A 56,085-nucleotide genomic window follows, 5' to 3' on the forward strand; every position below is an offset into this window, starting at 1 on the left:
AGCGGAAGCTGCCATCGGCTGCCCTTCCGGGCCCCTCCGGGCTTTCCCTTCGTTGTGTTCCAACCTTAGCAGAAGCTTTTCGGTCGGAATTACCAACCCCATTTCGAGGACACGCGTTTCCGCGGGTCTCGTCGAGGCGGTTGTGCCAAGGTACTGGACCGGCCTCGCGTGGAGCAAATCGGGGTGGTGGTCCGGGCGTCGGGCACGGGTCAGAATCCGCACTTGGTATGACTTAGGCTGCTGTAACCGTCCCGCTGTCCGGTGACAGGCAGTGACGGCTCCCTGATCACCGCACTGAGGAGTGCTTCATATGACGACCGTTTCGTCGCCTCTGGCCGGTCGGGTCATCGGGCTCGACGCCGTGCCCGACCCCGTGTTCTCCGGAGAGATGGTCGGTCCCGGTACCGCCGTGGACCCCGCGCGCGAGCCCGGTGAGGCGGTGGCTCCGGTGGACGGCGTGATCGTCTCGCTGCACCCGCACGCCTTCGTCGTGGTGGACGACGAGGGGCATGGAGTACTGACGCACCTGGGTATCGACACCGTGCAGCTCAACGGCGAGGGTTTTGAACTGCTCGTCGCCAAGGGCGACACGGTCAGCCGTGGCCAGGCGGTGGTGCGGTGGAACCCCGCGGCGGTCGAGGCCGGCGGCAAGTCGCCGATCTGCCCGGTGATCGCGCTGGAGGCCACGGGCGACGCGCTCGGCGAGATCGTGCGTGACGGTGAGGTCGCCGCCGGCGACACCCTCTTCAACTGGAAGTAGTGCGATGCAGACAACGCTGCGAGGCGTCGGGGTCAGCCACGGTGTGGCGATCGGCGAGGTACGGCACATGGGCACCGCGGTGCTGGAGCCGCCGGCGAAGCAGATCAGGGCCGAGGACGCGTCCCGTGAGCAGGGCCGGGCCCGGCAGGCGCTGGAGGCGGTCGCCGCCGATCTGAACGCGCGCGGGCAGCTCGCCGGCGGCGAGGCGCAGGCCGTGCTCGAAGCGCAGGCCATGATGGCGCAGGACCCGGAGTTGATGGCCGACATCGAGCGGCGGGTCGCGGTGGGGAGTACCGCGGAGCGTGCGGCGTACGACGCGTTCGCCTCGTACCGGGCGCTGCTGGCGGGTGCGGGTGAGTACCTGGCCGGGCGGGTGGCGGACCTGGACGACGTGCGGAACCGGATCGTGGCGCGGCTGCTGGGGGTGCCGATGCCTGGGGTGCCGGACAGCGACGAGCCGTACGTGCTGATCGCGCGGGACCTGGCGCCGGCGGACACGGCCTTGCTGGACCCCGCGCTGGTGCTGGGGTTCGTGACGGAAGAGGGCGGGCCGACCAGCCACAGCGCGATTCTGGCCCGGGCGCTGGGGGTGCCGGCGGTGGTGGCGCTGGCGGGTGCGGGTGAGTTGGCGGAGGGCACCGTGGTGGCGGTGGACGGGAGCACCGGTGAGGTGTTCGTGGAGCCGAGCGAGGAGAAGCGGGCCGCGCTGACGGAGGCCGCGGCGGAGCGGAAGGCGGCGCTGGCGGCGTCTTCGGGGCCGGGTGTGACGTCGGACGGTCATCGGGTGCCGCTGCTGGCGAACGTCGGTGGCCCTGGGGACGTGGCGGCCGCCGTGGCGGCGGGTGCCGAAGGGGTGGGTCTGTTCCGTACGGAGTTCCTGTTCCTGGACGATTCCGCCGCGGCGCCCGCGGAGGAGAAACAGGTCGAGGCGTACCGGCAGGTGCTGGAGGCGTTTCCGGAGGGGCGGGTGGTGGTGCGGGTGCTGGACGCCGGCGCCGACAAGCCGCTGGACTTCCTGACGCCCGCGGACGAGCCGAATCCGGCGCTGGGTGTGCGGGGGTTGCGGTCGCTGCTGGAGCACCCCGATGTGTTGCGGACGCAGTTGCGGGCGCTGGCGCGTGCGGTGGAGGGGCTTCCGGTGCACCTGGAGGTCATGGCGCCGATGGTCGCGGACCGGCAGGACGCGAAGGCGTTCGCGGACGCGTGCCGTGCGGCCGGGCTGCCGGCGAAGTTCGGGGCGATGGTGGAGATTCCCTCGGCGGCGCTGCGGGCGCGGTCGGTGCTGAAGGAGGTGGAGTTCCTTTCGCTGGGGACGAACGACCTGGCGCAGTACACCTTCGCGGCGGACCGGCAGGTGGGGGCGGTGGCACGGTGGCAGGACCCGTGGCAGCCGGCGCTGCTCGACCTGGTGGCGGCCGCCGCGGAGGCGGCTCGGGCCGAGGGGAAGAGCTGCGGGGTCTGCGGTGAGGCGGCGGCCGATCCGCTGCTGGCGTGTGTGCTGACGGGGTTGGGTGTGACCAGCCTTTCGATGGGGGCGGCGTCGATCCCGTATGTGCGGACGACGTTGGCGAAGCACACGGTGGCGCAGTGCGAGCGGGCCGCGGCGGCGGCGCGGGCGACGGACAGCGCCGATGCGGCCCGGGGGGCCGCGCAAGCGGTCCTGTCGGGCGAGTAGTCGGGCGAGTAGTGCGGGTGGTCCGGTGGCTCGGATGGTCCGGGCGGGCCGGGGTGCGGGACCGCGCGTCCGGCATCCCGGCGGAAGGTGCCGGGCCTTCCGCCGGTGGGGGCCGGTCACGCGGCTGTCCGCTCGGCTCGCTACGGGAGGGGGATGCCGGCGGCGTAGCGGACGCCGGGTTCCGGGGGGATGGGGGTGCCGGTGCTGGGGTCGGTGCAGTAGGCGTCGAAGACGGCTGCTTCGGTGAGGGGTCGGGGGTCGCCCTGGTGGAGTTCCCAGCCGCGGACGGTGTCGCCGTCGGGGTCGAAGGTGCGGATGACGAGTCCGGCGATGCGGCCGGTGACGGTGGCGGCGGCGATGAGGGTGCACAGGACGAGGGCGTCGGCCTCGGCGAAGTGGGGTTCGCCGTCGGGCGAGGTGTGGGCGTGGAGGGCGGCGGGGAGAGGTGGGCCGTCGTCGGTGGGGAGGCTGCACACGAGGTGGTGGGCGCCGGGCCCCACGGCGTCCAGCAGCCGTAGGAGGGTGTCGGACGCCTCGTCGAAGGCGCAGTGCGCGAGGTCCTGACCGCAGTCGGGGCAGGAGCCGGCGTCCATGAGGAGGTCGGTGGCGCGCTGCCAGACGGCGCGGCGGTCGGCTTCGCGGCCGAGGGAGGCGCGCAGTTCCGTGACGGGCTGGCGGGCGTAGTGGACGGTGGGGCCGGTGGTGGTGGCCTCCGCGACGTAGCGGGTGCGGGTGTCGGGGGTGTCCGGTGGCCGGCGGGTGCTGCGGCAGTAGTCGTCGTAGGCGTCGGGGTCGAAGTGGGTGACGGCGATGTGCGTGCCTTGGGCGTGGAGGCCGCGCAGCAGCCCGTCGAGGTGGTGCAGATACTGTCCGTAGTCGTCGAAGGGGAAGCTCGGGTGGCGGGTCATGGCGGTGAAGTCGTGGTCGTCGAGGAGCAGGGAGACGACGGTGGGGGCTTCGCGGCGCAGAGCGCGGCGCAGGCGGGTGCGTCCCGGTCGGCCGCCGGGGCGGCCGGTGCGGGGTGCGCGGGCGCCGGCGGGTGCCTGCTCGGGGCGGGTGCGGGAGCGGGAACGCGTGCGGGCGTCCTCGCGGGTGGCGGGCTGGTCGGGTCGGCCGGTGTGGTCGGCGGTGGGTGGCATGGGTTCCCCTTGGAGTCGGTGCGGGTCAGCACGGGTCGGTGGAGGCCGGAACCGGTACGGTCCGACCACCACTGCTCACTCACCGTAGTTGCACCCACTGACAACGCGGCTCCGCGCCGGAACCGACGTACCGGAACCGACGGGGGATGTGACGATATGACGATGGGACGGTGGCGGCCCGCGGCGCCGATCCTGGTGCCGCGGGCCGTGGCGGGTGATCGCCGGGAGCAGCCGGAGCTACGGGCGGCCGCCGGCGGCGCGTTCGGCGGCGAGCCGCTCGTAGAAGCGCAGCACTTCCAGGTCGTCCACCGAGCCGGGGTTGACCGCCTTGTCGAGCGCGGTGCCCTGGAGGAGCCGTTTGACCGGGACCTCGATGCGCTTGCCGGTGAGGGTGTGCGGCACTCCGGGGACCGCGATGACCTCGTCCGGCACGTGGCGCGGGGAGAGTTGGGCGCGGATCGCGGTGCGGATGCGGTCGCGCAGCCCGTCGTCGAGCGCGGCGCCGGGGGCGAGCCGGACGAACAGCGGCATCCAGTAGCCCCCGTCGGGCTGTTCGACGCCGATGACGAGGGATTCGGCGATCTCCGGGAGGCGTTCGACGACCTCGTAGATGTCGGAGGAGCCCATCCGGACGCCCTGGCGGTTGAGGGTGGAGTCGGAGCGGCCGTGGATGACGACGGTGCCGCGTGAGGTGAGGGTGATCCAGTCTCCGTGCCGCCACACGCCGGGGAACATCTCGAAGTAGCTCTCGCGGTAGCGCGTGTCGCCCGGGTCGTTCCAGAACCGGATCGGCATGGAGGGCATCGGGTTGGTGACCACCAGCTCCCCCACCTCGTCGACCACCGGCCGCCCTTGGGCGTCCCACGCCTGAAGGTCCGTGCCCAGACAGGCTGCTTGGAGTTCGCCGACGTGGACGGGCAGGGTCGGCACGCCGCCGGCGAAGCAACTGCACACGTCGGTACCGCCGCTGACCGAGGCGATCCACAGGTCGGCGGCGACCTCGTCGTGCAGCCAGCGGAACCCGTCGGGGGGCAGCGGGGAACCGGTGGTGGCGACGCAGCCGACCGCCGAGAGGTCGAAGTCGCGTCCGGGGTGCACCTCCGCCTTGCGGCAGGCGATGACGTAGGCGGCCGAGGTGCCGAAGACGGTGGTGCCGGTCCGCTCCACGACCCGCCACTGGGCCGCGGTGTCGGGGTAGCCGGGCGCGCCGTCGTAGAGCACGATCGTGGCGCCCGCCAGCAGGCCGGAGACGAGGAAGTTCCACATCATCCAGCCGGTGGAGGTGTACCAGAAGAAGCGGTCGCCGGGGCCGAGGTCGAGGTGCAGGCCGGTCTGCTTGAGGTGTTCGAGCAGGATGCCGCCCTGGGACTGGACGATGGCCTTGGGCAGGCCGGTGGTGCCGGAGGAGTACAGCACCCACAGCGGGTGGTCGAACGGGACCTGCTCGTAGTGGGGTTCGGCCTTGGACGTGGTCGACGCGTCCCAGTGCAGGGCGCCTTCGGGGGCCTCGGTGCCGAGCAGCGGGATGTGGATGGTGGCGCGCACCGTGGGCAGTCCGGCGCGCAGTTCGGCGACGGTGGCGGTGCGGTCGTGGGTCTTGCCGCCGTAGCGGTAGCCGTCGACCGCGAACAGCACGACCGGCTCGACCTGTTGGAAGCGGTCCAGCACGCTGCGGGCGCCGAAGTCGGGGGCGCAGGAGGTCCATACGCCGCCGACGGCCGCGGTGGCCAGGAGCGCGACGACCGCGTGCGCGGTGTTGGGTACGTAGCCGCTGACGCGGTCGCCGGGGGTGACGCCGAGCCGGCGCAGTTCGGCGGCGAGCGAGGCGACCTGGCGGCTCAGTTCGGCCCAGGTGACGGTGGCCGGTTCGTGCCGTTCGTCGACGTGGACGAGGGCGGGTCGGTCGGCCTGGTCGGGGTCGAGGGCGGGGCGCAGGGCGTGTTCGGCGTAGTTGAGCCGGGCGCCGGGGAACCAGCGCGCGCCGGGCATCGCCGGATCGGCGAGGACCGTGTCGGCGGGGGTGGAGAAGCGGACGTCGAACCACTCGGTGACCGCGCGCCAGAACTCCTCGGGCGCGCGCACGGACCAGGCGTGCAGGGCCGCGTAGTCGGCGACGGGATCGGTGCCCGTGGCGGCGGGGGCACCGTGCCGCTGGGCGGCCCACTGCTGGAAGCGGGTCAGCCGGGCGCCGGCGATCCGTTCGGGGCTCGGGCTCCACAGCGGCTCGGGGCTGCTGGCGGCGGGCTCGGGCGTGGTGCTCATGGGCGGCTCCCGGACGGTACGCGTCGTTGCGTCGGTGGTTCGTCCGGACGGGCGTCCGTCGCCCGGGGACTGGGCAGGACGATGCCATGTGATCGTCTTGGACGCCAGGGTGGCCCGGGTGGTGTGGGGCGGGTCGCACCGGACGGTGGCCGGTGGCGGGTGGGTGCCGGGCCGCGGCCGGGCATGATCGTCGAGGTGAACAGCGGCTGAACGAGCGGCGCGGGTTCCCGGGCCGGTGGGAGGGTGGGGGCATGGACGCTGGGTATCTGCTGGGCGCGGTGTGGGGGGAGGTCGTCGGCGAGGTGCGGGGCCTGCGGGCGGCGCTGCGACGGCAGCGGGCGGAGGGCGCCGATCTGCTGCGGGCGGCCCGGATGCTGGGCTCGGCGCGGGGGCGGCTCGCGGTGCGCTGGGCGGTGCGGCGGCGGGCGCTGGATGCCAGGGACCTGCCCGTGCCGGGCCCGGAGCGGGCGCGTACGCCGGGAGAGGTGGTGGGGGCGGACCCGGAGCCGGGCGGCGGCGTGGTGCGGTTCGCGCGGGCGGAGTTGCGGGTGCGGGTGGCGGTGGGCGGCGCGGTCTTCTGCGGCTGGGACGGCGCCGGGCCGCTGCCGTCGTACGCCCTGGCCGGCGAGTGCCCGCCGGCCGACCCGCGGGCGGTGCTGGAGCCGGACGGCGCGGGCTGGCGGGTGGTGTCCGAGCGGATCACGGTGCGGATCTCGCAGCGGGGGGTGGTGGACTTCCGTACGCCGGGCGGGCTGCTGCTGCGCTCGGAGGGGCCGCCGTCGTGGCGGGTCCCGGCGGCCGGGCAGGGGGACGGCCGGGCGCCGCGCTGGGAGCAGCGGGCGCGGTTGCCGGCCGACGCGCGGGTGTTCGGCATGGGCGGGCGGGCGGCGGGTCCGGTGCTGCGCACCGGCCGGTACCGGCTGTGGAACACCGATCCGGGCGGGGCGTTCGGGCCGGGCGACGACCCGCTGTACATCACCATGCCGGTGCAGCTCGTGGTCGCGGACGCGGGCTGCCATCTGGCTTTCCACGACAACACGTGGGACGGCGAGGTCGCGCTGTGGGACGGCCGGGAGGGCGCCGGGTCGGGGCCGGACCAGGCGGGGATCAGCCGGCTGCGGATGGACGGCGGGCAGCTGCGGTACTGGGTGATCGCCGGTACGCCCGCCCGGGTGCTGGCGGGGTGGACGGCGCTGACCGGGCGGCCCGCGCTGCCGCCGCGCTGGGCGCTGGGCCACCAGCATTCTCGGTGGGGGTTCGGCAGCCAGGACGAGGTGCGGCGGGTCGCGGCCGGGTACCGGGAGCGTGCGCTGCCGCTGTCGGTGCTGCATCTGGACATCGACCACTTCGACGGGCACCGGGTCTTCACCGCCGATCCGCGGACCTTCCCCGATCTGCCCGGCCTGGCCGAGGAGTTGGGCGAGCACGGGGTGCGCCTGGTGTCGATCGTGGACCCGGCGGTGAAGGCGGAGCCGGGGCTGGCGGCGTACGACAGCGGGACGGCGGCGGGCGCGTTCGTACGGGACGCGCGGGGGCATGAGGTGCGCGGGGTGGTGTGGCCGGGCGAGGCGGCCTTCCCCGATTTCACCGATCCGGCCGCGCGCGCCTGGTGGGGCGGTCTGTACGAGGAGCGGCTGGCGAAAGGGTTCGCCGGGTTCTGGCACGACATGAACGAGCCGGTGTCCTTCGCGGCGTTCGGTGATCCGACGCTGCCGCTGTCGGCCCGGCACTCGTTGGACGGCCGCGGTGGCGACCACCGCGAGGCGCACAACGTGTACGGGCTGTCGATGGCCCGGGCCGGCTACGAGGGCTTGCGCGAACTGCGGCCGGAGCAGCGGCCGTTCCTCTTCTCCCGCTCGGGCTGGGCGGGGATGCAGCGGTACGGCGGCACCTGGTCGGGGGATGTGGCGACCGGGTGGGAGGGGCTGCGGGCCTCGCTGGCGCTGGTGTTGGGTCTGGGGCTGTGCGGGGTGCCGTACTCCGGGCCGGACGTGGGCGGCTTCACGGGCACGCCGTCGCCGGAGCTGTATCTGCGCTGGTTCCAACTCGGCGCGTACCTGCCGCTGTTCCGTACCCATTCGGCGATCGACGCGGGGCTGCGGGAGCCGTGGGAGTTCGGTCCCGAGGTGTTGGAGCACGCCCGGGCGGCGCTCCGGGAGCGGGGGCGGCTGATGCCGTATCTGGAGACGCTGGCGCACGTCGCGCACCGCACCGGGGCGCCGTATGTGCGGCCGCTGTGGTGGAAGTCGCCGGGCGACCGGGCGTTGCGGGACTGCGAGGACGCCTTCCTGCTCGGGGAGTCGCTGCTGGTGGCGCCGGTGCTCACGGAGGGCGCCACCAGCCGGCAGGTGCGGCTGCCGCGCGGGCTGTGGCACGACACGGCCACCGGCGTGGCCTACCGGGGGCGCTCGACGGTGCGGGTGGAGGCGCCGTTGGGCCGGATTCCGGTGCTGGCCAGGGCCGGGTCGGTGCTGCCGGTGGCCGGGGCCGACGGGGCGGTGCGGCTGGAGGCGTGGGCGCCGCGCCCGGGCCGGGGCGGGGGCGGCGAGGTCGTCGTCGGTGACCCGGAGGGGTGGGCGCCGCCGCGCCGGGAGCACTTCGTGTCGCACTGGAAGGAGGACCAGGTCGTGGTGGAGCGGGAGGGCGGCGGCGAGGTCGGCTACGAGGTGCGGGTGCGGGGGCTGGAGGCGTAGCCCCCGTCGAACCAGCGGCGCACCGCGAGGGTGTGCAGCGGGAAGCCCAACTCCTGAGGCGCGTGCAGGAGTTCGTAGCCCTCGGTCTCGTCGGTCGGTACGGAGGGCGGCAGTTCGCCGAGCGGGCGCGGCGGCAGCAGGCCGAAGAGCAGCAGATAGCCGCCCTCGGTGTCGGTCAGGGCGTCGGCGAGCACCACGTCGGCCGCCCCGGCGACGATTCCGGTCTCCTCCGCCAACTCCCTTGTGGTGGCCTGCTGCCAGGTCTCGCCGAAGTCGATGAAACCGCCGGGCAGCGCGAGCCGGCCGAGCGCGGGCCGGATGGTGCGGCGGATGACGACGAGGCCGGTGCCGTCCGCGTCGTGGACCGGCAGCAGGCACACCGCGACCGGCAGCGGGTTGCGGTAGGCGGTGTGGCCGCAGGCGGGGCAGGTGCGCGGCCAGACCCCGGCGTCGGGGTAGGGCGTTCCGCAGGTGGAGCAGTGCGAGTCGGGGCGGTGCGAGCCCGCGCGGGCGGTGTCGGCGGGATCGGGTTCGGTGCGATCGGGTTCGACGTGACCGATGTCGGTGTGACCGGGTTCGACGTGACCGATGTCGGCGTGATCGGGCTCGGTGTACGGGGAGTTGGCGGGCCGGGAGCCGGCGCGCGGGGGGTCGGTGGGCACTCGCGGACCCTATCCGACCCCGGCACCGGTCAGCGTCTGGCGGGCCGGGCCGTACGACTCCATCACCACCGGCGCGCCGAGGAGGGCACTGATCGTGGCGGGCCAGTGCTCGGGCGTCGACCACAACGCGGGGTGCGCGTCGAGCAGTTGCCGGGTGAGGGCGGCCTGGCGGTCGAGGTCGCCGGGCCGGCCGACCGGGAGCCGTTCCACCAACCGGCCCTCGATCGCGTAGCCGTGGCAGATCCGCAGTGCCGGGCAGCGCGGCGGCGCGTCCAGGTGGGTGACGGCCAGCGCGTCCACTCCCCCGCACACCGCGACGGCGTACGCGTGCGCGACCGCGTCGAAGTGCCCGACCCGGAAGGCGCCTTGCCAGCGGCCGTGGCCGTTGTGCGGTTCGGGCAGTGCGGCGGCCAGTTCCGGCTCCTCGGTGACGTGCGGGCCAGGACCGTGCCGGACGGTGTACGTGCGGACCACGCCGATCCGGCGCGCCGCATCCGCCGCGCCTGCCTCGGCGAGCAGCGTCTCGGCGTTGGCGAAGGTGGTGGTCGACCAGGTGGTGTACGGGTGGAAGCCGTGCCACTCGTCGAGCAGGACGCCCTGGGCGCCTTCGAAGACGAGCGGGCCGGAGCGGACCAGGCGGCGCAGGTGGGTCTCGTCGGTGAGGGCCACCGCGTCGGCGAACGCGGCGAACGCGGCCGCGCAGTCCTCGACCGGCGGCGCGGGCAGCGGCCCGAGCTCGTCGGTGAGGCGGTCGCGCAGCAGGCGCAACGTGCGCAGCAGCCGCGGCCGGGAGGCGCAGTCGCCCACGGTCGGTGCGTCGGCCGGGTACGCCAGGGCGTAGCGGGCGGTCTCCCCCACACCCATGCCGCACGAGCCGTGCCGGTCCGCGCCGCGGGCCTGCTCGCGCAGCCGGTTGGCGGCGGCGTGGTACGGCGTGACGAGGCGCGCCGCGCGGTCCACGGTGAGCAGGCCGTACGGCGCCGGGACGCCCAGCGCGCGGAGGTGGTCGGCCTCCGCGGCCAGGGCGAGCGGGTCGACGGACATGAAGCGGGACAGGTGGGTGGGGGTGCCGTGGAAGGTGCCGGCGCCGAACTGGGCGAAGGTGTGGTGGCGGCCGTCGGCGGTCACCACGTTGTGGGCGGCCTGCGGGCCGCCGTTGAACCGTACGACGGCGGTGACGGTCCGCTCCTGGCACAGGCGCGCGACGACGGCGCCCTTGCCGGCGTCGCCGTAGCCGAGGTCGACGACCGTGGTGTGCACGGGGAACTCCTTTCGTTGCCGGGCCGCAGATACGCGCGCCGGGGTACCGGGTCGCCGGGGTGACCGTCTGTCCTGATCCGGCCTCGCACCGGCCCCGACCTGTCCCAACCCGCCCGCCGTACGGGCGGCAGGCGAGCAGGCGAGCAGGCGGGGCGCGCGGGCGTCAGCGCGTCAGGGGGGTGAGGGCCCGGGCCACCGAGGGGCCCACGGTGGAGCCGACCTCGGCCAGGTCCGCGAGGCCCGCGGCGAGGTCGATGGCCTCCTCGCCGAGGCCGACGGTGAGCGCGATGGTCTCGCAGACGGCGTCGAGGTCGTCCAGCTCGATCACGTTCTGGCCCAGCAGGCGGCGCCAGAGGGTGAGGACCTCGGAGTTGCCGGCGTGCGAGGCGCCGGCCGGGAGGATGTAGAAGACGTGGAACTTGCGGCGCAGTTCGGCGAGGATCTCGGGCAGCGGGATGTCCTCCTGGACGGGGTCGCCGAGCACGTCGCGGATCTCGCGGGCCTTCACCTTGCCGTAGGGCATCTCGTCGCCGATGAGGAAGAGGTAGCCGCGGCGGCCCCGCTTCTCGTGGCAGTCCAGGGAGGAGTGCCGGGCCATGGCGTAGAGGGCGAGTTCGTAGGACTCGGTCATCTGGCCGCCGCCTCCGCCTTCGAGGAGGATGTTGCCGAGCTGCTCGTCCATCCGGTTGTCGGACTCGAACTGGCCGAGCTGGAGCGGCACTCGGTCGCAGGTGGCGTCTCCGACGCCGCCGAAGAGGATCTGCGGGTGCTCGGTGTAGCCCTTGCGCAGCAGCAGTCCGAAGAGTTCGGGCAGCTTGGTCTGGAGGACCCGCGGGACGCCGCCCATCGAACCGGTGACGTCGAAGAGCACGGAGATGGCGAGCGAGGTGGGGTGCTCGGCGGAGTCGCGGCTCTCGCGAGTGCTGAGGCCGTGCGGGTCGAGCGAGGGGTGCGCGGTCCAACTCGACCGCGGTGCGCTGTGCTTGACGCGGTCGCTGTAGGCGAAGGCGCTGGCGCCGGAGGCCGAACGGTAGCGCTCGGCGGCGTCGTAGACGTTGGTGGACCAGCTTCCGCTGCCCATGGTGTTCCCCCTGGTGAAGTGGTGGTGTGTGGCGGGTGGTGGCCGACCGGTGCGTCGCATGGCACCGCACAGCCGGGTGAACGGCCGTGCTCAGTCGGTCAGTTGGCGGGCACGGCCGGGTGCACGGCCGTGCTCGGTCGGTCAGTTGGCGGTCGGCATCGTGAACGGGCGGAAGGTGCGGGGCCCGTAGAGCCGGTCGAGGAGGTCGTCGAGTTCGGCGAGCAGCTGCCAGGCGTCCTGCGGACGGGAGTTCTGGCCGGGCAGGGTGCAGCCGCGCAGGAAGGCGCGCATCGGGCCCGGGGCGCGGGGGCCGACCAGGCGGCGTACGCAGAGCGAGGCGAGGTGGATGTCGGTGGCCGGGGAGGCGGGTTCGTGCTGCCGCGCCTCGGGCGGGTAGTCGTCGGCGTGGTGGTGGATGAGGACGGGTACATCGGTGCCGACAGCGGTGGCGTAGCACCAGTCGACCAGTACCAGACCGTGCAACTCGGGGTGGATGAGGACGTGTTCGGGGAACACCGCGCCGTGCACCAGCCCGGCGCGGTGGGCCCAGCCCAGCGCGGTGAGCAGGCGGCGCCACATCCAGGCGGCGTCGCGCGGGTCGAGCCCGCCGGGGTGGGCGGCGGCGACGGCGGCGAGGCTGTGGAAGCCGGTGAGCGGCGCGAGCGCGTTGACCAGGCGCTCGGTGCCGTCGTCGGCGCGGTGCCGGAAGCTCTCCACGAGGGCGGGCGCGTAGGCGCGGTGCCGGCGTTCGCCGACGGTGTGGAGACGGGTCAGGACGTCGGCCTCGTGCTCGGCGAGGTCGTTGTCGCGCGGCTGCCGCGGGATCTTCAGGACGGCGGTGCGGCGCTCGCCGTCGTGGTCGTAGCGGGCGGTGTGCAGGTCGGCGAGGTCGCCGGCGGCCAGCAGCGGGCCGAGTACGTAGCGGTACCGGGGGCCGGTGAGGATCTGCCGGTCGTGGTCGTGCCAGGCGGCGGTGAGCCGGGCGAACGCAGCGGTGGCCTGCGCGGCGCGGCCGGGCGGTGCGGTGTCCGGGTGGAGCAGCCGGGCCAGCCGGCGGAAGCGGCTCGCGGCCTGTGCGGGGTCGGCGGGGAAAGCGGTGCCGCCGCTGTCGAGTACGGCCAGGGCCTCGTCGAAGGTGCGCGGTTCGGGCCGGTCGTCCGCTGCCGGGTGCCGGTCGGCTTGTGGGTGTGGGTGTGGGTGCCCGCCCGGTCCGGCGGCGGCAGCCGCACGGCCGGGGACGGTACGCGCGTCGGCGGCGCTCATCGTATGTCCGCCTCACGGTCCGGCCGCAGCAGCGCGGGGTGCAGCAGCTTGGCGTCGCCGGCCCGGTAGAGGCGGGCGCGGGGACCGCCGCGGCTGCCGGGGCGGGTGTCGGTCTGCCCGGTGGACTCCACGAAGCCGGGCACGGACAGCACCTTGCGGTGGAAGTTGCCGGCGTGCAGCGGGGCGCCCCACACCGTCTCGTAGACCGCGCGCAACTCGCTGATGGTGAAGGTCTCGGCGAGGAACGCGGTCGCCAGCGGCGTGTACTCGATCTTGCCGCGGGCCCGCTCCAGGGCGTCGGCGAGGATGAGCGCGTGGTCGAAGGCGAGCACGGCCTCGCCGGGTGCCGAAGGAACGGGTCGGCGACCGGTACCACCCCCGTGGGTTCCGGTCAGCCGACCCTGCTCGAAGGGACGCCGAGCTGCCGTTTCCGGTTGCCCGGCGGGGGCGACCGCCGCCACCGGGAGCCAGTCGGCGCCGGCCGCGTCGCCGCCCGCCTGGGCGTCGGGCAGGCCCGGCGCGAAGGCGAGGTAGGCGATCGAGACGACGTGCATGCGCGGGTCGCGGTCCGGGTGGCCGTACGAACCGAGCTGTTCGAGGTGGACCCGGCCGAGCGTGGTGGCGTCCAGGCCGGTCTCCTCGGCGAGTTCGCGGGCCGCGGCCGCGTCGAGCGACTCCTTCCCGGCCCGTACGAACCCGCCGGGCAGCGCCCAGGCTCCGGCGAACGGCGGTCCGCCGCGCTCGATCGCGAGGACGTGCAGCCGGCCCTGACGCAGGGTCAGCACGACCACGTCGACGGTCACCGCGATCGGGTCGAACGCGCGCGGGTCGTAGTCGGCGAGGAAGTCCCGCTCCCGCAGCTCCTGTTCGTCACTGTGGTCATGCTGCGCCGCGTCCACCACAGCCCCCTCCATCCTCCGCTTGCCGGCCGCATCGAGCCGCCCGTACCCGTCCCAAGTCATTCTCACTATGAGTATTTCTCGATATGAGAAGAACATAGCACGGACCCCTGACAAGGTCCAGGCCCGGCGCTACTGTGCGGTAATGACGAAGCAGACCTACGGCTCCTTCGAGGAGTTCTGGCCCTACTACGTGGCGATGCACTCCAAGGCGGCGACCCGCTGGGTGCATCTCGTCGGCTCGCTGACCGGACTCGCGGTCAGCGGCTACGGCCTGGCCCGCGGGCGGGCGCGATACGCCGCCGCGCTCCCGCTGATCGGCTACGGGACCGCGTGGCCCGCGCACTTCCTGATCGAGGGGAACAACCCGGCGACCTTCGGGCACCCCGCGTGGTCGCTGCGCGGCGACGTGAAGATGATCACCACGATGCTCGCGGGACGGGACGCGGAACTCGCCGCGACCGCGGCGAAGTGGCTCGCGAAGCACGGGAGTTCGGCGCCGCAGGAGGGGGCCGCCGCCGGCGCGGACACGGCGGGGGGCACGGACACGGCGGAAGGCACGGACGGCCCCGCACGTACGTGAGCCGCCGGCCAACACACGACCGACGGCTCACGGTGCACGGTTCACGGACAACGGGTCACGACTGACGCGCCGTCAACCACGTTTCAGGCGAGGGCAGTTACCCGGCACTCCGCCGCGCCGCCATGTTCGCGGCGTGCTCGACCACGCTGATCAGGACGTTCTTCGCCGAGTCGCGCTCGCGCGCGTCGCACAGCACCACCGGCACGCCCGCATCGATGTCGAGCGCCTCGCGGACGTGCTGCGGGTCGTGCAACTCGGCGCCGTCGAAGCAGTTGACGGCCACCGCGAAGGGGATACCGCGCTGCTCGAAGTAGTCGACGGCGGCGAAGCAGTCGGCCAGCCGCCGGGTGTCGGCGAGCACCACCGCGCCGAGCGCGCCCTGCGCCAACTCGTCCCACAGGAACCAGAACCGGTCCTGACCGGGTGTGCCGAACAGGTAGAGCACCAGGTTCTCGCGCAGCGTGATCCGGCCGAAGTCCATGGCGACCGTGGTGGTCCGCTTGCCCTCGACCCCGACGGTGCTGTCGACCGGGCGGCCGACCTCGCTCAACGACTCCTCGGTGCGCAGCGGGCGGATCTCGCTGACCGCGCCGACCAGCGTGGTCTTGCCCGCGCCGAAACCGCCGGCCACCAGCAGCTTGAGCGCCACCGGCTCTTTGGCGGGCTGCTCGGGACGACGTTCGGTGCGCACGGCGGCCATGGTCTCTTCTCTACTTCCCTACCGGGGCGGGCGAGGGGACGCCCGCGGGTGGCGTACTCACAACTCACGTGTCACACAGGTTACTTGCCCTGGTGACGGTTTCTGCCGCAGCGCGTCGGAGGGCGCGGTGACGGCGGTGGCGGGGACTGCTCGGACCGGGATCGGGCCTGGTCCGGCGCTACAAGGCGCGCAGGCCATTGATCACCTCGCGCAGGATGCTCACATCGGGCAACTCGGCCGGCGGCACCGGCTTGTGAATGTGCACGTGCGCGGCTTCCACCAGGTCGCCGACCAGCACCCGGACCACGCCCACCGGAAGGTCGAGGTCGGCCGCCAACTCGGCGACGGAGATGGCCTGGTACTGGCAGCGCTCGATGATGTCGAGGTGCTCGGGCGACAGGGTGTGGTCGTCGATCGGGTCCCCGTCGCCGGGCGCCCGCTCGGTGATCACCAGGGCGATCAGGTCGATTCTGGCCTTCGCGGCATGGCTGGTACGGCCCCGTGTCATCGCGTAGGGCCGTACCACCGGTCCGGCAGCGTCGTCGTACCACTGCTCCGATGACGACGGTTCAGATGTTTCGGACGACTCAGAAGTCATGCCCTGTCACCCCGTAGATTCAGCACATCGCGGTCAGCCGCTGAGCGCCGCGCCGCCGCCGTGCCGCGGTGCGCTGCTCAGATGTACCCCTACCCGCTTGACCAGCAGGGCCATCTCGTACGCGACCTGGCCGACGTCGGAGTCCGCGTCGCTGAGCACCGCCAGGCAACTGCCGTCGCCCGCCGCGGTGACGAAGAGGAACGCCTCGTCGAGTTCCACGATGGTCTGCCGGACCCGGCCGGCTTCGAAGTGCCGCCCGACTCCCTTCGCCAGGCTGTGGAAGCCGGAGGCGACGGCGGCGAGGTGCTCGGAGTCCTCGCGGGTGAGCCCGTCGGACGCGCCGATGGACAGGCCGTCCCCGGAGAGCACCAGCGCCTTGCGGATGCTGGCCACGCGGGTGACCAGATCGTCAAGGAGCCAGCTCAGCTCGCGTGTCGGGCTGGATGGTGCCGTCATCGGCCGTACTCCTCAGGTGTCGTTCGCGTTACGGAGGTCGAGGTGTCGTCGTCGGACCCGGGTGCCGGGTCCGACTCGGCGGCCCGGCCGCGCTGCCAGCCGCGCTGGAGTGACGCCATCCGGTCGCGCACTTCGTCGGCGGACCGTTCGCGCACGGCAGGCTCTTCCGTACGGCGGCCGGTCTGCGTCGGGTCGCTCCGCAACTGCGGCGCGAGGTTCGCCTGCCGGACCCGGCGCGGAAGTACGGTGCCGCCGCCCGGCGCGGCACCGGGCGCGGGGGCCGAACCGGCCGCGGGGGCAGCGGTGTTGCCGGCCGCGGGAGCGGGGGCGGGCGCGGGAGCAGGCGTGGGTGCCGGTGCTGGTGCTGGTGGGGACGCGGGAGCGGCGTGCCGGGCGGAGGTGCGGCGGGTCGGCAGCGGCTCGGCGCCGCCCACCGGCGGCACGGCCTGCACCGGCGGGCCCGGCTGGCGGGGCGGCTGGGGTGCGGTGTTCCAGGGCCTGCGGGTTCCCTGCCCCTCGCCGCGCTCCTGGCCCCGCTCCGGCTGCTCGGTCTGCGCGACCTGCGCTGCCGGAACGTCCGGTGCGCCCGGTGTGGCCGGTTCGGCGGGCTGTGCGGGCTGTGCCGGCTGTTCGCGCTCGGCGCGGTCCGCGGGCTGCGGTGGCTCGCCGACCGGGCGGCCGTGGTCGGTGACCAGCACCGGTGCGGTGCGCCGCCTGCGGCGGGGCAGGCCGAACGGCCCGCCCGGCTCCGGCTCTGCCGCGGGCTGCGGGAGGGGCTGCGGGAGGGGTTGCGGGGCGGGCGGTTCCTCGACGTGGGCGACGTGCTCCTTGTGGGGCTCGCCGCCGGCGCCGTCCAGGCCCCACTGCCGGAAGGTGTGCTCGGTGTCGCCGGCGGGCGTCAGGTCGTCCGCGAGGTCCAGGCGGGTCGCGCCGGTGTCGACGTCGCCGCTCTCGCTGAGCAGCGCCGCCGGCACCAGCACCACCGCGGTCGTGCCGCCGTACGGCGACTGGCGCAGCGAGACGCGGACGCTGTGCCGCTGGGCGAGGCGGCTGACCACGAACAGGCCGAGCCGGTCGGTGTCGGACAGCTCGAACTCGGGGGTCTCGGCGAGCCGCAGGTTCGCTTCGAGCAGGGCGTCCGGGGTCAGGCCGAGACCGCGGTCGTCGATCTCCAGCACGAAGCCGTTGGCGACCGGCTCGCCGTGCAGCCGTACTTGGGTGTGCGGGGGCGAGAACACCGCGGCGTTCTCGATGAGTTCGGCGAGCAGGTGGGTGAGGTCGGCGACCGCGGCACCGGCCACGGCCAGCCGCGGCAGCCGGCGGACCTCGATCCGCTCGTAGTCCTCGACTTCGGCGACGGCGGCGCGGACGACGTCCATCAGCTGCACCGGCTTGCGCCACTGCCGGGAGGGGGCCGCGCCGGAGAGGATGACCAGGCCCTCGGCGTGCCGCCGCATGCGGGTGGTCATGTGGTCCAGCCGGAACAGGTCGGCGAGCTCGTCGGGCTGCTCGGTGCGCCGCTCCATCGAGTCCAGCAGCGTGAGTTGGCGGTGCAGCAGCACCTGGCTGCGGCGGGCGAGGTTGACAAAGACGTCGGAGACGCCCTTGCGCATGTCGGCCTGCCGGACCGCCGCCTCGACGGCGGCGCGCTGGAGCACGTTGAGCGCCTGGCCGACCTGGCCGATCTCGTCGTCCGTGTACTGCAGCCGCGGCACCTCGGTCTCGATGTCGACCTGCTCGCCCGAGGCGAGCCGGCGCATCACGCGCGGCAGCCGGGTGCCGGACAGCTCCTGCGCCTCGCGGCGCAGCCCGGTCAGGTCGCGGATCAGCCCGCGGCCGATCCGGACCGACACGATCACCGACGCGACCACCGCGATCAGGCCGAGGCCACCGGCCAGGATCGCCTCCACCACGAGGGAGGTCGCCACGGGCGAGGCCTTCTTGGTGAAGTCCACGACGACCTGCTGGTCCAGCTTGTTGACGCCGGTCACCGCGGTGCCGGCCACCGTCGGCCAGGACTGGTGTGCGGCGACGATCGGCGCGTCGGCCGGGGTGGCGGCCGAGATCGCGTCCTGGGCGGCGCGCAACTGCTTTCCGGGCTCGCTCCGCCAGAACGCGTCGAACCGCGCACGGTCCGCCTTTGCCAACCCGGGGGTGTTGTCGGCGTAGTAGCCGCGTTCCACGGCGACGGCGGAGGTGAAGGCGGTGAGTTCCTGGCGGGTCATATGGCCGGTGCTGATCGCGGCGCCCATCAGGGCGTCCTCGCGGGTGATCTGCTCCTCGGCCCGGATCACTCCGATCCCCGCGGTGCGTTGCGGCTCGACACTGGTGTTGTCGACCAGATAGAGGCTGTCGCAGAACGCGAAAGCCGGTCCCTGGAAGGTGTTGTAACCGGCGTACGTGTCCTCGCGGGAGATGTGCTGGTCGTCCACTCGCCGGCGCAGTTGCGCCAGATCACCGACTCCGGTGAAGAAGTCGTCGAGGTGCTCGCGTGCCGAAGCGTTGAGGTCTTTGCGCATGTGGCCGTCGGTGATGTTGCCGCGCAGCTTCGCAATGGCCGAATCCGTCACCTGGCCCTGCTTCTCGAAGGCGATCCGCGCCTGGGAGTCCCGGGTGTTGGCGACGTACAACAGTGCGGCCTTGCGCTCCTGCTGGAGACTGCCCAGCACGTCCTGCAAGGGATAGAGCACGTTGTTCGCTATTCGCTCGGGATCGGGCCGTCCGAACACCGCTCGGCTCGTGATCGTTGCGGCAAAGACCCAGATGGCGGTGAGGGACACCAGCGGGATCAGCAGCAGCGCCACGATCTTCCGGCGGATCGTCGTACCGCGAAAGCGCATGGCCTCCCCAACGTCTCACCCCGAAACGGGGATCGGTCTGTGGCGTGCAAACGGCGTGAGCCTACTACTGTCACTGTGGTAACTCGAAAGTCCGTCCGGAGGGTTGACCGGGTCTGGCCGGAAAGTGCCACCTGTTCCGGTGCGGGATCGGGCGGAATGCGCACGGACGTTTCGGGGCAGGGACCCCTTATGGAGTTCGAACCCCGATCAATGTGGGAGGACCAGTCCGTACCGACCCCGCGTATGCCCGATCCGGTTCGGGCGGCGGCGGTGCGTGCGGTGCTGATCTCCGCGGTCGCGCTCACGGAGGCGGTGACGACCGTGCTGCTGGCCGTCGGTGACTCCTGGCTGAGCGCTCCGATGACGCTGGCCTCGGTGCTCACCAGTGTCGTCGCGAGCTGGGCGGTGCTCGATGTCTGGGTCACCCGCCAGGTGTGGAACCAGCGCAACGGAGTGGTGTCCAGCCCGAGCAGCGCGGCGCGGGCCCTGCGCAGGGAGCGCCGCCGCGAACGCCGGGCGGCGCGGGCCGCCGCGCGACGCGGTGCGGGCCATCGGACGCACATACGCGGCGGACCGCGGCGGAGCCACCTGCCGGGAGCGCATGGAGCCTGAACGCCTGCGGGGTTCGAGCATCGGCTACGGGGTTTGAGCCTCTGCGGGGCGGCGGAACATACGGGTGGCGGTGATCTCGCCGTGCACCTGCTCGCCGCGCGGGTCGGGCACCGGCAGCCCGGGCCGCAGATGTTCCTCGACGCTGATGTACTTCAGGCCCGCCCGCAGGTCCGCGTCATTGCGCAGCCGCACCACCAGCGGGAACTCGGCGAGCGCTGTCGTGTCGAACAGGCCGGTGGTGTAGAGCAGTTGGACGCCGAGCGCATCGGCGACGGCCCGCTGGAGCTCCAGCAGGTAGGTGGCGTTGGCGCGGCCGATGGGGTTGTCCAGGAAGAGGGTGCCGGCGTGCCGCTGGCGGTCCCGGCCGCGGTCGTTGCTGCGCAGCGCGGCCATCGTGCAGTACAACGCGATTGCGGCGGTGAGGAGTTGGCCGCCGGAGAACACGTCGCCCATCTGCCCGACCGGCACCCGCTCGGCGCGCAGCACCGCGTCGGGCTTGAGGATCTCCACGGCGACCCCGCGCGGCTCCAGGGCCGCGGCGACCCCGCGCAGCAGCAGGGTCATGCCGTCGCGCCGCAGGTCGGAGTTCTTCCGGACGGCGGCGCGGGTGGCCTCGTCGATGACCTCGCCGAGCCGGTCGGTGAGCACGGCGTGGTCGGGGTCCTCGAAGCGGATGCGCAGGAACTCCTGCCCGGACCACTCGCCGAGCCCCTCCGGCAGCCGGGACAGGCGCTGCGCGGAGCGGAGCGTGGCGAGCGAGGACTCGACCAGGCCGCGCAGCCGGTCCACGATGCTGTCCCGGTTGCGCTCCAACTGGCCCAGTTCGTCGGTCAGTACGCGCAGCCGGGGGGCGAACGCCGCGGCCCAGGCGGCGGCGTGCTCGGGCAGCGACGACGCGGGCAGCTCGCGGATCTGCTGCCGGGCGGGGGTGCGGACCTGCTCGTAGCGGACCGCGTTGGCGTGCCGGACCAACACGTCGGAGGCGTCGCGCAGTTGGGTGTCGGCGGTGGACAGGTCGGCGGCGCAGCCGCGCAGGCCGCGCCGGGCCTCGGCCGCGGCGTGCCGGGCCTCCTCCAGGCTGCCGGGGTACGGCTCCGGTTCGTCCTCCTCGGCCGCGGTCTGCGGGCCGTCGCGCAGCAGGTCGCGCAGGAGGGCGGCGGTCTCGTCGAAGCCGCTCGCCGCGTCCTCGGCGGCGCGGTGGGATCGGACGATGTCCGCGTGCGCGGTCCTGGCCTGCTCCACCTCCTCGGTGTGGGTGGCGAGTTCGGCGTTGGCGGCGCGCAGCAGCTGCTGGGCGTGCTCGGCGTCGCGCGGGGTGAGGGCGTCGGGCAGCGCCGCGTGGGCGTCGCCGTCGGCCGGGGCGAGGCGTTCGGCCTCGGCGCGCAGCCGGCCGAGTTGCTCGCTGGCGGTGGACTGGCGTGACTCCAGGGTCTGCACGAGCTGTTCCGCGCGGCCGGCGGCAGCCTGCCGGGACGGCCCGTCGGAGCCGTCGGGGCCTTCGAGGAGCTGGGCGGCGCGGCTGCGGACCTTGTTGCTGAGGCGTTCGAGTTCGGCGAGCGCGGAGTTCTCGGTGCTCTCCGCGCGGGCCTGTTCGGCGCGCAGGTCGGCGCCGACGCCGACCTGTTCGTAGACCTGCGAGGCCGCGCGGTACGCCTCGCGCAGGGCGGGCAGCGAGGAGGCGGACGGTTCGTCGGCGTCGGGCTCGGGGGTGTCCTCGGGTGCGCCGGCGATCTCCGCGCGTTCGGCGCGCAGCACCCGTGCGGTGCGGCGGGCGTCGTCGGAGGCGCGCTGGGCGGCCCTGCGGTCCTCGTCCGCGGCCCGGGCCCGGTCCAGGCAGGTCTCCGCGCGGGCTTCGGCCTCGGCGGCGTCGGCGGCCAGTTCGCGGGCCCGGCGCTGCCAGTTGGCGCGCTCGCGCAGCCGGTGGGCGAGCCCGGCGAGCTTGTCGGCGCGGCGGCGGGCCTGCTCGGCGGCGGCCCGGCGGGCGTCGTGGTCCGCGCCGGCCTCGGCGGCGGCCGCGTCGGCCTCGGCCCGCTCCGCCCGCGCGGCCGACAGCTCGGCGCGGGCTTCCTCCGCGGTGTCCTGGGCGGCGGCGACCTCCGCGCCGAGTTCCGCCAGGCGCCCGGGCGGGCAGGACGCCCGCCAGGACGCGAGGCGCGCGGCGAGCGTACGGTCGTGCGCCAGCCGGGCGGCGAGGGTACGGATCTCCTCCTCGCGGGCGGTGGCGCGTCCGCGCAGCTCGCGGCGCTCGCCGTCGGCGGCCATCTCGTCGTGCATCGCCGGGTTCGGCGGGACCAGGAACACGTCGGGGGCGTGGTCGGCGGCGGGCGGCGGGGCCAGCAGCGCGGCGGCGGTGCCCACGGCGACGGTCGACCGCGGCAGCAGCGCCGCCTGGGCCAGGGCTTCCCTGGCCCGCGTGTACGAGTCCGGGTCGGTCACCACGACCCCGTCGACCAGCTCGGGGTGGGCCGCCATCACGGCGGCGTGGTCGGCCGGGGCGACGGCCTGGGCGAGATACCGCCAGCCGGGCAGCGCGGGGACACCGTGCTCCGCGAGGTACTCCACGGTGGCCAGGACGTCGGGGCCGGGCGGCAACAGCCCGCCGTCGCCGAGCGCGCCGAGGATACGGGTGTCGTCGGCGGCTGCCGTGCGCAGCTCGAACATCTGGCGTTCGGCCGCCGCGACGCCGTCCTCCAGCATCTCCCGCAGCGGTTCGGCGAAGCGGTCCAACTCCGCGGCGGTCAGCGGTCCTTCGTGGTGGACGGCTCCGCTGGCGCCGCTGGCTCCCCTGGTTTCCCCGGCTGCCGCGCTGCCGACCGGGCCGCTGGTACGGGCGGTACCGGACGTGCCGGCGGTGCCGGATGCGTCGGACGTGCCGGCGGTGCCGGACGTGCCGGACGTGCCGGACGTGCCGGACGTGCCGGACGTGCCGGACGTGCCGGACGTGCCGGACGTGCCGGACGTGCCGGACGTGTCGGCGCCCGCGGGCTCCGGCGCGATGGCTGACGCGGTGGGTGCCCCGGTGGGTGACGCGTTGGCCGCCCCGGCGCCCGGGTCGCCAAGGCTCAGCAGGGCGACCGCGCGGGGGTCGGTGGTGAGTGCCGTGGTGGCGTCGAGGGCGGCGCGGTGGGCGGTGGTGGCCGCGGTGAGCGCGTCGGTGGCGCGGGCCGCGGCGAGTTCGGCGCGGGCCTCGGCGGCGGCGGCCTCGCGGGCGCGGGAGGTGGCGGCGGTGGCGGTGTCGGCGGCCGCGCGGGCCAGCTTCTCGGCGGTGCGCTCGGCGTCGGCGGCGGCGAGCGCGGCGCGGGCCGGATCGGCGTCGGGCGCGGTGTCGTCGAGCCACCCGGCCCGCACCGCCTCGGCGGTCTCCTGCTCGACCTCGGCGAGCCGCTGCCCGAGGTGCCCGCTCTCGCTGCGGGCGCGCTGCGCCTCGGTGGCGGCCGCGGTCGCGTCACGGTGGGCGCCCTCGGCGAGGGTCTGTAGCGTGGCGGAGCGCTCCTCCTCGTCGTCGGCCTGGCGCTCGGCCCGCACCGCGGCACCCTGCAAGGCGCGCACGAGTTCGGCGGCGGCCTGCGTACGGGCGGCGAGCGCGGGCGCCGCGTCGCGCTCGGCGGCGCGGATCGCCTCGGTGACCCTGGCCAGCCGGTCGCCGGCGGCACGGTGCCGCAGCACCGTCTCCGCGGTCTGCCAGGCGGAGTGCAGGGTACGGGCGTCGGTGAGCTCGCGGCGCAGCGCGGCGGCGCCCTTCTCGGCGCCGGCCAGCGCCAGCGAGGCGTGCCGGTAGGCGAGTTCGGCGGCGATCCGGGCGCTGCCGGCCCGGGCCTGCTCGGTGTCGGTGACGGTGTGCGCGGCGTCGGCCATGTCGTGGGCGAGGTCGGCGGCCCGGTCGCGTTCCTGGCGGGCGCGGGCGGCCAGCCGCCGGGTGAGCGCGCGGGTGCGGCGCTCGGACTGGGCGTGCACACCGCGGGCCTGGTCGCGTACGGCCGCGGCCTCGACGATCCGGTCCAGCAGGTCGAGCGAGCCGGCGGTGAAGTCGCGCTCGGCGGTGAGTTCCGACCGGCGGCCGAGCTTCCCGGCGAAGCCGTGCACGAGGTCGGCGAGGCCGTCGGTGTCGCGGGTGTCGGTGACCGCGCGCAGCAGCAGGTCGGTGAAGTCGGAGTCCTTCTTGACCGCGAACAGGCCGGCGGCCTCGCCCTCGTCGGCGTTCATCTCGCGCTGGTACCGGAAGAGTTCGGGGTCCAGGCCGAGGTCACCGAGGTGTTCGTTCCACCGGTCGTGGATCTCCTCCCAGACCACCTCCAGGTGCGGGTACGCCTTGCCGGCCTCGGTGAGGGCGTCGCGGAAGCCCTTCATGGTGCGGCGGCGGCCACGCGCGCCGGACGCGCCCTCGACCGGGGGCCGTACCGTCGTCGACTCGGCGACCGGCAGCGAGTCCAGGCCCAGGCCGGGGCCGGGGCGGAAGGAGTACCACGCCTCGGCGAACCGGCGCGGGTCGGAGGAGACCTGCCGGCCGCGCCACTCGCTGACCTTGCCGACCACGACGAGTTCGCCGGTGAGGGTGTGCTGCCACTCCAGGGCGACGTGGCCGCAGTCCTCGGCGAGCAGGAACTTGCGCAGCACCCCGGAGCTGGCGCCGCCGAGGGTGTTGCGGTGGCCGGGCAGCATCACCGAGAAGATCAGCTTGAGCAGGACGGACTTGCCGCCGCCGTTCTCCAGGAAGAGCACGCCGGCCGGCGCGGGGCGGCGCGGCGGCCCGGTCGGCTCGTCGGCGAAGAAGTCGCCCTGCGCGGGTGCGGGCTGCGGCACGGGCTCGCCGACACCGCGCAGGTCGAGAACGGTGTCGGCGTAGCGCGCGCCGGCCGGCCCGATCGAGTAGAGGCGCAGTCGGGAGAGCTCGTACATGCGGGGGGCTTTCGTCCTCGGGGCTTCGGCGGGTGGATGCGGGTCGGGGGTGAGTCGGGGTGGTTCGTGGGTTCGGGGAACGGGTCGGGGGGTTCGGCGGGCGGATGCCGGTCGGGGCTACGAGGTCAGGGCTACGAGGTCAGGGCTACGAGGTCAGGGCTACGAGTCGGAGTACGGGTCAGGGCTACGGATCGGGGGTTCAGGCGGCGCGGCGGTGGGGGCCGGCCGGGGCACGGGTCAGCTGCCGGTGTGGAAGGGCAGGCCGGCGTCGGCGGCGAGGTCCGCGGCCTCGCCGTCGGCCGCGGCGGGTACGAGGGTGGCGGTGCCGTCGCCCACCGGTACGACACCGAGGTCGAGGAGTTCGGCCATGGCGGCGCTGCCCGCCATGTCGCGGACCTGGAGCTGGTAGCGGGCGGTGGTGCGGTAGGTGCCGCCCGACTCGTCGCCGGTGCGCTGCAGGAAGCCGGAGTCGACCAGGAACGCGACGGCCTTGCCGATGATGCCGGTGGTCGAACTCGCCAGCCGGCGGGCGTCCTTGGTCGCGCCGGTGGCGCTGCGCCGGGTGTAGACCCGCCAGGCCGCCTCCAGGCCGGGCGCGTCGCTGGCCGGGTCGGTGTTCTCGCCGCTCTCGTCGGCGCGCTCCTCCAGCCGGCGGCACGCCTGCCGGACGAAGGCGTCCACGCCGTGCACGGTGATCCGCCCGATGTAGCCGTCGTCGGCCAGGTCCTCGGGGCGGGGGAAGGCGAGGGCGGCCGCGGCGAGGTGGGCGAGGCCGTGCAGGAAGCGGTCGCCGGAGTCGGACGCGGCGCGGCGGGCGTAGTCGCCCATCCGGACCGCGAACACCGAGTCCTCGCCCGCGGCGACGGCCATGCCCGCCCGGGGCGACACCTCCAGCACGATCAGGCCGAGCCCGGCCGCCACGGCGTCGGCGAGCCGGGCGAATGCCGGGTCCTCGCGGTGGCGGCGGATCAGTTCCGCGTACTCCGCGTCGCGGGCCGGGACCAGCTTGGGCTGCAACCCGAACCCGACCAGGCGGGCGGCGTCCGCGACATCGCCGGGCACGATGGGGGACGGGGTGGCCGCCTCGCCGGATTCCCGTGTGTCGTCCTGCCGATCCGTGATCACGTCGTGCGTTCCTCTGGGTGCTGGGGGTGGGCTGGGTGCGGGTGGGCGGGGCCGGTCGGGCGCCCGGAGCCGAAGCCGGGGCCGGAGCCGAGGAGGGGGCCGGAGCCGTTGCGGAAACCGGGGCCGGGGCCATCCGCCAGGCGGCGGACGCGGGGGCCGCCGCCCGTCGGACCGACCCGGCGTTCACCCCTCACGGTCGGCACCTCCCGCCAGCAGAGCGGTCCCCAGGATGAGGTCCGCGCCGCCGAACTCCGGGTCGTCGAGCACGGTGCCGTCGTCCACGGCGAAGAGCAGGTGGGGCTCGCCCTGCCGGTGCGCGGTGCCGACCGGCGGGGACGCGGCGTGGATGGCGAGGAGCGCGACCAGGTAGGGCAGGTCGGGGTCCTGGCGGCGGGCCTCGGCGAGCAGCCCCGACAGCCGGCGCGGGGCGTCGTGCGGCAGGTCGAGGAGGGCGAGCGCGGACTCCAGTTGCTCGTCGCTGAACCGGGAGTCGTCGGGGGTGGCGACCAGGTCGGGCTCGGGCATCTCCGCGCCCAGGTGGTCGCGTTCGACCGGCGGGGTGAGCAGGAGGTCGACCAGGTCGGTGACGCGGACGGCGCCGGGGGTGCGCAGGCCGGTGCCGCGGGCGAAGAACGCGTCGGTGACGCGGGACGCCTGCTCGACGGGCAGCGGCAGCAGGGGCGCGACGAGCTGGCCGTACAGGTCGAGTCCGGCGCGGGCGGGCGGTGCGGCGAACGCCTGCCGGTCCTGCTCGGCGCGGAAGAGCGGCCCGGCCTCCAGCAGCCGGGACTGGAGTTGGGTGTGGCGGCGGATGCAGTCCTTGACGATGTCCACCAGTTCGGCGGCGCGCCGCTTGTGCTCGGGCTCCTCCGCTTCGTCGCGCGCCTTGCGGATGTTGGTGAGGATCGCGTTCTCGTGGCGGTAGCGGTCGGCGACGTGGTCGAGGGCCTCGGCGATCATGTCGGGCACCTGGCGCAGCCAGTCGACCGCGCGGACGTTGCGCCGGGTGGCCTCCAGGGTGCGGCGGAGGGTTTCCGCGTACTGCACCGTGCGGTAGCGGGCCTGCTCGGCGGCGAGTTGGGCGTCGGCGAGGCGGCCGCGGCTGATCAGCACCTCCAGCTTGACCTCGGCGGCGATCTGGGCGCTGGTGACGTCGGTGTCGAGGGCGCCGACCAGGACGTTGACCGCCTCGTCGGTGGTGCGCAGGTACACGCTGCCGCCGGGGCCGGCGACCTCCTCGATCAGCTTGAAGTCGTAGTCCCGCCGGATGTACGCGCCGTCCGCGCCGAACGTGCCGTAGACGGCGCGGAACCCGCGGTCGGCACTGCCGACGTTGATGAGGTTCTCCAGCACCCAGCGGGCCACCCGCTCGTGTTCTGCGAGGGTGCGGGTGGGGGCCTGGGCGGCGACGCGGGGCAGCAGTCTGGCCACTATCTGGTCGTGGTCCGCGCCGGTGTCGAAGTCCATGTTGAGGGTGACCAGGTCGATCGCGGCCAGCGCCACCTCGGCCATCGCGTAGACCGAGTACGCGCCGGCGAGGTTCGCCTTGCGGGTGTCGAGGTCGTGCAGCGGCGCGGTGCAGGCGAGCGCGCGCAGCCGGCGGGCCAGCCCTTCGTCGGCCGCCGGGCCCGGCGCGGGGCGCGGCGCACCCGGCAGCGGCTGCGGCGGCGGCTGCCGCGACTGCTGCGGCGGAAGGTGCGGGACGGTCGTGGTCACGCCCCAACATTAGGCGGTGCCACCGACAACGCACGAAACGGCACGGATGCGTACGGGGTGGGCGGTGCCGGGTGGAAGCGGCGGGGAGCTGCCATGATCGTGCCACGGGCATCGGCGGGCCGATGCGAGGCGACGGACCCGGGCGGATCATCATGGCGCAGGACGCGGTGGCGCGAGCGGCGATCGACCTCAACGCCGACCTCGGCGAGGGCTTCGGCCGCTGGCGGCTGACCGACGACGAGGCGCTGCTGGCGGTCGTGACGAGCGCCAACGTGGCGTGCGGCTTCCACGCGGGCGACCCGGCGACGATGCGGCGGGTGTGCGATCTGGCCGCCGAGCGCGGGGTGCGGATCGGCGCGCAGGTCTCCTACCGCGACCTGGCGGGCTTCGGGCGGCGCGCGATGGACGTGCCGGCGGACGAGCTGGCGGCGGAAGTGGCCTACCAGATCGGCGCGTTGGAGGTGTTCGCGCGGGCGGCGGGCGCGGTGGTGGCGTATGTGAAGCCGCACGGCGCGCTGTACAACCGGGCGGTGCACGACGCGGAGCAGGCCGAGGCGGTGGTGGCGGGCGTACGGCTGGCGGGGGCGCTGCCGGTGCTGGGGCTGCCGGGTTCCCGGCTGCTGGCGGCGGCGGAGCGGGCCGGGCTGGCGGCGGTGCCCGAGGCGTTCGCGGACCGCGCGTACACCGCGGCCGGCACCCTGGTGTCGCGGCGCGAGCCGGGCGCGGTGGTGGAGGACGCGGACGCCGTGGTGGCCCGCTCGGTCGGGCTGGCCCGCGACGGCCGGGTGGCGGCGCTGACCGGGGAGGCGGTCGCGGTCGCGGCGCGGTCCCTGTGCGTGCACGGCGACACCCCCGGCGCGGCCCGGCTGGCGGTGCGGGTGCGCGGCGCGCTGGAGGACGCGGGGCTGCGGGTGGAGGCGTTCGCATGAGCGGGAGTACGGGCGCGGGCGCGCATACGGATACGGGCTCGGGTTCGGGCTCGGATACGGGCGGGCCCGTACGGATGAGGGCGCGGGCGCTGCCGGCCGGGGAGTCAGCGGTGCTGGTCGAGGTGGAGAACGGCGAGCAGGCGCAGGCCCTGCACGCGGAGGTGGAACGGCGGCGCGCGGCAGGCGAGTTGGGCGCGGTGACGGAAGTGGTGCCGGCGGCCCGTACGGTGCTGGTCGCCGGGCTCGCCGACCCGCGGGCGTTCGCGGCGGACGTGGTGCGCTGGGAGGTGCCGCCGCCGGCGACCGCCGCGGCGGGGGCGGTGGAGCTGTCCGTACGGTTCGACGGGCCGGATCTGGCGGAGGTCGCGGGTATGTGGGGCATGTCGCGGGAGGGGGTCGTGGCGACCGTCACGGGCACCGCCTTCCGGGTGGCGTTCTGCGGGTTCGCCCCCGGGTTCGGCTATCTGACCGGTCTGCCGCCGGAGTTGGCGGTGCCGCGCCGGGCCACCCCGCGAACGGCCGTTCCCCCGGGGTCGGTCGGCCTCGCCGGACCGTACGCGGGGGTCTATCCGCGGGCGTCGCCGGGCGGTTGGCAGATCATCGGCACGACGGACGCGGAGCTGTGGGACCCGGCGCGCGAGCCGGCGGCCCTGCTCGCGCCCGGCACCGGCGTACGCTTCACGGCCGCGCGATGACCGCCGCCGCGAGCCCGACCGTGCTGACCGTCGTCCGCGCCGGCGCCCTCACCACGGTGCAGGACCTCGGCCGGCCCGGGTTCGCGCACCTCGGCGTGCCCGCTTCCGGCGCCCTCGACCGGCCGGCGCACCTGCTGGCGAACCGCCTGGTCGGCAACCCCGCGGGCGCGGCCGGCCTGGAGACGACGCTGAACGGCTGCGCGGTGCGCGCCTCGCGTCCGATGCTCGCGGCGGTGACGGGCGCGGCCTGCCCGGTCCGGGTGGACGGCCGCCCGGTGGCCTGGGGCGCGCCGGTGCCGGTGCCCGCGGGGGCGGTTCTCGATGTGGGGGCGGCCACCCGGGGCGTACGCGCCTACCTGGCGTTCGCGGGGGGCGTGGACGTGCCCGAGGTGCTGGGCAGCCGCGCGACCGACCTGCTGTCGGGGCTCGGCCCCGCGCCGCTCGCCGACGGCGCCGAACTCCCCCTCGGAGCACGCCCGTCGGGCCTGACCGGTGCGTGCGACGTGCTGCCGTACGGCGGGCTCGGCGCCGAACTGGTGCTTCCGCTGCTGCCCGGCCCCCGCGACGACTGGTTCACGCCCGACGCGCCGCGCGTGCTCGCCCGCGGCCGCTACGAGGTCTCCCCCGCGTCCAACCGGATCGGCCTGCGCACCCTCGGGCCGCCCCTGGAACGGGTCAGGGATGCCGAACTTCCCAGCGAGGGAATGGTGTTGGGCGCCGTCCAGGTCCCTCCGGACGGACGGCCCGTCGTCTTCCTCGCCGACCACCCCACCACCGGGGGCTACCCGGTCATCGGTGTCGTCCCGGCCGCGGCCCTCCCCGCCGCCGCCCAGGCCCGCCCGGGCACCCCCGTCCGTTTCACCCCCGCACGGCGCCGCTGAAGGCGGCTCTTCCGGGTCATTCGCCGCCGCTTTCGGCGGGCAGCGGGAGGAGCTCGCCGCGGGCGTGCCCGGTCAGGCTGATATCGAGGGCCTCGCGCCAGTCCGCGAGGGGGAAGGCGCCGGCGGCGTCCACCCGGCGGTCGTAGCGCCGGCGGTGGGACGCGGCCGACGCGTCGGCGCGGAACCAGCCCCGCTCCACGCCCGCACGCCGGCCTGCCGCGCTCAGCGCCTGACCGACCCGCCGCACCCACGGCTCCGACGTGTCGCGCCGGAGCTGCCGCAACGCGTGCCCGATCCCTCCGGTGCCCCGCGAACGTCCCTCGGCGGGACCCCACTTGGGAACGACGAGCGTACCGACCCGGTCGAACAGGACGGCTTCGAAGAACGGATGCCCCGCAGCCTGCCGGGAGCGCCACCCCCGCTCAAGGGCGCCCTGCCGTAAGGGAGGAGGGCAGCACCGCGCCGAGGGCGTGTTCGGTGGCGCGGCGGGCCGCGTGGTCCAGGAGGGGCACCGTGCCGCGGACTTCGTGGCGGTACTCCTCGGCGGCGAGCCGTAGCAGGTCGGGCAGGAGGTCACGGCTGCGGTCGGCGACCCAGCGGGTGCCGCGCGTGGCCATCCACCAGGTGGAGGCGCGCCGCCCGGGCGGAGGGCGGTCGGGGTCGAGCCGGGGCGGCGGACCGGCGGCGAGCCCTCGGGCGGCGAGGATCGCGTGGAAGTCGTGGGCGAGGAGCCGGTGCCCCTTCTCGCTGGGGTGCAGCCGGTCCGCGCTGAGGGTGCCGGGCGCGGTGGACCAGGGCCGGTGCGCGGCGTGCAGGTGGAGGGCGCCGTGGTACGCGGACAGGGCGTGCACGGCGGCGTTGAGCGCCGTCATACGGCGGGCCAGCGGGCGGGCCAGCGGCCAGGGCAGGCCGAGCACGCTGCCGGGGTCGGGCAGGCACGCGGTGAGTACGTCGGCGCCGGCCGCGCGCAGCTGTCCGATCGCGGTGTGCAGGTCGGCCGTGACCCGGTCGATCGCGAATCCGCCGCGCAGCGTGTCGTTGCCGCCGACGACCACGGACGCCAGGCGCGGCCGGCACGCCAGGGCCACCGCGAGCTGCCGCCCGGCCACGTCCCCCGAACAGGCGCCGCTGCGGGCCGCGTTGACGACGGCGACGACGCCCGGCCCGGCGCCGATGCCCTCGGCGAGCAACGCGCCCCAGCCGCGCCAGCCGCCCCCGGGCATGGGGTCGCCGACCCCTTCGCTCAGCGAGTCCCCCAGCACCGCGAACCGCAGGGCCGGCTCCCGGCGCGCCGCCGTACCGCGCGCGTATCCCCGGGCGCCCCCGGAAGTCCCCGCTCCGGAAGCCTCCGCTTCCGAAGTAGCCGCTCCCGAAGTGGCCGCTCCGGGCCGCGACATGGGCAGGTCGGTGCTCATGTCCAGGCGTCCGATCCGGTGCCGGCCGGGTGCGGGACGGGCGCGTCGTGGGCGGCGAGGAACGCGGCGACGGCCGCCGGCCACGGGTGGAGCTCGGCGCGGGCGCGGGCAGTCGCGCGGCGGGTCCGAGCGGGCACGGCCAGCAGCCGCCGGACGGCATCCGCGTACTGCGCCGGGGTGGTGGCCGCGGCGCCCGCCGGCCCGATGAGCGCAGGCAGCGCGGAGCGGGCGCTGGCCACCACGGGGGTGCCGCAGGCCAGCGCCTCCAGCGCGGCGAGCCCGAACGTCTCGACCGGCCCGGGCGCCAGCGCCACGTCCGCCGTGGCCAGCAGCGCCGCGAGGTCGGAGCGCCGCGCCACATGGCCGAGGAAGGTCACCGGCAGCCGCGCCGCCCGCACCCGTTCGGTCAGCCGGGCCCGCAGCGGCCCGTCCCCGGCCACCACGAGTGCCGCGGCCACGCCCTGGCCGCGCAGGTGGGCCAGCGCGTCGAGGGCGTCGTCCGGCCGCTTCTCCGGGGACAGCCGCGAGCACAGCACGAGCAGCACCTCGCCGTCCCGCGCGTACCGGGCCCGCACCCGCGGGTCGCGGTGCCCGGGGTGCCATGCGGCGAGGTCCACGCCGAGCGGGGCGCATACGACGTTGCGGGCGCCGATCCGCTCGAACTCCGCCGCCGCCCACGCGGTGGTGCACACGATGCGCGTGTAGGCGTGCGCGGAGCGGCGGTTGAGGGCGTCGCCGAACCTGCGGGCGAGCGGGCCGGGCACGCCCCAGGTGCCGAGCACGCCGTCGGCGCTCTCGTGCGAGACCATCACGGCCGGCACCCGGTGCCGCCTTGCCCACTCCCCCGTCCAGCGCAGCGTGGTGCGGTCGGAGACCTCCAGCCGGTCGGGGGCCAGCCGCGCGAGCAGCGCCTCGACCGGGGCGCGGCGGGCCAGCACCCGGTAGCCGCCGGTGCCGGGGATCTCGGGGCCGGGCACCGTGATCACCCGCCCCTGCGGGGTGAGTTCGTCGGACCGCTCGGCGCCGGGCACGACCAGCACGGGTTCGTGGCCGGCCGCCGCGTAGCCCTCGCCGAGGTGCCGCAGCGCGGTGCGCAGGCCGCCGGAGACGGGGGTCACGAAGTTCGCCACCCGCACGATCCGCAGCGGGCCCGTACGGTCCGGGCCGTTCCCGCGCGTGCCGCGCACAGCGCCCGCACCGGTCACGCCGTACGCGCTCGCACCGGTCACGCCGTATGCGCCCGCGTCGGCCTGGTCGTGGCCGCTCATGCCGCCGCCGCCTCGTGCCGGGTGAGGACATCGGCGTAGTGGTCGAGGAGTTGGTCGCCGACCGCCTCCCAGGTACGGGCGGCGACGGCGCGGCGGGCCTGCGCGCCGAAGCGGGCGCGGCACGCGGGGTCGGCCTGGAGCCGCCGTACGGCGTCGGCGGTGGCGGCGCCGTCGAGGGGCGGCACCAGCAGGCCGGTCGCGCCGTGGTCGACCAGGTCGAGCGGGCCGCCGGCGGCGGGGGCGACCGCGGGCAGGCCGCTGGCCATCGCCTCCTGGACGGTCTGGCAGAACGTCTCGAAGGGTCCGGTGTGGCAGAAGACGTCGAAGGAGGCGTAGAGGCGGGCCAGTTCGTCGCCGGTCCTGCGGCCGAGGAAGACCGCGCCGGGCAGGGCGGCGCGCAGTCCCGCGGCGCTCGGCCCGTCGCCGACGACGACCACCCGCACACCGGGCAGCGCGCAGGTCCCGGCGAGCAGGTCGACGTGCTTCTCGGGGGCGAGCCGGCCGACGTATCCGACGATCAGCTCGCCGTGCGGGGCGAGTTCGCGGCGCAGCGCGTCGTCGCGGTGGTCCGGGTGGAAGCGCCGGGAGTCCACGCCCCGGGCCCACAGGTGCACGCGCGGCACGCCCTGCCGGACGAGCGCGTCCACCGCGGCGCTGGAGGGGGCCAGGGTGCGGGCGGCGGCGGTGTGCACCGCACGGATACGGCGCCACGCCGCGGCCTCGCCGGTGCTCAGATACGTCTTGGCGTACCCGGCCAGGTCGGTCTGGTAGACGGCGACCGCGGGCACGCCGAGCCGGGTGGCGGCGGCCATCCCGCGTACGCCGAGGACGAAGGGGCTGGCGAGGTGGACCAGGTCGGCCCGGTGCGCGGCCACGGCGGCCGCGGTACGCCAGCCGGGCAGCGCGACGCGCACCTGCGGGTAGCCGGGCAGCGGCAGCGACGGCACCCGTACGACGGGACAGGGGTCCTGGCCGGGCTCGGGAAGGAGCGGGCCGGCGGGGGCGACGACCAGAGGGGCGTGGCCGCGCCTGACGAGGTGCTCGGCCGTGCGCAGGGCGCAGTGGGCCACTCCGTTGACGTCCGGGGGGAAGGACTCGGTGACGATGGCGACTCTCATACCGTGGTTGTCGCCGGACCGGGAGTTGTCAGGGCCACGTGGATCTTTCCCGAAGGGGAACGCCCCGTGAGAAGCTGTCTTCCGAACCTTCCGAACCTTCCGAACCTTCCGGGCCGGTGCGCCGGTACGCTCCAGGGCGGCTGGCCGAGGCCGTCTCCCCGGCCGCCAGGATCTTGACCGAGGCCGGAGGGCATCCGGGACCGAAGTCACCTCAGCGCTTACCAGGGGCATCCTGGCCGTGCCGCACGGGGCCGAGGCGGGGAGTCCACGGACATGGACGGCGACGAAGCTCCGGACGACGGTTCCGTCCGGCTGGGTCATTCCGGCGGGTTTGCCCGCCCGCTGTCCCGGTTACTCCTCCTTGCCTGCGGCTTCGGGGTGGCGATCGCCCTGGCCGGTGGAGCGAGCCTGCCCGAGGCCGACGGCGGATTCACCGAACCGCTCACCCGCACCCTGCTCGCGCTGGGCCTGGCCGTGGTCGGGATCTCGTGCGTGCTGCCGGCGATCGGCCGGTGGCTCGGCCGGCCGGCGGAGCTCTCCGCCGCGGCCGTCCGGGCGCCGAGGTGGCGCGGGGAGCAGCGGGGAGCGGCGCATCCCCTGGTCCGAGGTCCGGGACCACCGGATACACGGCACGGACAAGGACCGGCGGCGGCTGCTGGCGGTGTGGCCGGCTCCGGATCGCGACGGCGCGCCGCTGTGGCGCGGCGACGTGTCGCGGGCCTCGGTTCCCGAGGAAGAGGTCATGGCCCTCGTACGCCGCTCGACGAACCGCTGGCATCGGTCGAGGACAGCGGGCGGACGCGGCACTGCGGACGCGGCCTGGAGGGTCGGGCGGCGGTGGGCGGAGCGACAGCGGCGGGGGCGAGTCGGTAGGCTTCCGGCGCCCGTCCCCATGGGAGTCCACTCGATCGCCAGGCATAAAAGCCCGGTGGCCGGTAAGGATGCCGGACGGCGTTACACGCCTGGCCACGGAAATCCCGTTGCCATGAGACCCCCCGCACCGGATGCTGACCTCATGTTCGACCCAGACATAGCGCCCAGTGGCACCCTTCTCGGCCTCCTCCAGCGAGGACGCGGGGACGGGCCCCTCCATGCCCTGGCGACCGAGCGGGCGGAGGCCCTCGCCGCCCTGGAGCACTGCGTGCTGCGCGACCCTCGCCTGGACTGGCGGGTCGAGTCGCGCTCGCTGTACTACGCCCGCCTCTACTCCGACCTCGAGGGCCCGCTCGACGGGGTCGAACAGCACCTCTTCCATCCCGACGACCTGCTCGTCCCCGACGAGCACCGCTGCGGGCTGGCGCTGTCCGTGCTCGGGCACCTGGCGGGGTACGGCCGCCGCGACGCCCTGCGGCTGCTGCGCCGCTACGCCGCGGCCGGCGGCTCCTGGTCCTGGGCGCTGGACGAGCTCGCCGTGCGCGACGACGAAGCCGGCCTGCGCGCGCTCGGCCCCGCCGTGGTCGCCCGGTTCCCGGAGACCGAGGAGGGCGACGCGGAGCTGGCGCGGGCCGTCCGCGAGGCGTACGAACCGCGGCCCTGGCAGCTGTGGGCCGAGGACGCCGCCCGGCCCGGCACCGCCGCCCGGGTCCGCAAGGCCACCGAGCAGGTGTCCTTCGACCGCTGGCAGCGGCAGATGCGGTCCGCCGGACCCACCCCCGGGTGGAGCGTCGCGGCCGTACTGGAGTGGGCCGAGCAGGGGCTCGCGCAGTATCCCGTGCTCGACCGCGACCAGCCCGCCGCCCGCTGCCTCGCCTCGGTGGCCGGGCCCGAGGACCGCCCCGCGCTGCTGGACGCGGCCCTGCACGGCCCGTCGGCCGCCCGCGCGGCCGCGCTGCGCCACCTCGTCGACCGCCGCGACCCCGAGGCGTTCGCCCTCCTGGAGGCCGCCGCGGCCGCCGCGGACGAGCGGGTGGTACGGGCCGCCGTCGAGTCGTTCGAGCGGCGTGCCGACGACGACGCGACCGCGCACGCGCGCCAGTGGGCGGAGCGCACCGACCCGCTCGGGTACGCCGCCGCCCGGATTCTGGCCAGACACGGCGGGCCGCGCGACGCCGACCTCGTGCTGGCCGCGCTCCGGCGGGCCGTACAGGCCGGCGGGGCCGACGCCGACGGGCTCGACGCGCTGGTCGAAGGCGCGGGGCGGCTCGCCGCTTGCCGCGCGGCGCCGGTGCTCAGGCATCTCTACCGGGAGACGTCGTCCTCGCAGTTGCGCGGGATCGCCGCACACGCGCTGGCCGCCACCGATCCGGGGTTCGCGGCCGGGTTCGCGGTGGAGTGCCTGTGGGACTGCGAGGAGAGCACGCGGGAGCTCGCGGCGCGGAAGGCCGCGTCCGGCGACGTCCGGGTGCTGGCGCAACTGCGCAGGCTGGCCGCGGACCCCGCGGAGGAAGTGGACGTCCAGACGGCGGTCCGGGGCCGGTTGAGCGCCGGGTGAACGCCGGCTGACGCGAGGCCCCACCGGGCGCCGGCCGCACACGCGGCTGGCCCCGCCCGCACGGAAACGGCGCCGCGCCCAGCACCTCGCCCTCGCCGTTCCACCTCCGGACGTTTCCGCTCCGCCCCCGGCGGCAACAAACCCCGCCGGGCGTACGGCCGCACACGCGGCTGCCCCCGCCCGCACCGGAAGCGGCGCCGCGCCCGGCACCTCGCCCTCGCCGTTCCACCTCCGCACGATTCCGCTCCCCCCCGGCGGCAAGAAGCCCGGCCAGGCGTACGGCATGGCGCCGCGCGCCCGTACCGCCGATCGACGTCCCCTTTGCTCGCACGGTCGGCGGCGGTCGGCGGTCGGCGGTCAGCCGTCGGCACTGAGGGGACCCAGCGTGCGGTGCCGGCTCCGCCGCGCCGCTCTGAGGAGCCGTCCGCGACAGCGCGCCGGGTGGTCTCCTCGGCCGGACCGGTGCCCCGCGTACCGCCTGGGCACCCCTTTACCCCGTCCTGAGCGCGGTCCGGTGCCGCCGCACCGGGAGATCACCGCCCGCCCGCCTCCATCCCGCCGCCAAGTACCCCCGCGGCACCGGATGTTGCGCTCCGCGCGCGGCTGGGCGGCCCGGAGGAAGTACACACGAAAGTGTGGGCTTTTGGCATATGCCGGAAGCACCACCGGATCGGGTATCGCGGAAACCCTTACGAGCCATCGCTCGCTGTGCAACAGTCGTTACTGGTCCATCTGTCCCACCGTCCGCCACGGCCGCACCAGCGGCTGCCCGCAGACATCCCTCGGAGTGCGTCATGCCGTCCCCCGCGCACGCGGATTCCCCCGCAGCACAGCCACCGGGTCCCGGGGCTGTGGATGCTCTGATCAGCCAGGCGCGCCAGTTGCGCAGCCGGGTCGACGAAGTGCTCGGCGAGAGCGTGTCGGCGGCTGAGGACCCGCGGCTGCGGTGGCAGCGTGCGCTGTGCGACCTCGCGGTGCACCAGCTCGACGATCTGGGCACCCACCTGGGGCAGTTGCGGGAGGGCTTCGACCTGGACGTGCCGGTCGAGGCGCCGGCGCGGGAGCCCGGGTCACCGCTCGACGCGGCGATCGGCGCCTCCGCGCTGCCCGACCCGGTCGCGGTCGGCGCGCTCGGGCGGGCCGGAAGCGCCCAGTGGGACCTGCTCACCGACGCGGTGCAGTGGTCCGACGAGTTGTACCGCATCTTCGGCCGCGCCCAGAAGGACGGACCGTTGACCCTGGACGAGTTGCCGTCATGGCTCTTCTCGGAGGACCAGCAACTGCTCTCCGAGATGGTGACCGGCTGCCTGGTCGACGGGCGGCCGATCGACGGCGAGTTCAGGATCGTGCGGGCCGAAGGCTCCGTGCGCACCGTGCACATGGTCGGCGAACCGGTCTTCGACGCGGACGGCGGCACCATCGCGATGTGGGCGGTGATCCGCGACGTCAGCGATCTGCGGCGCAGCCAGCGCACCCTCAGGGAGACCCGCGACTCCCTGGAGCGGCAGCGGCAGATCGCGCAGACCGAGCGCCGACTCGCGGTGGAACTGCAGGAGGCCGTACTCCCACCGTGGCGTGGCGGCCTGCGCTTCCCGCAGGAGGGCGGTCCCGCCGCGATGGACCTTGCCGCGCGCTATCTCCCGTCGGCGACCAGCGGCCTGATCGGCGGCGACTGGTACGACGCGATGCAACTGCCCGACGGTTCCTCCTTACTGTCGGTCGGCGACCTCACCGGGCATGGTGTGGCCGCGACTTCGGGCATGGCGATGCTGCTCGGCGCGCTGCGCGGCATGGCCGTCGCCGGGTTGGAGCCCGGCGCGCTGATGTCCTCGCTCAACGAACTCCTCGACACCTCCGCGCAGCCCGCCCTCGGCAGCGCCCTGTGCTGCCGGTACGAACCCGGTGAGCGGGTGCTGCGCTGGGCGCAGGCCGGGCACCCCGCCCCGCTGCTGTTCCGCAACGGGACGGGGCGCGTCCTCGACTCGCCCGACGGCATGCTGCTCGGCGCCACCTCCGGTGCCCGGTACGCCCAGGCGCGGGAACAACTCCTCCCCGGCGACCTGCTGTTGCTGCACACCGACGGCCTGGTGCCGAGCCGCTCCCCGCACAACGCGACCGCCGGCGGCAGCGCCGAACGCCTGCTCGCCATGGGACCGCTGTTCGACGGCGCCCGGTCCGCACAGGACTGCCTGCGCATGGTGGCCGAGGAGTTCGACGTCCCCGACCGGGCGGACGACGCGTGCGTACTGATCGCGAGGATCTCCTGACCGCCCGAGCGATCACCCGAAGGTGAGATCACGCGAACGCGACCGCGAGGTCACCGGACCGCACGACGGGCCGTAGGGCGACACGGCGTCATGACCAACCGGCCGTGAGGCGTGGGCACATGACCGACAGGGGTTTCTCCCGCTGCCCGACAACGGTGTGACGTGACGGCGGCGTCACACCGAACGGGTCTGCGGGTTCTTCCCCTTGGGCTCCTTCGCCCCCTTTCCCTCCCGGGGCGCCTTCTGCTTCGGCAGCGCCGTCTCGATCTCCCGGCGCAGCTCCTGGATCTCCACCTGCCCGGAGTACCGCGCGGTGAGCCGGTACATCTGGCGCAGCCGGTCCCAGGTGCGGTGCGAGGAGGTCTGCCCGATGGTCGACAGCGCGATCCGGGCGTAGCGGTCCGCCTGTTCGGGGTCGTTGGCGATGAAGCAGGCCGAGGCGAGCGAGAGGTAGTCGAAGATCATCGACCGCTCGCGGCCGCCGCCGCGCAGGTCGATCGCCCGCCTGGCGTGCAGTTGGGCCTGGACGGCGGCCGACGGGTCGTGCTCGGCCAGCGTGCGGTACGCGAGCGCCTGCATGCCGTGCAGGTCGGCCTCGTCGAAGTTCTGCATCCAGCTCGGCGGCGGCCCCTCGCCCGCGTCGGACGCGAAGAGCTCCTCGGCCTCGCCCAGGGTGCGCCGCATCTCCTGGCCGCGCCCCATCGACGCCTGCGCCCACGCCTCGACGGTGCGCAGCATCGCCTGGATACGCGGCAGGGTCTGCTCGCCGGAACCGGACGTGGCGAGCTTCATCAGGTCGATCGCGTCGTCGGGCCGGTCCAGGTGCACCATCTGGCGGGCCGCCCTGGACAGCGCCTCACCGGCCCGCGGCCGGTCGCCGCCCTCGCGTGCCGCGTGCGCGGCGATCACGAAGTACTTCTGGGCGGTCGGCTCCAGGCCGACGTCGTGCGACATCCAGCCGGCGAGCACCGCGAGGTTGGCCGCCACCCCCCACAACCGGCGTTGCAGATGCGGGGGGTGGCGGTAGGAGAGCATGCCGCCGACCTCGTTGAGCTGGCCGACCACCGCCTTGCGCTGGAGCCCGCCGCCGCGTGAGGCGTCCCAGGCGCGGAACACCTCGACCGAGTGCTCCAGCGACTCGATCTCCTGGGAGCCGATCGGGGCCGCCTCGTAGACGTCGTGCGCGACCGGATCGACCGCGAGAGGGTCGTCGAGGACGGGTGCGTCGGCCGCCAGGGCCGGATCGGTGTGCAGCCACTCGTGCATGGCCGTGCTGAGTACGGTGCCGGCGGTGAGCGCGGCGCCCGCGCCCACCAGTCCGCGTCGGTTGAGCATGAGGTCCATTCCCGTGAATTCGGTGAGGACCGCGGCGGTTCGCTCCGGCGGCCACGGCAGGCCGTCGCCGATCTGTTTCTTCCCCGCCTGCCGGCGCCGGTCGAAGCCGAGATCCTCGATGGTCACGACACGTCCGAGGCGCTCGGTGAACAGCGCGGCCAGCACTCTCGGCACGGGTTCGCGCGGCGACTCACCGGTGTCGATCCAGCGGCGTACCCGCGAGGTGTCGGTCGCCAGCTGCGGATGGCCCATGGCCGCCGCATGCCGGTTGACCAGCCGTGCGAGTTCGCCCTTGGACCAGCCGGTGAGGCCGAACAGGTCCGCGAGTCGGGTGTTGGCTTCGTTGCCCACGTCAAGCCCCCAGGTTCCTCGGCACGTTGACACTAATCCCGGTGACATTCGCCTCGCGACTATTCGCCAGGGTTCGCCAGGGTCCGCCAGATGGTCTGCCACCCGCGCCAGGGTGTCAGGTAGGAACGCGCCACCCCGGCCCGGTTCCGCATTCCCCAGGGTGCGGTACCGGACCGGGACGGCGCCCCTGGAACTCCTTGGCACGCGAAGGGATCTGCTTCCACTCATGTATTCGGCATCGTCCTCCGTGTCCGCCCCGCCCCGGCCCTCGCACCCCTCCGTCGCCGAGCCGGTGCTGCGCCCGCGCCCGGCCGCCTTGCGGCGGAACATGGCCGGCGGCGCCCATCCGCTCAGCGGGAGAATCGACTTGACCGGCCCGCAGGGGGCTCAGCTGCGCACCGCCGTGGCCGCCGTGCAGCGGATCTGCCCCGAGTTCGCCCCCGTGCAGTTGCTGCGGCGCGGCGGCCGTACCGCGCTGCTGATCGGCACCTCCGGCCGGGCGCCGGCGGTCGCCAAGTGTCTGCTGGACCACTCCCCCGCCTGGGCGGAACGTTTCCGCCATGAGATAGCGGCCTACCGCACGTTCGTCCGGCAGCGCCCGCCGGTGCGGGTGCCGCGGCTGATCGCCGCCGACCCGGACAGCTGCGTGCTGGTGATGGAGCGGATGCCCGGACGGGTGGTCACGCCGCAGCGGCACCCCGTGCAGGCGCCCACCCGGGCGGATGTGCGCGCCGCGCTGTCGGCGTACTCGCGGATCAACTCCTGGCGGCCGGCCCCCGGTTCGTTCGACGCGCCGATCGACTACCCGGCGCGGATCGGGCGCTACCACGAACTGGGCCTGCTCACCGACCGGGATCTGGGCGACCTGCAGAAGCTGCTGCGCGGGCTGGCGCACGCGCCGGGCCAGTTCTGCCACGGCGACGCCCTCCTGTCGAACGTGCTGCTGTCGCCGGCCGGACCGTCGCTGGTCGACTGGGAGCACGCGGGCTGGTACCTGCCCGGGTACGACCTGGCGGTGCTGTGGTCGGTGCTCGGGGACGATCCCGCCGCGCGGCGCCAGATCAGCCAGCAGGCGCAGGCCCAGGGCGCGGAGGCCCGTGACGGGTTCCTGGTCAACCTGATGCTGGTGCTGACCCGGGAGATCCGTACCTACGAGACCGCCGTGCAGCGGACGATGCGGGCCACCGGGCCGGTCCCGCCGGGTTCCGCCGAGGCGGGCGAGGAGCAGCGGCTGCTGCTGCGGCGGCTGCACGACGACTGCGGGATGGCGAGGCGCGCGGTGCGGGCGGCGGTCGGCACGCAGTAACGGCTGCCGGCCGGACGGGACAGCCGCCGGGCAGGGCGGGCGGCTGTCAGGAGGCGGGGCACGCCCCCTCGCCGACGGAGATGGTCACGGAGTCGTAGCCCATGGCCATCCTGCGCTTCAGCGCGTGGACGTCGAGGCACAGCTGCGTGTCCGTGCCGTCGGCGCTGACGGTGTAGTCGGCCCGTTCCGGACCGCCCTCGACCAGGGCCGACGTCGGGGGCGCCGAGGCGAGGGCGACGGTGAGGCCGCGCTCGGCGCGGTGGGCCGCTTCCGCTATCCCGCTCTGGAGGATCTCCTCGTAGCCCACGCTTCCGGGCCCGAACTCGGCGTCGCTCGCCAGCTCGGCCGTCGCCGCCGTCACCGCCTTCCGCAACTCCTTCTCGCTCCAGTCGCCCGAAGCGCCACGGACGGACGAGCGGTGCAGCAGGAACAGGGCGACAACCGCGACCAGCACGGTCCCGGCGATGAGCGCGCGGCCGATGGGGTTGTACGGGTTGTAGACGTAGCGCCTGTCGCCCCACCTGCTGCGAACGAAGATGCGGTCCAGGTCGTCGCTGCCGTTGGTCATGGCGGGATTCTCGACGCCGGCCGGCCTCTTTGGCCAACGAGTTGGGCGCGGCGCACCGGCCCACGCCTCCGCCCCGCGGCGGGAATTGTCGACAGGCCGCTGAAACGGAGCACAGCGGGTGCACAGGTGTACGCCTCTGGCGGTCGGCAGGTGGGCGGCCGCGTGGCGCGGAAACCCGGGGTGCGCGGCCCTGACGTGCGGAAGACGCGCCGTATACGGGTGGTTGACGGGGCGTCGGGAGGGCCGGTACCTGTGGGGAACCGATCAACTCGGCAACCCCCCATCCGGAGGAGGCCCTCGTGCCGCGTTCCGCTCCCCCGTCCCCGCCTGGAAGATCCGTGCCGCTCGGGCGCCGCGCCCGAAGCGCGGTCGCGGTCGCCGCGGCGGCCGTGCTACTGCCGCTGTTCGGCGCGGGGACCGCGCACGCGGCCGCCGCTCCGGGTTCGCTCCAGCAGGCGTTCACCGACGCCGCCGGGAAGTACGGAGTGCCGAGCAGCGTGCTGCTGGGCGTGTCGTACATGGAGTCCCGGTGGGACGGCCACCAGGGCATGCCGAGCGTCACCGGCGGCTACGGGCCGATGCACCTGACCGACGCGCGGACCGCGCTGACCGACTTCCCGGTCAAGCAGGTCGGCGACGGGGGCGACGACGGGCGCGGCGACGACTCGCGCCCGCTGATCACGCCCGCGCAGGCGGCGGCGCCGGCCACCGCGGCCTTCCCGGCGAACCTGACCACGGTGCGGCGCGCGGCGACCCTCACCGGGCTGCCGTCCGCCGAGCTGCGCGACACGCCGACGGCGAACGTGGCCGGCGGCGCCGCTCTGCTGGCCGCGGAGCAGCGCGAGCTGGGCGAACCGCTGAGCGCCGATCCGGCCGACTGGTACGCCGCCGTGGCGCGCTACTCCGGCGCGGACGACCGGGACACCGCGGACTCCTTCGCCGACGACGTGTTCGACGTGATCCGGCAGGGCCAGGCGCGCACCACCGACAGCGGCCAGCGGGTGGCGCTCGCGGCGGTGCCCGGTCTGGCGCCCGCGGCCGGCCAGGCCGCGAAGGTGGGGCTGCGCGCGGACAACGACGCGGGCACCGAGTGCCCGCCGGGGCTGGGCTGCGAGTGGGTGCCGGCGCCCTACCAGGAGATCGGCGGCGGGGACTACGGCAACTACGACCTCGCCGACCGGCCGAACGACGAGAAGATCGACACGATCGTCATCCACGACACCGAGGGTTCCTGGGCCACCTCGCTGAAGCTGGTGCAGGACCCGACATACCTGGCGTGGCACTACACGGTGCGCTCCTCCGACGGGCACATTGCGCAGCATGTGAAGACGCAGGACGTCGGCTGGCAGGCGGGCAACTGGTACACCAACGCCAAGTCCATCGGGGTCGAGCACGAGGGCTTCCTCACCGACCCGGACGCCTGGTACACGGAGGCGATGTACCGCTCGTCGGCGCGGCTGGTGCGCTACCTGGCGCAGAAGTACGACGTGCCGCTGAACCGGCAGCACATCCTCGGCCACGACAACGTGCCGGGTCCGACGGGTTCCTACGTTCCCGGCATGCACACCGACCCCGGACCGTACTGGGACTGGGCCCACTACATGGCGCTGCTCGGCGCGCCGATCCACCCGACGGCGGGGGCGTGGGGCGGTGAGGTGACGATCGACCCGGACTACGCGACGAACCAGCCGGTCTACACCGGCTGCACCACGGCCGGCGCGACCTGCCCGGCGCACGGCTCCGACGCGGTGCGGCTGTACACGGCGCCGAGCGAGGACGCTCCGCTGGTGCAGGACGTGGGTCTGCACGGTGCGACGGGCGCCAGCACCACCGACGTCAACGACGTGGGCGCGCGGGCGTCCACCGGCCAGCAGTACGCGGTCGCCGGACGGCAGGGCGACTGGACCGCGATCTGGTACCTCGGCCAGAAGGCGTGGTTCCACAACCCGAAGGCGAACCCGACGGCCGTGGACGCGACGGGTCTGGTGGTGACCCCGAAGAAGGGTCTGGCGAGCATCCCGGTCTACGGCCGCGCCTACCCCGAGGCGAGCGCGTTCCCGGCCGGCGTGCCGGTCCAGGCGCTCAGCCCGATGCCGTACTCCATCCCGGCCGGCCAGCGGTACGTGGTCGGCGGCGCGGTGCACGGCGAGTACTACTACTCGGTGACCTTCGATCCGGCGAGCCACCAGGTGGTGCGGGGCAAGAACGTCTACTACGAGATCCAGCTCGGGCACCGCGTGGAGTACGTTCTCGCGTCCGATGTCGCGCTCGTGCCCTCGGCGCTGCCGTAGCCGGGCCGGGAGGCCGCGGCGACGGGTGACACCGGTGAGCAGATGAGCAGGTGACACAGGTAAGGGGCGCCATCCTGGGATGGCGCCCCTTACGTCGTTCGGCTTGGTGCGGCTGGATGCGGTTCGTTCGGCCCGGCCGGCTCGCGGCCCGGGCGTTCACTCGGCCTGGAACATCTCCGCGGGCAGCGGCTTGAGCAGCTGGTAGAGGTCGTCGGTGATCGGACGGTCCCAGGTGGCGATGGTGACCTGCACGCCGTCGCTGCGGTCGAACTGCGCGCAGGCGACCCGCGACTCGGAGATCTTGATCCGGCGGACGATCAGCGGTCCGTCGCCCAGCATCACCGGGGTGCCCTCGACGTCGACGACCTCGGCCGGTTCGTCGTTGCCGAGCGCGGCCAGCAGCTGGGCCACCTCGAAGGGCACCTGGCCCTCCTCCAGTTCGCGGGCCGGGGAGCCCTCGGGGAGGTTCCCGATCAGCATCGCGGGGCCGCGGCCGCCGAAGAGGTCGTACCGCAGGTAGATGCCCTGGCAGCTCCCGTCGGCACCGGGCAGCAGCCCCGCGCCCAGGTCGCCGGGCCAGTCCCCCGGGTCCATCGCGAGGACGTCGAAGTCCGGCCCGGTGGGCGTGGCTGCGCTACGGCGGCGGAGGAAGGACATACGGCCATCGTACGGGGTGGCACGGCCGGGGCGGGAGCCCGTCTTTCACGTCTCGCGCGGTGCCGCGGCGGGCGGGGCCTGCGGCGCGGCGGGCGGCACGGACAGCGGCGCGGGCATGGGCACGGACAGCGGCGCGGGCAGCCGGGCCAGTTCGGCCCGCGCGGTGCCCGCCAGGCCGTCCGCGCCGCAGCCCACCGCACCGTCCAGCCCCAGCCGCAGCGCGTCGGCGGCCGGTCCCGGGCGGCCCGCCGCGCGCAGGGCGGCGCCCTGGGCGACCCGCGCCGCCGCGAGCTGATGGGCAGCGGGCGACGCCTCCAGCTGGGCGACGGCCTCGGCGAGCAGGTCGAGGCCGCGTGCCCCGCCGATCACCTCGGCGGCGACCCGCAGCGCGCCCCCGACCGCGGACGGCGCACCGAACTGCCGGGCCCGGCCGACCGCGTCGAGCGCGGTGCTCGCCGCGCGGTCGGGGGCGTCGTGCGCCTCGGCGAGGGCCAGGTGGAGCTGCCAGGGGCACCAGCCCGGGTTGCGCATGCCGCGCGGGTCGAGCCGCCGCCCGACCGCGGCGAGTTCCGCGGCGGCCTCCTGGTACCGGCCCAGCGCGAGCAGGATCTCGCCGTGCACGGCCTGGGCGTCGGGAAAGGTCACGGCGGCCGGGAAGGGCGCGGCGAAGTCGTAGTCGGCGGCGAGCGCGGCCGCCTCCTCGGGGCGGCCACGGGCGATCAGCACCCCGGCGAGCACGCCGACGGCGTACCACTGCACGGGGGTGCCGCGGCCGACCCGCTCGGCCAGCCGCAATCCGTCGCGGGCCAGTTCCTCCGCCTCGGCGAGCCGCCCGCAGCGGTGGCGGACGTAGCCGAGCAGGACGTACCCGAAGGAGAGGTGCGCGCCGCGCCAGCCGTGGCGTTCGAAGTCGGCGATGCCCTCGGCGAACAGCTCCTCGGCGCGCTCGGGCCGGTCGGCGTACAGGTGGGTCATCGCGACCAGCACCGGCACCTCGAAGCCGCGGCCCTCGTCGACCCAGGGCAGGCCGCCGCGCAGGGCGCGGGCGGCGTGGCGCAGGACGGTGCCGGTGGGTTCGCCGCGCAAGGTGGCGTCCCAGGCGCGCAGGCCGATGATGTACCGCTCGGTGAGGTCGCGGCCGGTGAGGCGGTCGGCGAGCCGGGCCAGCCGGCGGGACCTGCCGGGCGAGTCGGGTTCGTCGGAGCGGAAGGCGTCCCACATGAACTGCTCGGCCTGCATGCGCAGTCGGGTGCGTGCCCCGGTGGCGGTGCGGGCGGCCCGGCCGACGACGTCGGCGGCCTCGCTGAGCCGGTCGCTGTGCGCGAGGGACTGGGAGAGCAGGAAGAGGATGCCGTCGCGCAGTTCCGGGTCGTCGATCGGCTCTTCGAGGGCGGCCCGCAGGTGGTTGACGGTGGTCGAGGGCTCCAGCAGCTGTGTGGCGCAGCCGAGTTCGTAGAGCACGCCGGCCCGCTCGCCGGGCGGCGGGGGCTCGCGCAGCGCCCGGGCCAGGCAGCTGCGGGCCGCCTCGGGGGCGCCGGCCCGCAGGATCTCCCGGGCGGCGGCGCGCAGTTGGTGCACCACCCACGGGTCCTCCTCGGGGTGGGTCTCCAGCAGGTGGCGGGCGGCCGCGGTGGGGCCGAGCCCGGCGTCGACCACGGCCCACGCGGCCTTGCCGTGCAGGGCGACCCGCACCGCGTCGGGTATCGCCCGGTAGACGGCGGTGGCGATCAGCGGGTGGACGAACTCCAGGGTGCGGCTGCCGGTGAGGACGCGCGCGGCCCGCAGCCGGTCCGCGCAGTCGGCGGCCTCCTGGGTGCCCAGGCCGGCCACGGCGGCGGCCAGCGCGGGCCGGATCTCGGTGCCGAGCACGGCGGCGGCCCAGGCGAGGCGGACCGTGGAGGGGCCGAGCCGCTCCAGCCGGGCGACCAGGCCGCTGCCCTTCACCGCGGCGACCAGGTCGCGCAGCAGGTGGACGCTGCCACCGTCGGGTTGCAGCCCCCGGTCACGGACCTTCGCGGCCAACTCGACCGCCTCGAACGGGTTTCCCGCGGTGACCGCCCAGCACTCCCGGCAGAACTCCTCGTCGGCGTGCGCGCCGACCCGGTCGCGCACCAGCAGGCCGATCGCGTCGGCGGTCAGCGGTTCCAGGCCGAGCGGACGGTGCCCGGCACGGCCCGGCAGGCCGCGGAACGCCTCGGCGGACGGCGGCAGTTCGTCCGGGCGGTAGGCCACCACGACGAGCAGCGCGAGGTCGTCGGTGCGGGGTGCGAACGCGGCCAGCCAGTTCAGGGACTGCGGGTCGGCCCAGTGCGCGTCGTCGAGCACCAGCACCACCGGGGCGTGCCGGACCACCACGTGGGTGAGCACCCAGTCCAGTCCGTCGCGCAGCCCCTGGGGGTCGGGGGCGGCGCCCTGCGCGGTGCACAGCCCCAGCGCCGGGCCCACGATGCCGTACCAACTGCCCAGTGCCGCCCGCAGATCCGCCTCGGTGGAGCCGGCCAGCAGCGGTTGCAGGAGTTGCCGTGCGACGTGGAAAGCGACCTGCTGCTCCTGGTCGCCGCCGCGCGCGGACAGCACGGTGCAGCCGCGGTCCGCGGCCCGGGCCCGTACCTCGGCGAGCAGGGTCGTCTTGCCCAGCCCGGCGGGCCCGGCGAACGCCAGCAGCCCGCCCCGCCGCCGTAGCCGACCGCCGGCCGGCTCCGGTAAGGCGCCGGGCGCCACTCCGGTGAGGGCGGTCAACGCCTCGTCGACGGCCGCGAGTTCGACGTCACGCTCGAGCAGCGGGCGGGCGACGCCGGCGGGCCCTCCAGCCATGCTCTCCCCCTTGCCGACCGGCGGGGCGCGCGCCCGGCGCACTCGGTCCGATCGGTCCACAGGGTACGCCGTCGGCTGCGCTCGGTCAGCGGGAACGACCCTGCCGGTACGCCACTGGCAGGAGGCGTACCGGCAGGGTGGAGCCCATGACTCCGCGGGGGAGGCGGGTGCCTTCCCGGTCGGCCCGCCGCGACTGTCCCACGGGCCTCCCGGCCGTCACCACTCCACTCGGGCCCCACTCCCCGCCAAAGCTCCCATGCGCCCCGCGTGCGCCCCCGTTACCGCGCGTAACCGAAGGGGGCGGATGAAAGGGATGGGGAGTCGGGTGCGGGCGGTGCGGGAGGGTCGTGCATGCGGGCGGTGCGGGTCGTACGGTCGGACCGGTGCGGGCCTTACGGGCGGGCCGGCGCGGTCGACGCGGCTCCGGCGACGGCGATCAGTCCCGAGACGCCCGGCCCAACCGGCCCGCGTGGAGCGTCAGTTCGGGTCGTCGGCGGTACGGGCCCGCTGGCGGGCATGGTGGCGGGCGACGCGGGCGCGGTTGCCGCAGGAGGGCTTGCACCACTCCTGGCGGGCGTGCGCCTGGACGAAGTAGCGCACGCAGCGCGGTGCCGGGCAGGCCCGCAACCGGGCGCGGTCCGGGCCGGCCAGGAAGGCCATGCCGGCCCGGGCGAGCGCGGCGGCGAGCAGGTCGGCCGGGGCGTGGCGGCCGGCCACCGCGTAGCCGGCGGCGGGCGGGCCGTCGGCGGGCCAGGCGAGCCGGTGGGTGACCGGCACCCGCGCCGCGGCCGCGTTCAGCCGCTCCAGGGCCGCCGCCGCGTCGGGCAGCCGCCCGGCGTCGGCCTTGCTGGGGGCGCCGGGAAGCACCGCCCGCGCGAACAGCGCCCGCAGCGCGGTCCGTACGCCGACGGCGGCGGCGAGCACGGCGGGGTCGGCGGCCACAGCGGGATGGGCGGGGTCCGCACGCCCGTCCCCCTCGTCCGCCGTCACGAAGCCGTACTCCGCCAGCGCCCGCTCGTGCTGCCGGACCCAGGCGGTCAGGCCCTCGGGGGCGGCGAGGTCGTCCGCGACTCCGCCGTGGCCGTCATGGCGCACGGTGACCGCGAGGGCGAGAGCGAGATGATCAACCGGCATGACCTAATGGTATCGTCGCCGTACACCATTAATGCAGAGGGGGTATTCGTGTCCGACCTGCGCGAGGTACTGCGCGAGATCGAGGTGTTCGAGGGGGAGTTGCCGGACTTCGACGTCTCTCGACTTCCCGCCGACCCGCACGAATTGTTCACCGAGTGGCTGCTGACGGCCATCCGGCAAGGGGTGCGCGAACCGCACGCGATGACCGTGTCCACCACCGGCCTCGACGGCACCCCGTCGGCACGGGTGCTGATCTGCAAGAACGTCACCGCCGACGGCTGGCAGTTCGCCGCCGACGCCGGCAGCCGCAAGGGCCGCGAGCTGTCCGGCCGCTCCGCCGCGGCGCTCACCTTCTACTGGTCCCCGCTCGCCCGCCAGGTGCGGGTGCGCGGAACCGTACGCCCCGGCAACCCCGAGGAGTCCGCCGCCGACTTCCTCGCCCGCTCCCCCGGCGCCCGGGCCGAGGCGCTGCTCGGCCGGCAAAGCACCCCGCTGTCCGACCTCGCCGCCCGCGACGCCGACGTGCGCGCCGCCGCCGAGCGGATCGCGGCGGAGCCCGGGCTGGTGGCGCCCGGCTGGACGCTGTACACGCTGCACGCCGAGCAGGTGGAGTTCTGGCAGGGCGACCGGGAACGCCGGCACACCCGCGTCGACTACCGCCGCACGGACGCCGGTTGGGAGCGTGGACTGCTGTGGCCGTGACCGGAACCGCACCCGCCGATCTCCAGGCGGCGCTCGCCGAGGGGCAGTCCCGGCTGCGCGCCCTGCTGCCGGCCCTCACCGACGAGGTACTGCGCGGGCCCAGCCCGCTGCCCGGCTGGAGCCGCGGCCATGTGCTCACCCACATCGAGGGGGTCGGCCTCGCCCTTGCCCGGCAGGCCCGTTACGCACTGCGCGGCAAGCTCATCGACGTCTACGACGGGGGCCGCCCGACCCGTGACGCCGCCATCGAGGCCGGGCACCGGCGCCCGGTGCAGCAGCTCGCGCCCGCGCTCGCGGACGCGCTCGACGAGGTCGAGGCGTCCTGGTCCCTGGTCGGGCCGGACGACTGGGAGCGGCCGGTCCGCTACCGCGACGGCACCCTGCGCGACGCCGGGCTCGCCTGGTGGCGGGAGTTGGAGATCCACACGGCCGACGCGGACCTCGGCTACGGAACCCACTCCTGGTCGGTGCCGCTGTGCACCCACCTCATCGGCTTCCTCGCTCCCCGCGTGCCGGACGGCTACCGGGTGACGCTCACCGCCACGGACGCGGACTTCCGCTGGTCGCACGGCTCCGGGTCACCGCTGTCCGTCGAGGGCCGCCTCACCGACCTCGCCGCGTGGCTGGCCGGGCGGCACCCCGAAGAGCCGCTGCGCGGCGGTCCGTTGCCGCCGCTGGGCAACTGGCCGTAGGCGCACGGCCCTTGGCGGGAACCGCGCGGCAGAGCGTCGTCGGCAGGTGGGTCCCGCGACCGCGGAACCCACCGCCCCGACGGGTCAGGTCAGATCGAACTCGCCGTCGCGGGCGCCCAGCACGAAGGCACGCCATTCCGCGGGGGTGAAGATCAGCGCGGGCCCCTCGGGGTTGCGGCCGTCGCGCATCGCGATGTACCCCTCCACGAAAGCGATCTGCACGTCCCCGGTGCCCTGGCTGCTGGACAGCCACTCGGCCCCGGTCAGATCCACCTGAGGCTTCTTCCCGTTGGCCAACGGCTGTCCGATGGTGCTCTCAGCCACGTCCTGACTCCTCCCACATCGTCGTCCGCTTCCAGCCTATCGGTGTTGGACCCACCCGGCAGAAGAAGGCGGAAGCCGCACGCGGGGGCGCCCGGATGCGCTATGGCGGCCGGTCCGGCACCGGGTCCGCGCGGTGCCGGATGCGATCCTCACGCGCCCCAACTGCCCTACCACACCACCCCGTTCGATCCGTACGCGCGAAGCGGGCCCGGCCGGTAGGGTCCGATCATGACCGCACATGATCACGACTACCGCGCGGCCGGCGACACCCGCGAGTCCCCGCTCGCGCCGGGTCTCGACCCCGCCCGTACCGCCCTCGTGCTCGTCGACCTGATGGACCGGATCGTCGCGCTGCCGCTGGCCCCGCACCCGGGGTCGGAGGTGGTCGCCGCGGCGGTGCGGCTGGCGGCGGCCTTCCGCGCGGCGGGCGCGCCGGTGGTGGCGGTGCGGGCGCGCCGGTCGGGGGCGGCCGAGCAGCCACCCGGCAGCGATCTGGTGCCGCAGGTCGCCGCGGTCGCGGACGCGCTGCTGGTCAAGCGCACGGTCGGGGCGTTCCAGGGCACCGAGTTGGACGCGCGCCTGCGGGAGCGCGGCATCGACACCCTGGTGCTCGCCGGGATCGCCACGAACATGGGCGTGGAGTCCACCGCGCGGGCCGCCGCCGACCTCGGCTACCGGCTGGTCTTCGCGCACGACGCGATGTCGGGGCTGACGGCGGCCGAGCACGAGGCGGCGGTGGCGCTGAACTTCCCCCGCTTCGGCACGGTGGTCGCCGGGTCCGACGTGTACTTCGCCTGACGCACCCGACCACGTTCCGGCCCGTTTCCGGGCCCATCTCCGGGTCCGCTTGCGGGTCCGGTCGGCGGCGGGGTCGACCCGCCGCCGTTCTTCGGGCTTGGTTCTGTACCTACTAGTATGTACGATGAGTCCATGGACACCGCGGAACGCCTCGTCGCAAGCGCGCAGGAACTGCTCTGGGAGCGCGGCTACGTCGGCACCAGCCCGAAGGCCATCCAGGAGCGGGCCGGTGCCGGGCAGGGCAGCATGTACCACCACTTCAAGGGCAAGCCCGACCTCGCCGCCGCGGCGATGCGGCGCAGCGCGGCGCAGTTGCGGGCGCAGGCCGACGCGCAGCTCGCCGAGGGCGACACCGCGGTGGCGCGGGTCGGCGCGTATCTGATGCGCGAGCGGGAGCCGCTGCGCGGCTGCCGGGTCGGCCGGATGGCGATGGACCCGGAGGTGATCGCCAGCGACGAGCTGAGGGAGCCGGTCCGCGACACGTTCGCGTGGCTGCGCGGGCGGCTCGCCGACATCGTCGCCGACGGCATCGCGGCCGGGGAGCTGCGCCCGGAGATCGACGCAGGCGACACGGCGGCGGCACTGGCCGCGGTCGTCCAGGGCGGTTACGTGCTCGCCCGCGCGGCCGGCGACCGCGGACCGTTCGACCAGGCGGTGCGCGGTGCGCTCGGCCTGCTCCGGGCCGCCGCGACCGACCCGGCCGCCTGACCCGGCCGCTCCACCCGGCCACTTCACCCGGCCCCTGATCAACGCGGCACCGCCCGCGACCGTACGACCTCCCGCGCCGTACACCGGCCGAGGGCCCCAATCGCTGTGCCCGCCAAGGCACTTGGCCCGTACGAGACGTGCGGGCAGCACGACACGAGGACGCGTACGCACCGCCCGCGCACCCGCGCACCCGCGCGACGGCTCGTACCTGACGAGGGAGCACCCACCCGTGCACGGCATGAACTACCGCATCGCCCTGCCCGCCGACTACGACATGGGCATCATCAGACAGCGGGTCGCGACTCGTGGCCATCTGCTCGACGCCTTCCCGGGGTTGGGGCAGAAGGCGTACCTGATCCGGGAGCGCGGCACCGACGGCTCGCCGGTGAACGAGTACGCGCCCTTCTACCTGTGGAACACCGCCCAGGGCATGAACAGCTTCCTGTGGGGACCCGGATTCCGTTCCCTGGTGGACGACTTCGGCCGCCCGACGGTCGAGCACTGGACCGGGCTCGGCTTCGAACGCGGTCCGGAGGTGGCGCAGCCGCCGGCCGCCGCCACCCGAGCGGCCCGGCAACTGGCCGCCGGCGAACCGCTCGCGGAGGCCGTCGCACGCGAGTTGGCGGAGCTGCGGGAGGTGGCGGCACGGCCCGGCGCGCACTCCGCCGCGCTGCTGGTCGACCCGCGCCACTGGGAGTTGCTGCGTTTCACGCTGTGGCGGGACGCCGCGCCCGAGGAGCCCGGGGCCGAGCGCTTCCAGGTGCTGCACCTGTCGCGGCCCGAACTGGACGCCATCGACACCGGGAGGCAGTGGTGAAGCAGGCGAAGATCGACCGCGAGGCGGGCTACCGGCTGCTCGGCGACCTCGCCGGACCGGGCACCGTCGAGGGCACCTTGTCCCCGCTGGACGCCCTGGCGCCGGGGTTCGCCGACTGGATCGTCACCGCGCTGTTCGGCGGCACCTACCAGCGCGACGGCCTCGCCCTGCGGGACCGCCTCGTCGCGAACCTCGCCGCGCTCACCGCGCTCGGCGGCGTGGAGCCCCAACTCGACGACCACGTCCGCAACTCGCTGCGGACCGGCATCGCCCCCGCGGAGATCGTCGAGGTGATGGTGCACCTCGCGCCGTACGTCGGCGTGCCCAAGGCGCTGGCGGGGCTGCGGGTCGCCGCGGCGGCCTTCGCCGACCTCGGGGTGGCCCCGGACGGCAACGCGGCGAACGACCCCGGCACGGGCGTCGGCAGCGGCAGCGGCAGCGGCGCGGACGGCGGTGCCGCGTGAAGACCGTACGGACGGTGCTCGGCGACATCGCGCCCGAGCGGCTCGGGGTGACCGACGCGCACGACCACCTGTTCTTCGCCGCGCCCGCGTTCGCCGGGCAGGAACTGGACGATCCGGCCGCGGCGGAGGCGGAGTTGGCGGCGTTCCGGGCGGTGGGCGGCGCGGCGGTGGCGCAGTGGACGCCGTTCGGGCTGGGGCGGAATGCCGCCGGGCTGCCCGCGCTGTCGAGGGCGGCCGGGGTGCATGTGGTGGCGGCGACCGGCCTGCACCAGGCCGCGCACTACGCTCCCGCGCTGCTGGACCGGCTGCGGTCGGACGGCCTCGCGGCCTTCTTCACCGCCGAGTTGGCCGAGGGCATGCTCGCCGGCGACGATCCGGGCGGGCCGCGTGGCGGCGCGAAGGCGGGCATGATCAAGGTGGCCGGGATGTTCCACGGCCTGGACGGGCACACCCGCGAGGTGATGACGGCGGCGGCGCGGGCGCACCACGCCACGGGCGCGCCGATCGGTGTCCACCACGAGATGGGCACCGCCGCTGTCGATGTACTCGCGCTGCTGCACGGCGAGTTGGGCGTCCCGGTGACCAGCATCCTGCTCGGCCACCTCAACCGGTTCCCCGACTCCGGCATCCACCGCGAACTGGCCTCCTCCGGCGCGTTCCTCGCCTTCGACGGGCCCTCCCGCGCCCACCACGCCACCGACTGGCGGCTGTTGGACTGCCTCACCGAACTCGCCGCGGCAGGGCACACCGACCAGATCCTGCTCGGCGGCGACAACGTCCTCGCCTCCGCCCGCGCTTCGACCGGCGGCTCCCCCGGCATCCCCTACCTGCTGCGGGTGCTGCGGCCCCGGGTCGCCGCCGCTCTGGGCGAGGACGCCGCCGAGGCGATCCTCGTGGCGAACCCGGCCCGCGCGTTCGCCGTCGAGTGGCGCTGACCCGGACGCCCGGGATCAGGCGCCGCTCAGCTTCAACGACGGGTCTGGCAGGGCGAGTTCCGCGATCACGGCGGCGTGGTCGGAGGGCCACACCCCGGCCACCTGCCGGTCGCCGGCGCGGCGGGCGGTACGGACCCAGCCGCGGCTGTCCGGGCCCGGCAGGCCGACGAGGATGTAGTCGATACAGCTCGGGCGGTCCCCGAAGTTCACCGCGTACTCGGTGCTGATGTCCCAGGTGCCCTGCGGCAGCGCGGGATCGGCGAACCGCCAGGCGTCGAGGAGCACCAGCCCGGGGACGGCGGGGGCGGTCTTGTAGCCGCAGATCAGCCGTACCTCGTCGAAGTCGGGCTCGGCGTTGAAGTCGCCGGTGACGACCGGCGGGTAGGGCCCGTGGGCGTGCTCGGCGACGAACACGGCCAGCTCGCGGACCTGCGCGCAGCGCACCGCGGACTCGGCGACACCGGAGTTGAGGTGGGTGGTGAAGAAGGGCAGCGGCCCGCCGGGCACGTCGAGGAGGGCGTGCAGCGCGGTCTTGCCGTCGTCGCGGTGGCCGGGCAGCGTGGGCAGACGGCGCTCGGCCGTCGCCAGGATCGGGTGCCGGCTCAGTACGGCCACGCCGACGTCGACGCTGGTGTCGCCGCCGTTGCGGGCGTGCCAGCGGTCCTGCGCCGCCGCGCGCGACCAGGCCCAGTGCATGCCGAGGCGCTCGGCGAGCCACTCCGCCAGGTTCTCCCCGCCCGCCCCGTCGGGACCGCCGCTCGCCCACACCTCCTGAAGGCCCAGGACGTCGGGCCGTTCGGCTTCGAGGGTGCGCAGGATCGCCTCGCGCCGCTCCTGCCAGCCGCCGAAGCGCCACCACAGGTTCCAGGTCATCACGCGCAGCGCGTCCGGCCCGTCGCTCCGCCGCTCGCCCCGCTCGTCGCCCGTCGTGCCGTCCGCGACCTCCGCGCCGTCCGTGCTGCCGGAATCCACTGGACCTCCCCGTTCGTCCTGCCTACGGTGGCGGCATGCCCACCCAGGTGATCATTCTGAACGGCGGCTCCAGTTCGGGGAAGAGCAGTATCGCGCGCGCTCTGCAGGACGTGCTGCCCGGCCCGCCGTGGCTGACGTTCGGCACCGACACCCTGGTCGAGGCGCTCCCGGCCCGCATGCGCGAGGAGGACGCGGAGTCCGGCCCGGGGCCGGACGGCGGTGAAGGCATCGCGTTCGGGCCCGACGGGGAGGTGGTGCCGGGCGCGGAGTTCCGCCGGCTCGACGACGCGTGGGCGCTGGGCATGGCCGCGACCGCCCGCGCGGGCGCGCACCTCGTCATCGACGAGGTCTTCCTCGGCGGCGCCGCCTCCCAGACCCGCTGGCGCGACGCGATGGCCGGCCTCGGTGTGCTGTGGGTGGGGGTGCGCTGCGACCCGGCGGTGGCCGCCGCCCGGGAGGCCGCGCGCGGCGACCGGGTCCCGGGCATGGCGGCGCGGCAGGCGACGCTGGTCCACACCGGTGTCAGCTACGACCTGGAGGTCGACTCCTCCCACACCGACCCGCTGGCCTGCGCCCGGACGATCGCGGTGCACGTCAGCGGTTGAACCGGCGCTCGCATCAGGCGGTTTCCGGCCCGGTCCGCCGCGGTCCGTGGGGGTGTCCGAGGAACGCGCGCACCGTCTCGATGAACTCCGCCGGGCGCTCGTCGTGCACCATGTGCCCCGCGTCGATCGTCGCCAGGCGGGAGTCCGGGATGCGCGCGGCGGTCCGCGCGAGCTGGTCCTGCGGCAGGTGGCTGCCCGGGCCGCCGGCGATCACCAGGGTGGGCGCGGTGATCTCGGCGAGGCCGTCCCAGTGCCGGGCGGCCGGCGCGTTGCGCTGCACCGCGACGTCCCGCACCACCCGCCAGTCGTACGGCGTGGGGCCGTCGGGGCCTTCGGGGACCGGGCGGCGGGGCTCGGCGGGGAAGGGCAGCGGGCCCTCCTCCAGCAC

46 protein-coding genes (1 of these 46 only partly in view) are annotated in these 56,085 nt (G+C 75.0%); 20 read left to right on the forward strand and 26 right to left on the reverse strand.

Annotated elements, in window-relative coordinates; all coding sequences use genetic code 11:
- Positions 1 to 310: 310 nt before the first annotated feature.
- Both ACIPAE_RS25945 and ptsP read left to right on the forward strand, forming a co-directional pair.
- Positions 311 to 760 carry a PTS glucose transporter subunit IIA gene (locus ACIPAE_RS25945; protein ID WP_328472479.1) on the forward strand — a complete coding sequence of 150 codons (450 nt, stop codon included), beginning with the start codon at positions 311 to 313 and terminating at the stop codon, positions 758 to 760.
- 4 nt (positions 761 to 764) lie between these two features.
- Positions 765 to 2,435 (forward strand): phosphoenolpyruvate--protein phosphotransferase, encoded by a 1,671-nt coding sequence (gene ptsP, locus ACIPAE_RS25950; RefSeq protein WP_402448253.1) that lies wholly within the window; start codon positions 765 to 767, stop codon positions 2,433 to 2,435.
- Positions 2,436 to 2,575: 140 nt separating this feature from the next.
- Here ptsP and ACIPAE_RS25955 read toward each other — a convergent pair whose 3' ends face one another.
- Together ACIPAE_RS25955 and ACIPAE_RS25960 are read right to left on the reverse strand one after the other, a co-directional pair.
- A complete protein-coding gene (locus ACIPAE_RS25955; RefSeq protein ID WP_402448256.1) occupies positions 2,576 to 3,574 on the reverse strand; it encodes a hypothetical protein in 999 nt (332 codons plus the stop codon).
- 237 nt (positions 3,575 to 3,811) lie between these two features.
- Positions 3,812 to 5,836: an acetoacetate--CoA ligase gene (locus ACIPAE_RS25960; RefSeq protein ID WP_402448257.1), complete on the reverse strand. Its 2,025-nt coding sequence runs from the start codon at positions 5,834 to 5,836 to the stop codon at positions 3,812 to 3,814.
- 371 nt (positions 5,837 to 6,207) lie between these two features.
- Here ACIPAE_RS25960 and ACIPAE_RS25965 point away from each other — a divergent pair, with 371 nt between their 5' ends.
- Positions 6,208 to 8,529: a glycoside hydrolase family 31 protein gene (locus ACIPAE_RS25965; protein ID WP_402448494.1), complete on the forward strand. Its 2,322-nt coding sequence runs from the start codon at positions 6,208 to 6,210 to the stop codon at positions 8,527 to 8,529.
- Here ACIPAE_RS25965 and ACIPAE_RS25970 read toward each other — a convergent pair.
- From ACIPAE_RS25970 to ACIPAE_RS25990, 5 genes are all read right to left on the reverse strand, one after another.
- The gene (locus ACIPAE_RS25970) at positions 8,496 to 9,089 is read right to left on the reverse strand and encodes an NUDIX domain-containing protein (RefSeq protein WP_402448497.1); all 594 of its coding nucleotides are present in this window, start codon (positions 9,087 to 9,089) and stop codon (positions 8,496 to 8,498) included. The genes ACIPAE_RS25965 and ACIPAE_RS25970 overlap by 34 nt on opposite strands.
- A 111-nt stretch (positions 9,090 to 9,200) precedes the next feature.
- Positions 9,201 to 10,451: an adenylosuccinate synthetase gene (locus ACIPAE_RS25975; protein ID WP_402448260.1), complete on the reverse strand. Its 1,251-nt coding sequence runs from the start codon at positions 10,449 to 10,451 to the stop codon at positions 9,201 to 9,203.
- Between the two features lie 163 nt (positions 10,452 to 10,614).
- Positions 10,615 to 11,532 (reverse strand): hypothetical protein, encoded by a 918-nt coding sequence (locus ACIPAE_RS25980; protein WP_402448261.1) that lies wholly within the window; start codon positions 11,530 to 11,532, stop codon positions 10,615 to 10,617.
- 141 nt (positions 11,533 to 11,673) lie between these two features.
- Positions 11,674 to 12,795, reverse strand: coding sequence for a molecular chaperone DnaJ (locus ACIPAE_RS25985; protein ID WP_402448263.1), 1,122 nt, complete (start codon positions 12,793 to 12,795; stop codon positions 11,674 to 11,676).
- A complete protein-coding gene (locus tag ACIPAE_RS25990) occupies positions 12,792 to 13,757 on the reverse strand; it encodes an NUDIX domain-containing protein (protein WP_402448266.1) in 966 nt (321 codons plus the stop codon). Before ACIPAE_RS25990 ends, ACIPAE_RS25985 begins: the two co-directional genes overlap by 4 nt.
- 82 nt (positions 13,758 to 13,839) lie before the next feature.
- Between ACIPAE_RS25990 and ACIPAE_RS25995 the strand changes: the two genes are divergently transcribed.
- Complete coding sequence (locus tag ACIPAE_RS25995) at positions 13,840 to 14,277, forward strand: Mpo1-like protein (RefSeq protein ID WP_402448267.1); 438 nt, start codon at positions 13,840 to 13,842, stop codon at positions 14,275 to 14,277.
- A gap of 97 nt (positions 14,278 to 14,374) precedes the next feature.
- Here the strand turns inward: ACIPAE_RS25995 and ACIPAE_RS26000 are convergent, their stop codons facing one another.
- The 4 genes from ACIPAE_RS26000 to ACIPAE_RS26015 form a co-directional block, all read right to left on the reverse strand.
- Positions 14,375 to 14,977 (reverse strand): ATP/GTP-binding protein, encoded by a 603-nt coding sequence (locus ACIPAE_RS26000; protein ID WP_329362253.1) that lies wholly within the window; start codon positions 14,975 to 14,977, stop codon positions 14,375 to 14,377.
- Between the two features lie 178 nt (positions 14,978 to 15,155).
- A complete protein-coding gene (locus ACIPAE_RS26005) occupies positions 15,156 to 15,575 on the reverse strand; it encodes a DUF742 domain-containing protein (RefSeq protein ID WP_329362255.1) in 420 nt (139 codons plus the stop codon).
- Between the two features lie 33 nt (positions 15,576 to 15,608).
- The gene (locus ACIPAE_RS26010) at positions 15,609 to 16,031 is read right to left on the reverse strand and encodes a roadblock/LC7 domain-containing protein (RefSeq protein ID WP_328472455.1); all 423 of its coding nucleotides are present in this window, start codon (positions 16,029 to 16,031) and stop codon (positions 15,609 to 15,611) included.
- Complete coding sequence (locus ACIPAE_RS26015) at positions 16,028 to 18,871, reverse strand: nitrate- and nitrite sensing domain-containing protein (RefSeq protein ID WP_402448271.1); 2,844 nt, start codon at positions 18,869 to 18,871, stop codon at positions 16,028 to 16,030. Before ACIPAE_RS26015 ends, ACIPAE_RS26010 begins: the two co-directional genes overlap by 4 nt.
- Before the next feature lie 243 nt (positions 18,872 to 19,114).
- On the opposite strand from ACIPAE_RS26015, the gene ACIPAE_RS26020 reads away from it, so the two are divergent.
- Positions 19,115 to 19,483 (forward strand): hypothetical protein, encoded by a 369-nt coding sequence (locus tag ACIPAE_RS26020; protein ID WP_402448273.1) that lies wholly within the window; start codon positions 19,115 to 19,117, stop codon positions 19,481 to 19,483.
- A 24-nt stretch (positions 19,484 to 19,507) separates the two neighbouring features.
- Here the strand turns inward: ACIPAE_RS26020 and ACIPAE_RS26025 are convergent, their stop codons facing one another.
- From ACIPAE_RS26025 to ACIPAE_RS26035, 3 genes are all read right to left on the reverse strand, one after another.
- Complete coding sequence (locus ACIPAE_RS26025; protein WP_402448276.1) at positions 19,508 to 24,379, reverse strand: hypothetical protein; 4,872 nt, start codon at positions 24,377 to 24,379, stop codon at positions 19,508 to 19,510.
- Positions 24,380 to 24,616: 237 nt separating this feature from the next.
- Positions 24,617 to 25,444 (reverse strand): hypothetical protein, encoded by an 828-nt coding sequence (locus ACIPAE_RS26030; RefSeq protein WP_329373655.1) that lies wholly within the window; start codon positions 25,442 to 25,444, stop codon positions 24,617 to 24,619.
- A gap of 243 nt (positions 25,445 to 25,687) precedes the next feature.
- Positions 25,688 to 27,220 (reverse strand): hypothetical protein, encoded by a 1,533-nt coding sequence (locus ACIPAE_RS26035; protein ID WP_402448279.1) that lies wholly within the window; start codon positions 27,218 to 27,220, stop codon positions 25,688 to 25,690.
- 152 nt (positions 27,221 to 27,372) lie between these two features.
- Between ACIPAE_RS26035 and ACIPAE_RS26040 the strand changes: the two genes are divergently transcribed.
- The 3 genes from ACIPAE_RS26040 (at position 27,373) to ACIPAE_RS26050 (ending at position 29,725) form a co-directional block, all read left to right on the forward strand.
- The gene (locus ACIPAE_RS26040; RefSeq protein ID WP_329373659.1) at positions 27,373 to 28,149 is read left to right on the forward strand and encodes a 5-oxoprolinase subunit PxpA; all 777 of its coding nucleotides are present in this window, start codon (positions 27,373 to 27,375) and stop codon (positions 28,147 to 28,149) included.
- A 74-nt stretch (positions 28,150 to 28,223) separates the two neighbouring features.
- Positions 28,224 to 28,844, forward strand: a complete 621-nt coding sequence (locus ACIPAE_RS26045) for an allophanate hydrolase subunit 1 (RefSeq protein WP_402448499.1) — start codon at positions 28,224 to 28,226, stop codon at positions 28,842 to 28,844.
- On the forward strand, positions 28,841 to 29,725 hold the full coding sequence (locus ACIPAE_RS26050; protein ID WP_402448281.1) for a biotin-dependent carboxyltransferase family protein: 885 nt from the start codon (positions 28,841 to 28,843) through the stop codon (positions 29,723 to 29,725). Before ACIPAE_RS26045 ends, ACIPAE_RS26050 begins: the two co-directional genes overlap by 4 nt.
- 16 nt (positions 29,726 to 29,741) lie before the next feature.
- Here ACIPAE_RS26050 and ACIPAE_RS26055 read toward each other — a convergent pair whose 3' ends face one another.
- The 4 genes from ACIPAE_RS26055 to ACIPAE_RS26070 form a co-directional block, all read right to left on the reverse strand.
- Entirely contained in the window at positions 29,742 to 30,008 is a 267-nt protein-coding gene (locus ACIPAE_RS26055; protein ID WP_402448283.1) for a hypothetical protein, read from the reverse strand.
- A gap of 139 nt (positions 30,009 to 30,147) precedes the next feature.
- Positions 30,148 to 30,948, reverse strand: coding sequence for an SGNH/GDSL hydrolase family protein (locus ACIPAE_RS26060; RefSeq protein WP_402448285.1), 801 nt, complete (start codon positions 30,946 to 30,948; stop codon positions 30,148 to 30,150).
- 188 nt (positions 30,949 to 31,136) lie between these two features.
- Positions 31,137 to 32,408, reverse strand: a complete 1,272-nt coding sequence (locus ACIPAE_RS26065) for a glycosyltransferase (protein ID WP_402448287.1) — start codon at positions 32,406 to 32,408, stop codon at positions 31,137 to 31,139.
- Complete coding sequence (locus tag ACIPAE_RS26070) at positions 32,405 to 33,526, reverse strand: glycosyltransferase family 4 protein (RefSeq protein WP_402448288.1); 1,122 nt, start codon at positions 33,524 to 33,526, stop codon at positions 32,405 to 32,407. Before ACIPAE_RS26070 ends, ACIPAE_RS26065 begins: the two co-directional genes overlap by 4 nt.
- 1,015 nt (positions 33,527 to 34,541) lie before the next feature.
- Here ACIPAE_RS26070 and ACIPAE_RS26075 point away from each other — a divergent pair.
- A complete protein-coding gene (locus ACIPAE_RS26075) occupies positions 34,542 to 35,957 on the forward strand; it encodes a HEAT repeat domain-containing protein (protein ID WP_329362270.1) in 1,416 nt (471 codons plus the stop codon).
- A gap of 794 nt (positions 35,958 to 36,751) precedes the next feature.
- The gene (locus tag ACIPAE_RS26080) at positions 36,752 to 38,224 is read left to right on the forward strand and encodes a PP2C family protein-serine/threonine phosphatase (protein WP_402448290.1); all 1,473 of its coding nucleotides are present in this window, start codon (positions 36,752 to 36,754) and stop codon (positions 38,222 to 38,224) included.
- Positions 38,225 to 38,398: 174 nt separating this feature from the next.
- Here ACIPAE_RS26080 and ACIPAE_RS26085 read toward each other — a convergent pair whose 3' ends face one another.
- A complete protein-coding gene (locus ACIPAE_RS26085) occupies positions 38,399 to 39,910 on the reverse strand; it encodes a hypothetical protein (RefSeq protein WP_366410728.1) in 1,512 nt (503 codons plus the stop codon).
- A gap of 226 nt (positions 39,911 to 40,136) precedes the next feature.
- On the opposite strand from ACIPAE_RS26085, the gene ACIPAE_RS26090 reads away from it, so the two are divergent.
- Positions 40,137 to 41,216, forward strand: a complete 1,080-nt coding sequence (locus ACIPAE_RS26090; protein WP_402448293.1) for an aminoglycoside phosphotransferase family protein — start codon at positions 40,137 to 40,139, stop codon at positions 41,214 to 41,216.
- Between the two features lie 46 nt (positions 41,217 to 41,262).
- On the opposite strand, the gene ACIPAE_RS26095 is transcribed toward ACIPAE_RS26090, so the two are convergent.
- Positions 41,263 to 41,784 (reverse strand): hypothetical protein, encoded by a 522-nt coding sequence (locus ACIPAE_RS26095; protein ID WP_402448296.1) that lies wholly within the window; start codon positions 41,782 to 41,784, stop codon positions 41,263 to 41,265.
- Between the two features lie 338 nt (positions 41,785 to 42,122).
- Here ACIPAE_RS26095 and ACIPAE_RS26100 point away from each other — a divergent pair, with 338 nt between their 5' ends.
- On the forward strand, positions 42,123 to 44,075 hold the full coding sequence (locus tag ACIPAE_RS26100) for an N-acetylmuramoyl-L-alanine amidase (protein WP_402448297.1): 1,953 nt from the start codon (positions 42,123 to 42,125) through the stop codon (positions 44,073 to 44,075).
- 156 nt (positions 44,076 to 44,231) lie between these two features.
- On the opposite strand, the gene ACIPAE_RS26105 is transcribed toward ACIPAE_RS26100, so the two are convergent.
- The 3 genes from ACIPAE_RS26105 to ACIPAE_RS26115 form a co-directional block, all read right to left on the reverse strand.
- Positions 44,232 to 44,732: a hypothetical protein gene (locus ACIPAE_RS26105; RefSeq protein ID WP_328472424.1), complete on the reverse strand. Its 501-nt coding sequence runs from the start codon at positions 44,730 to 44,732 to the stop codon at positions 44,232 to 44,234.
- A gap of 45 nt (positions 44,733 to 44,777) precedes the next feature.
- A complete protein-coding gene (locus ACIPAE_RS26110; protein WP_402448299.1) occupies positions 44,778 to 47,546 on the reverse strand; it encodes an ATP-binding protein in 2,769 nt (922 codons plus the stop codon).
- A gap of 477 nt (positions 47,547 to 48,023) precedes the next feature.
- On the reverse strand, positions 48,024 to 48,680 hold the full coding sequence (locus tag ACIPAE_RS26115; protein WP_402448300.1) for an ABATE domain-containing protein: 657 nt from the start codon (positions 48,678 to 48,680) through the stop codon (positions 48,024 to 48,026).
- A gap of 48 nt (positions 48,681 to 48,728) precedes the next feature.
- Here ACIPAE_RS26115 and ACIPAE_RS26120 point away from each other — a divergent pair, with 48 nt between their 5' ends.
- Both ACIPAE_RS26120 and ACIPAE_RS26125 read left to right on the forward strand, forming a co-directional pair.
- Positions 48,729 to 49,382 carry a pyridoxal 5'-phosphate synthase gene (locus ACIPAE_RS26120; protein WP_329362286.1) on the forward strand — a complete coding sequence of 218 codons (654 nt, stop codon included), beginning with the start codon at positions 48,729 to 48,731 and terminating at the stop codon, positions 49,380 to 49,382.
- Positions 49,379 to 50,074 carry a maleylpyruvate isomerase family mycothiol-dependent enzyme gene (locus tag ACIPAE_RS26125; protein ID WP_402448304.1) on the forward strand — a complete coding sequence of 232 codons (696 nt, stop codon included), beginning with the start codon at positions 49,379 to 49,381 and terminating at the stop codon, positions 50,072 to 50,074. Before ACIPAE_RS26120 ends, ACIPAE_RS26125 begins: the two co-directional genes overlap by 4 nt.
- Before the next feature lie 84 nt (positions 50,075 to 50,158).
- On the opposite strand, the gene ACIPAE_RS26130 is transcribed toward ACIPAE_RS26125, so the two are convergent.
- Entirely contained in the window at positions 50,159 to 50,398 is a 240-nt protein-coding gene (locus ACIPAE_RS26130) for a DUF397 domain-containing protein (protein WP_103889877.1), read from the reverse strand.
- Positions 50,399 to 50,626: 228 nt separating this feature from the next.
- Here ACIPAE_RS26130 and ACIPAE_RS26135 point away from each other — a divergent pair, with 228 nt between their 5' ends.
- The 5 genes from ACIPAE_RS26135 (at position 50,627) to ACIPAE_RS26155 (ending at position 54,120) form a co-directional block, all read left to right on the forward strand.
- Positions 50,627 to 51,196, forward strand: coding sequence for an isochorismatase family protein (locus ACIPAE_RS26135; protein ID WP_328472410.1), 570 nt, complete (start codon positions 50,627 to 50,629; stop codon positions 51,194 to 51,196).
- Positions 51,197 to 51,328: 132 nt separating this feature from the next.
- The gene (locus tag ACIPAE_RS26140; protein ID WP_402448307.1) at positions 51,329 to 51,904 is read left to right on the forward strand and encodes a TetR/AcrR family transcriptional regulator; all 576 of its coding nucleotides are present in this window, start codon (positions 51,329 to 51,331) and stop codon (positions 51,902 to 51,904) included.
- A gap of 229 nt (positions 51,905 to 52,133) precedes the next feature.
- On the forward strand, positions 52,134 to 52,721 hold the full coding sequence (locus ACIPAE_RS26145; RefSeq protein WP_366410721.1) for a DUF4865 family protein: 588 nt from the start codon (positions 52,134 to 52,136) through the stop codon (positions 52,719 to 52,721).
- Positions 52,718 to 53,185: a carboxymuconolactone decarboxylase family protein gene (locus tag ACIPAE_RS26150; RefSeq protein ID WP_402448309.1), complete on the forward strand. Its 468-nt coding sequence runs from the start codon at positions 52,718 to 52,720 to the stop codon at positions 53,183 to 53,185. The genes ACIPAE_RS26145 and ACIPAE_RS26150 overlap by 4 nt, the downstream gene beginning before the upstream one ends.
- On the forward strand, positions 53,182 to 54,120 hold the full coding sequence (locus ACIPAE_RS26155; protein WP_402448312.1) for a phosphotriesterase: 939 nt from the start codon (positions 53,182 to 53,184) through the stop codon (positions 54,118 to 54,120). The genes ACIPAE_RS26150 and ACIPAE_RS26155 overlap by 4 nt, the downstream gene beginning before the upstream one ends.
- 15 nt (positions 54,121 to 54,135) lie before the next feature.
- On the opposite strand, the gene ACIPAE_RS26160 is transcribed toward ACIPAE_RS26155, so the two are convergent.
- Positions 54,136 to 54,993, reverse strand: a complete 858-nt coding sequence (locus ACIPAE_RS26160) for an endonuclease/exonuclease/phosphatase family protein (RefSeq protein ID WP_402448500.1) — start codon at positions 54,991 to 54,993, stop codon at positions 54,136 to 54,138.
- 134 nt (positions 54,994 to 55,127) lie between these two features.
- Here ACIPAE_RS26160 and cpt point away from each other — a divergent pair, with 134 nt between their 5' ends.
- On the forward strand, positions 55,128 to 55,697 hold the full coding sequence (gene cpt, locus ACIPAE_RS26165) for a chloramphenicol phosphotransferase CPT (protein WP_402448313.1): 570 nt from the start codon (positions 55,128 to 55,130) through the stop codon (positions 55,695 to 55,697).
- Positions 55,698 to 55,710: 13 nt separating this feature from the next.
- On the opposite strand, the gene ACIPAE_RS26170 is transcribed toward cpt, so the two are convergent.
- A protein-coding gene (locus ACIPAE_RS26170) for an alpha/beta fold hydrolase (RefSeq protein WP_402448316.1) crosses the window boundary here: on the reverse strand, positions 55,711 to 56,085 show its 3' portion. The gene runs 354 nt beyond the window's last position; the window shows 375 of its 729 coding nt (coding positions 355–729); the start codon falls outside the window, past its right edge — the gene reads right to left on this strand; it ends in the stop codon at positions 55,711 to 55,713.

This window comes from Streptomyces sp. NPDC087270, from assembly GCF_044744625.1.
Taxonomy (GTDB): Bacteria; Actinomycetota; Actinomycetes; order Streptomycetales; family Streptomycetaceae; genus Actinacidiphila.

What these genes read in the sequence shown, in the direction of transcription:
- ACIPAE_RS26000 (WP_329362253.1), bottom strand. Translation starts at nt 14,977, where the DNA reads ATGGCCGCCGTGCGCACCGAACGTCGTCCCGAGCAGCCCGCCAAAGAG.
- ACIPAE_RS25995 (WP_402448267.1), top strand. Translation starts at nt 13,840, where the DNA reads ATGACGAAGCAGACCTACGGCTCCTTCGAGGAGTTCTGGCCCTACTAC.
- ACIPAE_RS26040 (WP_329373659.1), top strand. Translation starts at nt 27,373, where the DNA reads ATGGCGCAGGACGCGGTGGCGCGAGCGGCGATCGACCTCAACGCCGAC.
- ACIPAE_RS26110 (WP_402448299.1), bottom strand. Translation starts at nt 47,546, where the DNA reads ATGGCTGGAGGGCCCGCCGGCGTCGCCCGCCCGCTGCTCGAGCGTGAC.
- ACIPAE_RS25955 (WP_402448256.1), bottom strand. Translation starts at nt 3,574, where the DNA reads ATGCCACCCACCGCCGACCACACCGGCCGACCCGACCAGCCCGCCACC.
- ACIPAE_RS25945 (WP_328472479.1), top strand. Translation starts at nt 311, where the DNA reads ATGACGACCGTTTCGTCGCCTCTGGCCGGTCGGGTCATCGGGCTCGAC.
- ACIPAE_RS26115 (WP_402448300.1), bottom strand. Translation starts at nt 48,680, where the DNA reads ATGCCGGTTGATCATCTCGCTCTCGCCCTCGCGGTCACCGTGCGCCAT.
- ACIPAE_RS26015 (WP_402448271.1), bottom strand. Translation starts at nt 18,871, where the DNA reads ATGCGCTTTCGCGGTACGACGATCCGCCGGAAGATCGTGGCGCTGCTG.
- ACIPAE_RS26095 (WP_402448296.1), bottom strand. Translation starts at nt 41,784, where the DNA reads ATGACCAACGGCAGCGACGACCTGGACCGCATCTTCGTTCGCAGCAGG.
- ACIPAE_RS26140 (WP_402448307.1), top strand. Translation starts at nt 51,329, where the DNA reads ATGGACACCGCGGAACGCCTCGTCGCAAGCGCGCAGGAACTGCTCTGG.
- ACIPAE_RS26090 (WP_402448293.1), top strand. Translation starts at nt 40,137, where the DNA reads ATGTATTCGGCATCGTCCTCCGTGTCCGCCCCGCCCCGGCCCTCGCAC.
- ACIPAE_RS26005 (WP_329362255.1), bottom strand. Translation starts at nt 15,575, where the DNA reads ATGACTTCTGAGTCGTCCGAAACATCTGAACCGTCGTCATCGGAGCAG.
- ACIPAE_RS26105 (WP_328472424.1), bottom strand. Translation starts at nt 44,732, where the DNA reads ATGTCCTTCCTCCGCCGCCGTAGCGCAGCCACGCCCACCGGGCCGGAC.
- ACIPAE_RS25965 (WP_402448494.1), top strand. Translation starts at nt 6,208, where the DNA reads ATGCTGGGCTCGGCGCGGGGGCGGCTCGCGGTGCGCTGGGCGGTGCGG.
- ACIPAE_RS26020 (WP_402448273.1), top strand. Translation starts at nt 19,115, where the DNA reads ATGCCCGATCCGGTTCGGGCGGCGGCGGTGCGTGCGGTGCTGATCTCC.
- ACIPAE_RS26010 (WP_328472455.1), bottom strand. Translation starts at nt 16,031, where the DNA reads ATGACGGCACCATCCAGCCCGACACGCGAGCTGAGCTGGCTCCTTGAC.
- ptsP (WP_402448253.1), top strand. Translation starts at nt 765, where the DNA reads ATGCAGACAACGCTGCGAGGCGTCGGGGTCAGCCACGGTGTGGCGATC.
- ACIPAE_RS25990 (WP_402448266.1), bottom strand. Translation starts at nt 13,757, where the DNA reads ATGACTTGGGACGGGTACGGGCGGCTCGATGCGGCCGGCAAGCGGAGG.
- ACIPAE_RS26135 (WP_328472410.1), top strand. Translation starts at nt 50,627, where the DNA reads ATGACCGCACATGATCACGACTACCGCGCGGCCGGCGACACCCGCGAG.
- ACIPAE_RS26075 (WP_329362270.1), top strand. Translation starts at nt 34,542, where the DNA reads ATGTTCGACCCAGACATAGCGCCCAGTGGCACCCTTCTCGGCCTCCTC.
- ACIPAE_RS25985 (WP_402448263.1), bottom strand. Translation starts at nt 12,795, where the DNA reads ATGAGCGCCGCCGACGCGCGTACCGTCCCCGGCCGTGCGGCTGCCGCC.
- ACIPAE_RS26060 (WP_402448285.1), bottom strand. Translation starts at nt 30,948, where the DNA reads ATGCCCGGGGGCGGCTGGCGCGGCTGGGGCGCGTTGCTCGCCGAGGGC.
- ACIPAE_RS25980 (WP_402448261.1), bottom strand. Translation starts at nt 11,532, where the DNA reads ATGGGCAGCGGAAGCTGGTCCACCAACGTCTACGACGCCGCCGAGCGC.
- cpt (WP_402448313.1), top strand. Translation starts at nt 55,128, where the DNA reads ATGCCCACCCAGGTGATCATTCTGAACGGCGGCTCCAGTTCGGGGAAG.
- ACIPAE_RS25960 (WP_402448257.1), bottom strand. Translation starts at nt 5,836, where the DNA reads ATGAGCACCACGCCCGAGCCCGCCGCCAGCAGCCCCGAGCCGCTGTGG.
- ACIPAE_RS26025 (WP_402448276.1), bottom strand. Translation starts at nt 24,379, where the DNA reads ATGTACGAGCTCTCCCGACTGCGCCTCTACTCGATCGGGCCGGCCGGC.
- ACIPAE_RS26160 (WP_402448500.1), bottom strand. Translation starts at nt 54,993, where the DNA reads ATGACCTGGAACCTGTGGTGGCGCTTCGGCGGCTGGCAGGAGCGGCGC.
- ACIPAE_RS26050 (WP_402448281.1), top strand. Translation starts at nt 28,841, where the DNA reads ATGACCGCCGCCGCGAGCCCGACCGTGCTGACCGTCGTCCGCGCCGGC.
- ACIPAE_RS26065 (WP_402448287.1), bottom strand. Translation starts at nt 32,408, where the DNA reads ATGAGCGGCCACGACCAGGCCGACGCGGGCGCATACGGCGTGACCGGT.
- ACIPAE_RS26045 (WP_402448499.1), top strand. Translation starts at nt 28,224, where the DNA reads ATGAGGGCGCGGGCGCTGCCGGCCGGGGAGTCAGCGGTGCTGGTCGAG.
- ACIPAE_RS26080 (WP_402448290.1), top strand. Translation starts at nt 36,752, where the DNA reads ATGCCGTCCCCCGCGCACGCGGATTCCCCCGCAGCACAGCCACCGGGT.
- ACIPAE_RS26070 (WP_402448288.1), bottom strand. Translation starts at nt 33,526, where the DNA reads ATGAGAGTCGCCATCGTCACCGAGTCCTTCCCCCCGGACGTCAACGGA.